The sequence below is a fragment of the Labilibacter marinus genome (genome assembly GCF_001659685.2).
Taxonomy (GTDB): Bacteria; Bacteroidota; Bacteroidia; order Bacteroidales; family Marinilabiliaceae; genus Saccharicrinis; species Saccharicrinis marinus.
Genome location: NZ_LXYE02000040.1, coordinates 1 through 49,486, shown reverse-complemented (window position 1 = coordinate 49,486; position 49,486 = coordinate 1). Strand labels below are relative to the sequence as shown.

The following is a 49,486-nucleotide window of genomic DNA, read 5'->3' as shown; positions in this document are numbered from 1 at the left end:
CCAAATATTGAGCAGCACCTCTTGGTACATATCTTTTTGATCGCTTGGGTTGGCATTATAATAACGGCAAATACGTAATATCCGCTCCTCATTATCTGCCACAATTTGATTAAATCGTTTTTCTTTTTCCAAGGTTAAATTTGTTTGCATTTACCTATTAGTACAAGAAATTGCCATTAGTTACAGAATTTATTGAAGTTTTTTTTCAGAAGAGAGCGTGAGCAGTTACATTTAATCGACAGACACCACCTCACTCAATATCTCCTCCGTCTTTTTTACCTTAACATCTCCCTTGGTAGGAATCATATTTTGCCATATCCAGTTATAATGATCGATGACTTGTTTGGCAGACAAGGATGGTCTTTCGCCTGTGGTATGACCATCGGCAACAACGGTTATTTGATAATCTTTGGTGAGGGCGGATTGTATGGTTGACTCTACGCAGAAATCGGTGGCGCAGCCTGTAATATATAAATCGCTAATACCTAACTCTTGCAATACTGAGGATAGTTTAGAATTGTAAAAACAATCGTTGGCATATTTATCTACTAAAATATCTGTGCCTTTTACTTCTAGCTCGTCCAATATTTCCCAATCCGAATTACCTTTCTCGCACTCGTCAGAACCCGTTCCGTCATGCTGAATATAAATAACAGGATTATTTGCCTGACGAAAGATATCGGCTAAAAGATTGATTCTTTCTATACACCCAGCTGTATCGTAACGCGGGGTTTTAGGCGTAAATGAAACTTTTTGCATATCAATTACCAAAAGGGCTTTAGTTACACTCATGCTTTTAATTTATTTTTAATAGACTGAATTGCCCAAACTGTTAATACCACTATCAGCGATACAAAAAACAGGCTTGTGCTCATGCTTTTTACAATGGAAAACACATTGGTCATTTGAGCTGCCATAGTGGTTATATCTGGATATGATTTTATGATGGTAATGATGCCGAAATTTTCTGAATAGTCGGCCAAGCCCGCTAATATTGGGAGAGTACAAAGGTAAAACAGAAACGATTTATCCTTTCCTATCTGCTTTAATAAATACATCATCATTAAACTATAACTCACCGCAAATAACAGCGGATAAATCATGTCTATCCTCAATTGAACCACTAAATAATTTATTCTCCCATCTTCGCCTAAGCTTTCCATCAAGGACAAAATATAATTGATATCGTAACCCAAAGGCATCATATCTAACAGCTTAATTCCTCCCGAAAACTGCATCACGTAAGGAATAGTATACATAAGCATCGCGGCATAAACGATGTTGGTTATAACAAACAACAGCAATACCGTTTTACCCGTGGAATATTGATCAAGATATTTTTGTAGCATCTTCATTTAAATTTCATCTTCTATAATTGAATAAGAATAACTATCCACCCATTCGCCTCTAATAGGAAGTATTTTACGGTAGATTCCTTCACGTATCATGCCCGACTTCTCCATCACTTTTGCCGACTATATATTCTCAACCGCACAACCTGCCTGAATCCTGTGAAGCTTAAATGAATTAAAGCCAACTTCTATTATCTTTTTAGCCACTTCGGTAGCATATCCTTTTCCCCAATGCACAGGAAGAAACTTGTAGAATAGCTCACCTATTTTAAAACTATCGTTGGATAACTTGATTCCAGCCAGCCCAACAAATTCGTTTGTATCCGCCATTTTTATGGCCCAGGTATACTTGCTCTGAGGAGTTTCGTTTACAGCCTCCACATATGGCTTCATACTTTCTTTCGTTTCTTCTTCATTCTGATGTATTCCTTGGGTATTAAATTCATCAACTTCAGGAATTGTGTGTAAATAATGAATGTCGCTTAAATCGTCCCACGTTATTTCTGTGAGCATTAGTCTATCTGTGGTAATATTCATATGAAAAATTCCTACACTAATTATTTATATACTGCTCTACCATAGCTTTAGGAACCGAAGTCCGCTCAGCTACTTCATCAATAGTCATTCCTTGCTTGTAAAAGCGCTTGACAAAACACGGCATCGTTTCGCCTAGCTCAATTAGATTATCTTCTGGATCATAAAAACGAATGGTTTGTTGTCCCCATCTTTCTTCAATTACTTCATGAAGATATTTAATATCCATGCTCTTTAGTTTATCTACAGCTTCATTAAAGTCATCCGACTCAAAACAAAGTTCCAGGTTTTTATTACCTGCCTCGTCATATAACTTACCCAGATGCTGAGCTACAGGATAGGCATCTTCTAATCGCCAAATGGATAATCCGTTTTTAAAACCAATACAATTGCCAAAGTCAACTTCTACTTCTTGCAAAAGTACATTTTGATAAAAGGACTTCATCTTATCAAAGTCCTTGGTGAAAATTACAGAGGAAAGAAATTTTATGTGCATGATTAATCTTGTTTTCGATAAGTATAAAATCCAACTTCCGAAGGATGATCTTGCACAAAATCATTCATTTTTTCTTTGCGGATAATGTTTACCACCAAAATATCTCCAGATGCAGCCATAATAAAAAAGATACCAAAGAATAAAGCAATAAAGTTGCCGGTACAAAGTCCCCAAATAGCAGGAAGCAATCCTAAGACAATTCCTGGACCTAGAGCTCCCCATATATAGTGTTTAACTTTTAGGGGCTCTTTGCAATGACAGTAGGGTGTTAACATTTTCCACATCACACCGAGCTTAATCGATTTAAACCCTTTTGAAGCGCACACTCCCCATATACCGCCATGAATTAGTTCATGAAACAAAAAGCCCATTATCATAATCAGCATAAATACACCCGTTGCTCCAAATATACTGGCTGGCGATTGAACATTTATATAATCCGCAAAACTAAATTCTCCACCCCAAATAAAATAATAAGGTATGCCAAATAAAATAACGGTTGGTATTAATACTATAAATCCAAAAACATTAGCCCAAACAATGTCGATGGTATGCATTTCTTTTTTGTAATCTGACTCAATTTGATTCATGGTAATTATAATCTATTTCTGAATTTCGGTAAATGGTTTTGCTTTAAGAATTAAGCTATCCAAGCGAGCTGCCATATCGTTTAGCTGTTTAATATCTGGCAACTCATTATTCTGATAATTATGCATCATTGGCTCCGTAACAACTAGTTTCATTAAAATTCTATAGTCGTTTAGTACTTTATTCTTTTCCCAAATAATACTATCTGCCATCAGATGATTTCTTAATTTGCTTTCGTAAGATGCCTGAAGCGTTTTAAGAACACCTTCAACTTCCTTACTCATGATTGTATCATTTAATAAACCAAGTTCATGATAAACACTTTGCCAATATGTATTATTGTTACGGATATATTTACGAAATGCTTTTAAGCTATCCCCACGCATTTCTTCCATCTCATCGAGTTCTTTTACCAGAGATTTTAATTTTGGTTTATTGCCCATTGCCTCTTCAAATAGCTTATCAATAATACTTGAGTGATACCTTTTGTTAAAAGAGCCCATGGCAACATCCGAATAATTTTCGTCCAAGGCTTCTGGAGTTTCTTCAATTAAAACAGCTTCTTCTAAGCTCGTATTTTGTTGTGTACAAGACAAACACAACATTATAAATCCCAGTATAAATGCATTCTTCATTAGTTTATTTTTTATCTGATTGTTTCTTTAATTCTCTTTAGGGATCCTGATTCTATCCTTGTTTATTATTATCATCCCCATGCAGATGATGATGTTCCCCATAGGGATAATTATGATCCCCAAAGATTTACACCTCGTACAATTCAATAGGTAAACCATCGGGGTCTTTAAAAAAGGTAAACTTCTTCCCTGTTAAGTCGTCTGTGCGGATGGATTCAACAGCAATACCCTGATTGATTAATTCCTTAGTGCTTTCTTGAATATTATCTACTCCAAAAGCTATATGTCTTAGTCCATTTGCTTCGGGGTTATTTACCCTGGCAGGAGGATTAGGAAACGAAAAAAGCTCAATGAGGTATTGTCCGTTTAAAGCTAAATCTAATTTATACGATTGTCGTTCTTCTCGGTAAACTTCCTCAAGAACTTCAAAACCCAATATCTGGGTATAAAATCGTTTTGATCTTTCGTAATCCGAACAGATAATTGCAATGTGGTGGAGTGTTTTTAGTTTGAGCATGGTTGTTATTTGTTTTATTTAGAATAGTCTATTGGATTTATGCGACTTCGTTGGAGTCGATTTACACTCGGTTTATGTTTTCTATAGATATGCGATGCCGCTGGCATCATATTTAATTATTATCTCAGCATCTTTTTCTGTGCGATGGCTATTTTTTATTTAAAGCTGTTCTCCCAATAAAGGCTTAAGCTCTCAAGGATTTGCCCCACTATCACTCCAGCGGAGTGAACTATTTATAGAAAACATTGTATTACGGAGGCTCGACTCCAGCGGAGTCGAATATGATTAATCTTCATTCCAATCAAATAAATAATCTCCTTTAAAATCAATGTCAAATGATTTTAAAAAAGCTAGATATTCCTCTTTAAAGGATTTATTACGATGATGTTGTTTCTGGTTTTCAATATATTTTACAACCTGATTTAATTGCGAATGCCCGTATGAGAATGCACCAAAACCTTCTTGCCATTGAAATTTATAAGAGCATAGTTTTTTATCATTAACCAAATTCGTTGAGGCTTTTTTCACCTCTCTCACTAAATCAGACAAACAACAAGTAGGTTTCATTCCGATAAGAAAATGAATATGATTCTCTGTTCCGTTAATGGCTATTAGCTTTTGTCCTGACTTTTGAATTATACCCGTTATATATTTATACAACTCAGCTTCCCAACTCTCCTGAATAGAAGCATCTCGGTTTTGAATAGCAAATACAACCTGAATATATATTTGTGTATAGGTATTAGCCATTGGTTTAGTTTTATTCGACTCCTCCGGAGTCGGTTTATTAATTGATTGCTTTTCTATAAACATGTGATGCCGCAGGCATCCATATAGTTTTCTCTAATTTTAGGCAAATATCTCTTGGAGTAATTATCTCTAACATTAAATTGCACTCTGCACTCCAGAGGAGTGTCATATATATAGAACCTAGCTATAATGCACAGCACGACTCTAGAGGAGTCGCACCATTAATTAAATTCTCAATGCATGTTAGTCATAATAATTGGTATAAAAACAGCTACCATAACAACAACCATCATTTGCCTATAATAGTTGGTTACATAAAGTCCAGTTAGCAAAAGCAGAGGATTATCCTCATCACTTATAACACTTCCTTTTGTTGTTGAACTGTAATAATTAATATTTAAGCCATTCTCATCATAAAGATTCCAAGCTGTATTCCAGGCATTGTTATATTTCCAGAAATAAGTTTTATCCTTAATCGTTATAGTAGCTTTTGACCTCCATTCGTTATAAACGATATTTCCTATTAATTCACCTTTCTGTAGGTCAAAAATATCGGTACGTTGTTTAAATGTGCCTTTAGTAGAAAACAGATATCGTTCTCCATTTAGCACTCCTTCCGCGTTTTGAGAAAAACTTCTGTTTTTCAACTCACCTACTGGGTTATTCCCAGAATAAAAACTGTAGGAGTCGGAGAATAGTCCTTTCTCCCATCTTAGATTTGTTTTTTGCATAAACGGCATTGGTTAAATTATAGAGAACGATTGACTATAAGCTTTATAAATATAGTCAACCGTTCTCTTTGTACTTTTTTATATTTTTACTCCCCAATAACTTCAACCCATTGGCCTGCTTTACGCGAGGTAATTTGGTTGTTATACATAGCTTCGCACGAAACGGATGGCAAGTAATAACGTCCTTGATAGGTAGCGTTAAGAATCACTACAAAGGTTTTGCTTTTGTTTCTGCTTAGGTCGAAATATGAATACACACGGTCGTCGCGAATATCGCGGTAATCCGGAATATCCATTTCGTACGACGAGGTAACATCTTCCATACGGGTATTTCTAATTTCCCAACCCGACGGGAATATCTGCGTAAGCGCCATATCCTTATAATTGGATAATTGTCCCGGATGGGTTACGGTAACCACCGCCATAAAATCGCTGCCTTGCGCTAGTCGACTAACATCAACAGACTCGCCACTTAAGGTTTTATATTTTACACTCATCTTTAAATTAGAGCTTTCGCTGATGGAATCTCCTTTAAATGGTGTTCCTTCCAATACCAAACGAGCAAACATAACTCCATCGGCATGGTTTTCGAATTTCACTTCTCCTTTTACAGGAATATCTGCAGGAAGCTGAATCTGATTGACTGGTTTATCTGAAGATATTTTCTCCTTATTAATTCCCGATCCGCTATACGTATATGAAACTCTAGAACCTCCTGTATTGGCTGTTAACTGACTTAAGGCAATTAAGGAATATGCTGTTGTTTGTGTACTCATCCAACGCTGCGAACTTAGCTGACTCGCTATTTCTTTCATTAACGGAGCGGCCGTGTCTAAATCGCCTAACAAGGCAAGGGTTTCTAAAATCATCGCCTGATCGCGCGTTACCGAACCATACGAATAGTAATAATAGTTTCTATCCACAACTTCAATAGTCTGACCTTCTACCAAAGTAGTGGCTACATCTTTTTGTCCGATAAGCGCATAAGCAGCAGCCAAACGCCATTTTGCAGCAGCACTCAGGTCAGCCATATTACGCATTCTGTTCATGGCACTTTTCTCTGGTTTTTCGGCCAAAGCCAAAGTATATAAACGGTAAGCCTGATTCAGCTGTTTGTATTTTCCTGAACCTGTGCCTACCCATGAGCTGGCTTGTCTCTTCTGGTAGCTAATCCATTTACTTTTAAAGTTGATTGGCAAGCTATATCCTTTCTTCTCTGCCTCCAACAAGAAATGACCAGCATACGAAGAACCCCAATCGTTAGATGAAGTATTACCCGGCCAATAACTCATACCGCCATCAGCAGTAATAAATGTTGCCAAACGACTAATCCCTGCTTTTATATTCTTTTCGATAGTAGCCTTGGTGTTATCATCTAACTCCATCACATTACCTAAAAATAACTGAGGAAACACAGAACTGGTAGTTTGCTCCACGCATCCATGCGGATAACGCAATAGGTATTTTAACCTTCTGCCAAAATCAACAGGAGGAATAGATGACACTTCAATGGTGGCATTGTTGGTTCCTTCCATACCAAACAACGTATAAGGAATACTGGCGCTTTCGTTAGCCTTTAGCATTTTACTAGCAGAAGTAACACGCGGAGGATTAGGATTACGTACCTGAATCTCAATTTCGTCAATGGCTTCTTCAGAACCTGATTTTGCAATTATCTTCACTTTACCAACACCTAGCTTCTTGGGTATTTCAAGCGTGAAAGGCACCACCATATCACCTTCTTTATCAAAAGTAATGGTTTGCTTACTTGCTTCTTTTACATTTAATAAATCGTTGGTTTCAATGGTTAGGTTCACCTTTTTAATATCCTTGCGCATGGCAAAAACAGTAATCGGTAGTTTCACCGTTTCTCCGGGACCTAATACTCTTGGCAAAGTAGCCAACACCATCAATGGTTTTTTAACAGGAGTGGCTTTTTCTGCATTACCGTACATACGCTCGTTACGTGCTACCACCATGGTACGTACCGAACCAATATATTGCGGCATCTTAAACTCGTGCGTTTCCGTTGCGCCTTTCTTTAATTCAAACGGGCCGAATACTTTAACCACTGGTTTAAAACGATTGGCATTCGGATCTTTTTGTTTGTTGGCCAAATCGCCATCACCACCAATACTAAATACCTTTTCTATTTGTCCGCCGTAAGCACCAATCACCTGATTGTACACATCCCATGTTCTTACTCCTAAGGCTTCGCGCGCATAAAAATGATTCCAAGGTTGTGGTGTTTTAAAGCGCGTTAAATCCAACAGACCTTCTTCTACCATAGCTACGGTATAGGTCATTGCTTTGCCATTAGCCTCGCTCACTTTAATTTTCACCAAACTTTCTGGCACCAGACTTTCTGGCATATCGATCACTGGTTTCAAATGCGTTTCGGCATCTTCAACTAATAAAGGCGTAACACCATACATACGAATAGGCATGTTATTGGCCGTTTGTGCATGCGGTTGCAATAAGGTAACATGAACGTAAATATTTGGTGTCATCTCTTTACTTACCTCAAAGCTGAATGAAGTAAACTCCTTCTGTGTTTTTACCCAATATTCTTTAACAATACGGGTTCCATTTTCAATACTAACTAAAGCTCTTCCGCCTTCGCTAGATGCAAAGTTAACCTGTGCCTTTTGTCCAACCGTATATTTATCTTCCTCTGTAGATAAGGTAAGCATTGTAGCTGCTTCTGAGTTTTCGCCCACTGGTTTAGCCGCATATCCTGGCCAATCTACATAAACTGTTCTACCACACACATGACCGCTCTCAGGATCAAAAACACGAATCAAATAACGTCCCCATGCCGGATATTTAATCTCCATATTAAAAGAGCCAATTCCATCTTTGGTACTTAAGGTTCCTTTTGAAACCACATCCTGCGAAGAAGAAGAAACGTAGCGAGCTAGATTATCTTCGCCAGATTCCCACCACCAACGCCAGTTGACTTTATATACTACATATTTCAGTTTACTTTTTGAGATAGGATTACCTTCGCTATTTACCGAAGCCACCTCAATGGCATGCTCTTTATCTGTTAATAACATACCACGCTTATCTCCCACAGGTGCTTTTACACCCACATAAGATTTATAAGGGCTATAAGGTATTGAGAATCGATCGATACTATAATCGCCACTTTCTTCGAATACGCGTGTGCGGAATGATGCTTTTAACATACCTGGTGCTTGGTCACTCACTTCAAGATTACCTTGTACCTTAGCCATTCCTTCAGCATCTGTATCTCCTTCGAAAAAGGTCACTTCTTCACTGGTGAATGATCGTGTTGGGTCATCAAAAGCATAATCATTGAATCGCTTAAAACGAGTAGGTATAGATGTTAGTGTTGCTGTTACATTAGCTTCAAGGTTTTTAGCTACAGCTCCATGCAACCACTTTACTTCCATATTTGCACTTAAATATGGTTTTGCTACAGAAAGCATCTCTACACCGAAATCCATTTTTATTTTTAATCGATTCGGTTTAACCGTTTCAACTTTTAAGGTTTTATTAAAAGAAGTACCTCCCACTAAAAACCGTGCTTGCCAATTTCCGGTTGGCGCATCATCTTCGGTATTTACTTTAAATAGGTACATATTATTTACCCCGTCAGTAGTGGCCATTCTTTTTACCAACTGCCCATGCGGATTCGTCAATTCAAATACCACAGGATGATTTTCGGGAAGCGTCTTTTCTCTATCCTCTAAAATAAAAGAAACAAACAAAGTATCGCCCGGTCGCCAAACACCACGCTCACCATAAATATATCCTTTCAGGCCTTTGTCAATGGTTTGTCCCGCCACATCAAAGCGACTTAAGGAAAGTGACGAACCTCCATCTAAACGTAAATATCCTCGCTGATTTTCGTGTTTTGCAATTAATAAGTAAGGTCGCTTAGTAACATCAATTCTTACCAAACCTTCGCTATTACTTTTAGCTGATGAGATGAGTTGATTCTGATAATTGTAAATCTCTACATCTACCCCAGCCAAAGGATCTGTTGATCTTAAATCGGTAACGGCAACCAACATTTCTTTATCGGCACCTTTTTTAGCAATAATCCCAATATTAGACGCTAATATATTTCGGCTGGCAAAACGACTCTTTCTGTAATAGGCTCTTTTACATGGATCCTCTCTATCATTCCAATTACCGTAGTAATAATAATCATTATCGTAATAACTATTACCGCCATTGGGGCTATCGTAATAAGCTATTTCACCCTCAGTAATTTCATCCGGATTGGATTCTAATCCTGCATCACTACTTTCATCCTCATTGGAACAAGGGTAAATAGCATTTCTTCTGGCAAACTGAAGTTCTACACGATAAATCGCACCACGGTCTACTTTTACCATATCATCTAGATTAATAGAGAAAGTATTCCACTTATTTAAATCTAAGGTTCTATCTGTATTTAGAGGAATTGTTTTCTTCAACACTAATCGGCCCGCACGTTTTAACTGATAACTACCATCCAGTTTATTTACTTGCAAGAAAGCTCCCACATTATTCTCAAAAATCTTAATCACTCTAACTTGGACCTCTTTTAAACTAACTGCTCTAAAAGGTAAGGTCAAGCCAGATGATTCTGGTAAGATGGTTCCTTTTCCTAAAAATTCCACCTGCGGTTTTGAACTGGTAAACGTGATGTGGAACGATTCCTTCTCGTCGGATTTAGTCCCCAATATATTTTCGATACCAGGATGAACCGTTACTTTCACAGTTCCACTTAAGGAATTATTAGGAAGAATCTTGATGATATTATCCTCCACTTGAGTGTTGTATGATATACTTCTATCCAATTCTATTAAACCCGCCAGTTCCTGATCAGGATTTAAAGGGTCGGTAAAAGAAATCTCGATACCCTGGCGTGGTTGAAAAACTGATTTACAGGTCAATAATTCAAAATCATTGATGGAAGGAATTTTGATTTTTTCACTATCATCCTCATCAACACCAATTGATTCTCCATTTAACTCAAGCGTTACGCTACTAGAAGATTCGCCACGAGTTATATGTTGTACTTTAAATGGGTAATTATTTTCTCTTTCTGACGGCAGCCATTCAATCTCTAATTCTTTTCCTTTTTGATTGGCCTTAAGTACCTGATGTACCTGTTCCAACTCAGCAAAATCGGATAGTATTAGTTTTCCACTTAATTGGTTATCTGTAAGGTTAGCATTATCATATGGCGATACCTCACCCACTTCTAACCTAAAGTTTTGCGTGATAGTTTGAAAAGAGAATTCAAAATCGTCTTTGGTATCTTTAAAAATCTGTCCCAGCTTCACCTTGACATTATAAACGGTACCTGAGCTCAACTTATCCTCGGCCTTAAATCCTAAGCTCTGATTATCTATCCAATAAAACTCACCTTTTACCGAAGGTGAAATTTTCATGATACTTGAAGAAGCAGGCGTACCAGGTTCAGCTTCTGGAATAATTTCAGAGAATCGCACCATTATCTCAGCCTGGTTAGAAACCATACCCGAGGTAAATGCAGATACTTTTTTGTTGTACTTAACCTCGGAAAGCTGTTGAACTTCTTTTGGCTTTTGTTTACATCCTGCCATTACTAACAGGGCTGATAAGAAAATCAGACTTAGAAGGTTTTTGCTTTGCATGGGGGTTTAATTAATTAAAAAAATCAGCTTTAAATATCCATATAGATATTTCGAAAACTACTAAAACATATTGTAATTGTAGTGGTTTTCTGTTAACTATTTTTCTAATTAACTTGAATGCAATAAGAAATTTAGGCTACTCGGAGCGAGCCCTAACGAAAGTTTAAAAAGTTTTATTTTACTTCTTCGTAATCAACGTAATCGCCCAAGTCAGCGTCGGTTTTTTTGCCTTTTTTAGAAGTTGCTTGAATAGTTACCTTGCCTTCTTCACGTTTTTTCTGCTCTGCAAAGTTTTGTTGCTTCCGCTGCTGGTCTGCCATACGACTTGTCATCTTGTTTAACCCCTTAGCTACAAGATAAGGCATGACATATCTACCAATAAATTTGAAAATATAATAAAAGGCGATTATAAATAATAACGTTCTAACAAATCCGACTAAACCCATAATATTGTTCTTCTGTGTACAAAGATAATGTATAAAATAATATATCCATTTTCGAATAGATCATTTACTATGCCAAACAACTAAATATGTCGAATTGGCATAGTAAGTAATTATTTAATATCATTGCATTTTAAATAAACCTTTATTCATTAATCTTATAACTATGACTAGATTCCGTTCCTCAATCATTGCAACATTTTTATTACTCATTCTATTATCCAGTTGCAATAAAGACACTAATAAACCTTCTGTATTGTTTGAGTCATATCCTGAAATAAACTCTGATATCATTCAAAACGCAGTAATCTATGTTAGTTTAGTATTAAACTTAAAATCCGAAGAAGTAAAATCGGCGTCTCTGTACTTAGATGGAAAATTCGTTGAAGACATGACCACAAGAGCAGTAAGTATAGACGATGATGACTTTGGTACAAGATCCTATTTGACCTGTATTTTAACGACAGAAAGTTTATCATTAGGCAAACATACATTGTTGATTGAAATCAATACCGAAGAAGGTCAATATAAAGAAACGATACCTTTTAATATTATCGAGAATTACATATCCTTTAACCCAAATATTGAATATGGGACCATGAGCGATATTGATGGTAATGAATACAAGACTGTAACTATTGGAGAACAAACTTGGATGGCAGAAGATCTTCGAACGAGTAGATTTAAAGATGGGACAGTGATTAATGAAATCAGACCTACTGAAGCAAGCCTTAAATCTGAAAAACCGGTTGATTATATGTCAAATGAATATAGTATTAATGTAGTTAAAAGTTCTCATGGTCTCGCTCCGGAAGGTTGGCATATTCCAAGTATTGAAGAATGGGAAAGCCTTACTCAACAACTTGGAGGAAATAATAATGCAGGCAATAAACTAATGGAAACAGGCGGATTGCATTGGACATTAAACAAAACGGCAACAAACTCTTCTGGCTTTACATCTATTCCGACAGGAGGCATTGGCTACTTTGCAATATATTGGTCATCTAGTGAAGAAAACGAAGCAGCAAAAGCATTCTCTATATTTTATAAGTCTGATATTAAAGTACAAGAAATTCCAGTTGATTTTTATAATCATTCATATAATCAAGTTCGCTGTATTAAAGATTAATAGTTTAAATCAATTATCGTTTTAGATGAAATAAAAAATGGGGAGTCACTTTTTAAGCGGCTCCCCATTTATATGCTGAAATCTTATACTACTCTAATCGAGAGATAGCATCATTTAATACCTCATCAATCTCACCAATGATTGGATAAAAACCTTCGTTGTCAATCACATTTCGGGCTATATAAGCTTTAATTTCTGTATCAATAATTTGCTTAGATAGCTTGTATTCTTTTGTATTTAGCTTAACGCCTTCTTTCGTAGCAAATTTCACAAAATCAGATAAAAGGTTTTGTTGATTTAAATAGTCTTTCACATCCTCTACTTTGGTCAACTTATCCATTTTAGCTCTATTACTATCCGTATATTCTAAGGCATATCTGTATATCAATCCTCTACCTTGAACCTTCATAAAATAATTAGTCAGTTGCGTAGTGTCTCTGGCCACAAAATGGTCTGGCATAATACCTCCGCCACCGTATACCGTTCTTCCCTCTTTTGTTTTGTATACCAATGAATCGTTCATATCAATACTATCTTGCTCAAAGAATTCTCCATGCTCATATCGGGAAACTATATCCTTATAATACTCCTCGGTTCCATTTTCGTATGGTTTTTGAATACATCTACCAGCCGGTGTGTAATACCTTGAAATAGTTAAGCGTAAAGCAGAACCATCTGGTAATGGAATTTGATTTTGCACCAATCCTTTTCCGAAAGAACGTCGACCAACAATAATTCCTCTGTCATTGTCCTGAATAGCTCCTGCAAATATTTCACTAGCCGATGCCGAAAATTCATCAATTAATACAGCCACCTCAGTATCCTGACAAGTACCTTTACCATTGGCATGAACCTCTTGCCTAGGATTAGATTTTCCTTCGGTATAAACAATCATATCGCCAGCCTGTAAAAACTCATTACATAAGTTAATAGCTACATCTAAGTATCCACCTGAGTTTCCTCTAAAATCGATAATTACTTTTTTACAGCTACTGGCTTTCAACTTAGCCAAACCAGTTAAAAACTCGCTATACGTATTAGCTGCAAATCTATTCACCTTAATATAGCCAATTTCGTCCGTTATCATATACGAAACATCTACACTATACATCGGAATTTTACCTCGGGTAATATCAAATTGCAAAGGCTCCTCCAAATTACGACGAACCACACCTACTTTTACTTCAGTGCCCATTTCGCCTCTAAGCAGTTTTAACACCTTAGAATTCTTAATGCCATTTCCCGCAATTAAAGAATCGTTCACAGTTACAATTCTATCACCTGGCAAAATACCTACTTTTTCCGATGGTCCTCCAGATACAACAGCCACCACCATTACGGTATCTTTATGAATATTAAACTGAACACCAATACCTCCAAATCCACTGGATAATTCCTCATTTACATTTTGTAAATCCTTGGCAGGAATGTAAACTGTATGCGGATCTAGCTTTTTTAACAACTCAGGAATCATTTCTTCCTGAAGCTTTTCGGTATCTACCGTATCTACATATTCCTCATCAATTAAATTAAGGATAGATTCTATTTTATTGGTTTGAGGGTAAATAACCAATGGGTTTTTGTTACCTAGTTTACCTGGTAAAACCACATATCCTATAAAAATTCCAATCACCAATATTAACGCCAGTAATATGGGTTGAAATATCTGTTTTTTTGTATTGTTATAACTCATAATTCTATTTTTGCTCTTTATAGCCTACATCTCAATATGTATGGTTTTGATATTCGCTCTCTTTAATAAATTAATACCATCTTCTATTCGGTATTTCTGATTATACACAACACGCACAATCCCTGCCTGTACAATTAGCTTGGCACACTCAATACAAGGCGAGCAAGTTACATACAAGGTAGCACCTTCTGAACTATTGTTTGAACGAGCTACCTTAGTTATTGCATTTGCTTCTGCATGTAAAACATAAGGTTTTGTCAGATTGTTTTCATCTTCGCAATTATTCTCAAAACCCGATGGTGTTCCGTTATAACCATCACTAATAATCATTTTCTCTTTAACTAGCAATGCCCCAACCTGCCTTCGATGACAATAAGAATTCTCGGCCCAAACATGCGCCATCTTTAAATATCGTTTATCCAACAAAAGTTGTTTTTCTTCCATTGGTAAGTCTTTTTCGCTCATTTAATTGTTTTAAAATAAAACCAGAAGCACAAAAATAACAAAATATAAATGCGACTTATCCTTTGATAAATAAAATAGCATCTTTGATATTCGCGCTTATTTTTATGACAAAAGAAACTTTTACATACACAAACCGTAGAAAAGTCTACACAAACAAAACAACACACACATGTTAAGTCATAAATTTATTCCTAATTATTGGAAGTTTTTGCTTGTATTATCATTTATAATAAGCTTGAATTTTCCTTTCCATCTTCACGCTGGTAATCATAAAGAATGTATCAATTGTTTCAGCACAGAGGTGATAGAGTATACCGTAGATGACGACTGCATCAACATCCAACTTAAAATAACAAGTTCTACAGAATGCAAGTTTGCTCTTTCTCATTATTCAGTTGAAATTCCTTGCGGCGAGGTTAGCAACATAACAAACTCGGAAGGCTGGAAAATAGAATCCCCTTCCAAAGATCCTACTACTGGAATTAATGGCTTTAAAATTGACGACATTCAAGGGTTTGGGGAAGATAAAAAACAAGCTTCATTTACAATATCCTATACCATTTGTGCAAACTCCGATTGTATTAATTTAATGACGGAAGGTTTTAAAGTAGCCTACAAAGCGGGTACCTGTGTATTTTATGAAGATATAGAATTATCACAAAAATTATCAGCCCATTTAATTGCAAATCATGTTTCCTGTTTTGGAGGAAATAATGGAAACCTTTCTGTTGAAGTAAAGGATGGTATCCCTCCGTACGCATACCAATGGAGTAACGGCAACACTAACGGTAGCATTTCTAATTTAAAGGCTGGCACCTATTTCGTATTAGTTACTGATGCATCTGGCAACTCTGTTGAACTTGAAGCCACCTTGATACAGCCAGAAGCATCCTTATCGGTCGAAGCATCTATAACTCCTCCTTCTTGCAATAATAACAATGGATCACTTAGCTTAAATGTAACAGGTGGCACAGCGCCATACCAGTATTATTGGAACAATGGTAAAACTTCAAATACACTTGAAAACATTTATGGCGGAAGTTATACCCTACAAATAATAGATGCTAATGGTTGCAGCCTTCGTAAAACGTTTGAAGTAAATGAAGAAACGGATTTTAAGGCTACCTTAAAACCAAATTTCCTAGAATGCTATCAGGAAGGTGAAGGAACCGTAGAAAGCATTGTAACGGGTGGTGAAGAGCCATATTCTTATGTATGGTCAACACAAGATACTACAACAAACTTGTCTCAATTAAATTCAGGAAGATATAGTCTAAGCGTTACCGATGCTAACGGATGCACAGCTGAAGCATCTACCTATATTGGCATTAAAAAGATGATGCTAAGTACTTCGGTCTTAAATCCAACTTGCTTTGGCGAAACTGATGGCGAGGTTGGCATAGCGGATGTTACTTATGGCAATGAACCATACACGTATTTATGGAATACAGGTGATACAATTCAGAAGTTAACAGATGTTTCAAGCGGTAGTTATCGAGTTACGGTTACCGATATTTATGGTTGCTCAGCATCCAGAACTATTAATCTTGCGGGTAGGCCAGAAATTAACATCAACCATTCTATACTAAGAAGCAATTGTAGTGTAGAAAATACTTCTGCAGAAATTGATTTAACCATCAACGGTGGAACACCAAATTACAAGGTATATTTGAATGGAGAAATTGTAATTTTACCCTTGACAGTAACAGCAATTGGAGATTATACTTTCACTGTTATAGATGCCTTAGGTTGTGAAAAAACGCATACAGTCTCCATTAATAATGTTGTTTCAAATATTTCAGTAATCGCCAATGTAGCACAACCAGCATGCGGTGGAGAAAAAACGGGTTCTGTCCAATTAATCAGCTCTGGAGGAGAAGAACCGTATCGATATATATGGAATGATGGCGCTACTATGCAGAATAGAGATCATCTATCTTCTGGAAGTTATACTGCGGAAGTTATAGATAATAATGGATGTACAAACAGTATCGAAATTGTTATTGATTCCATTAGCATAGTTCAAGCGAAAATCACAGACATACCTAACTTCTCTTGTGAAACGGAAAATAATTCAATCGAAGCCATCTCTACAGGTTCTTCATCTTACAATTGGGAAATCCTGAATAATGATTCATATATCATCAACTCAGAATCTATTAATATGATGATTTTTGATGCAGGAATTGGTGAAGCACAAGTGATATATTCTGTATTTAATGATGAAGGATGTTTTGATGCCGACACTATTACCATAAATTGCGATAACAGTGATAACGGAGAAAATGAAACCCCTATTGATTCCATTCCTGAATATAACGACGACTGTTTTATTTCCAGCATAGAAAAAATCCAACACTTAAACGATAATTGCTATTTATTTGAAATGCGGGTTCATACAAACGGAGAATGTGCCCATGAATTATCGCATTTAACAATTGGGCTTAATAATGGATGGGTTGTTTCAGCTGAGAACTCAGAGAATTGGAAAATGGAATCAAATCTCACTGACCCTAAAACAGGTATATATGGTTTGAAAGTTGATGACATTTCAGGCTTTGGACAAAATGGAAGTGATAACTTCAAGGTAACTTTTGAAGTATGTTTCAGTAATCCTGATGGTAATAATTACTTTCCAGATCATATTATAGTGGCATATAAAGCTGCTAACAATTTTACTACACAAACTATCAACTTAGTAAATGAGGTACCATCTGAAAAAGGAATATCAGCACAAATTTATCCAAACCCATTTGTAACGGAAGGCTTACTTGATGTAATGGTAGAAAAAGATACGTATGCAGATATTTTTGTATACGATATATATGGCAATAAAGTACAAACATTGTATAACGGAACCTTAAAGTCAGCTATTAATTACACTTTTAAGATTACAGGAGGTACAAGTCACGAAAATATCTTTTTCTATAAAATTCTTACCCCAAATAAGGTTCTTCATGGAAAGGTACTTAAAGCCAATTAGCACATTTTAATGTTAATAAAAGTTAAGTATGTAACTATAACATTATTAAAGGCGTATCATCAGGCAAAAAGAGAGTAAGTTTTTTTTCATAAATTAGGGTTTAGGTTAAGTAAAAAAGAGTCATCCAGTCGGAATGACTCTTTTTTGTTTTGCAGCAAAGATGTAATTGCAGCCAAAAATGTTATTTTTGCATACTTAAAAGCATTAATTTATGGCGTTGATTCTATCACTTGAGACATCTACAAAGGTATGTTCGGTTTGCTTATCAAAGGACAATACAATAATTGCAAAAAAGGAATTGTTTGAAGCAAATTCCCATGCAACTCACCTTACAATTTTTATTCAGGAGTTATTTAATGAACTAGAAGATATTTCTATTCAGGATATTGATGCAGTAGCAGTAAGTAGTGGCCCGGGTTCATACACTGGTTTACGCATTGGTGTTTCTGTGGCAAAAGGAATTTGCTATGCCTTATCTAAGCCATTAATTGCCATCACTTCATTAGAAAGCTTGGCTCAATCAGTAATTAATCATCCTGAATTGGAAGGTAAAGTTGATGAAAACACAATGTTTTGTCCGATGATTGATGCCCGCAGAATGGAAGTATATACTGTACTTTTTGATGCCAGCATGAAAATGAAAGATAAAATTAGTGCCGAAATAATTGAAGAAGATAGTTATCAAGATGAACTGAAAGAAAGCTCCATTGTTTTCTTGGGTGATGGAGCTGAAAAATGTAAAGAAACCATCAAAAGCAGCAACGCTATTTTCTTGGACGGTCAAGCTCCGCTGGCACGTAACATGGTAAATATTGCACATGCTAAGTTTGAACTGCAAGATTTTGTTGATGTGGCTTATTTTGAACCTTTTTACTTGAAAGACTTTGTAGCCACGACACCTAAAAAGAAGATATTCTAATTTGGTCTGAAAATTGTTTTACCAATAGTTAAATCCTAAAATCATTAACTATGTATAAACTACTCGCTTCAGTATTATTAAGTATTTTTATTCTGTGTGCCCAAAATACGTTTGCGTCAGAACGAGATTTGAACGGTAATATAGCCTACCAACCAGGAGAAAAACTTACCTATTCATTAAAATATGGTTTTGTTAAAGGCGGCTATATCTCTTTTAGTGTTAAAGATACTTTATGGAATGGATATAATACCCATGAGCTAGAGTTATTTGCAAAAACCTCGGGCATGATTGACGCAGTTTTTAAAGTAAGAGATAAATACCTCAGCTTTATCAACCCCGATTCTGACCAGCCATTAAAATCGGTTAGAGATATCCGCGAAGGTAAATACAAATATTATAACGAAGTAACTTATAATTACGATTCGTTATATCAGGATTCTATTAAAATTCAGAGCAAAAAATCAGGCGAAGTAAGGGTGCCTCCTAACATTCATGATATTGTTTCTGCTTTTTATTTTGCGCGTAGATATAGGTTTAACGATAGTATGAAGAAAGGTGAAATACTAGAATTTACGACTTATTTTGATGATGAGATATTTCCCTTAAAAATTAAATATATGGGCAACCAAACCATCAGCACTAATTTTGGAAGAACGGAATGCTATCTCTTTCATCCTGTTACAGAAGTAGGACGAGCCTTTGAAACTGAAGAAGATATGAAAATTTGGGTAACGCGCGACAAAAACCACATTCCTATAAAAGCCAAGGTTAATCTTAAGGTAGGATCCTTTAGCTGCGAACTCATAGAACACAAAGGATTAAAAAATGCTTTTGGCAAATAGGCATAGATTAATCGCAATAAATATTAGCAATTTAAAGGATTTGGTATATTTTTGCACCACGATATTGTATTTACAAAGAATTAATTTATAACACTATGGCAACTACAGCTGATATTAGAAACGGGATGTGCATCGAATTTAAAAATGATTTGTTTGCAATTGTGCAGTTTCAGCATGTAAAACCGGGTAAAGGCCCAGCTTTTGTTCGTACTAAACTTAAAAGTATCTCAACAGGAAAAGTTATTGACAACACTTTTTCAGCTGGACATAAAATTAATGAGCAAAGAGTTGAAAGACGTTCTTATCAATACTTATATAAGGATGATATGGGTTATGTTTTCATGAATAATGAATCATACGAGCAAGTATCTATCGAAGAAAAGATTATTGAAAATCATGATTTATTAAAAGATGGCTTGGCGTGTGAAATAATATATCATGCAGACACAGAAACTCCATTATCGGTTGAGCTTCCTATGTATATTGAGTTTGAAGTAACTTATACTGAGCCAGGTGTACGTGGAGACACTTCATCTACTAACTCATTAAAACCAGCTACTATTGATACAGGTTCACAAATTATGGTTCCTTTATTCGTAAATACCGAAGACTGGATTAAAGTTGATACACGCGACCGTTCATATGTTGAACGTGTAAAAAAATAAGCAGCATGCACATAAAAGCCTTGTTACCGCAAGGCTTTTTTTTATTAAATATAGTTGACGCTATTTAATTATAAAAAGCACAAAGAGTCATAAATAAGAGATTCACCTTCACTAGCTCAAAAAAAATTAATAACTTAACGCCTCGTATAAGAATACTCTAAATAATTTATGGTAACCCAACTTCAGAAAAAAAGACTTCGATTATTTAAAGACAGATTAAATATACTTCTTGATATTGCTCAAACAATTAATGAGGATCATAGTATTGACGATTTGCTCTCTGAATTTGAAATACTTTTACGTGAAGAATTAGAAGTAGGCAAAATTTTGGTTTTTACCAATGCGGATGACGTTTGGAAAAACCTGCTTAACTCTGGTGTTACCAAAGCAGAAGTAGGTGACATTGATGTTGAACGCGATTTGATTCAATATCAAAATATTGAAAACATTACTATTTCTCACCCGCCTCAACTAAAAGGATTTGATGCCGTTATTCCATTATTTCATAGATATAAAGCGATAGGCTTTGTACTAATTGGAGATGTGGATGAAGAACATACGGGCATTAGTCCTACCATAAAGCATTTAAAGCTCATTCAAATTATCTCTAACCTTATTATTGTATTTATTGAGAATAAGAGAATGCAGAATGCCTTGCTTGAGCAAGAGATTATGCGTAAGGAGATGGAGCTTGCTTCAAGGATTCAGACAAAACTGGTTCCTGCTGATAACCATTTACCCGTTAGTAACAAATACAATATCCATACTTTTTATCATCCTCAATTTGAAGTTGGAGGTGATTATTACGATTTCATTCGTCTCTCAAAAAGCGTATTAGGTTTTTGCATTGCCGATGTATCTGGAAAAGGAATATCTGCTGCCATGTTAATGTCTAACTTTCAAGCGGTATTTCGCACATTATATACGCCTAATATCAACTTAAAAAAGTTAGCACATCAACTGAACAAAAAGGTAAACCAGAGCGCCAATAACGAGAAATTTATCACCATGTTTTTGGGCAAATACAATACCATCACGCGTAAGCTTACTTATATTAACGCGGGGCATTTACCTCCGATACTTTTCGATCCTAAGAAAAAGACGCTAAATAACCTTGATAAGGGTTGCATTGGTTTAGGTATGCTTGATGATATACCAGCCATTGAATTAGGTAAGATCAGAGTGCCTCGTAATGCAAAATTTTTAGCCTTTACAGATGGTTTAGTTGAACTTGAAAATGGCGATCAAATTGAATCGGGCATGGAACCGATTGAAGAAATTATCTCAAATGAAGAGAGTATTGAGAGTAACATGACTGCCTTAAAAGAACTTATTAAAGACCAATTAGAAACAGGCTCTGTATTTGATGATATTACTATTACAGGTATCGAATTCAAATAATCTGCAGCAAAAAAAAAGGGAGCATTAAGCTCCCTCATCTATCGTTTTATTTCTCAACTCTATTTCTTTCTGTAAGCTTTAAATGCCACTAGTGCAATTAATGCTAATATGATCAGTGAGCTTATTAGCGATATCATTTGACCAATAGCAAAAGACTTTGGTTCAAACTTAAACTCTAACTTGTGTTTACCCGCTTTAAGCATGACTGCTCTTAAAACATAGTTGGCTCTTTTAATATCTACTTCTTCTCCATCGATAAATGCTTTCCAACCTTTAGGATAATACACTTGTGAAAATACCGCTAACTGATCCTGAGGCACATTATAATCATACGTTAAATAATTAGGCTCATAGGTATTTAGAGTCAGTGTTCCAGATACTGAATCCACCTTATAATTAACCAGGTCTTTGAATTCCTCAATATTAACAACTGCTTGTTCTCTCAAAGGTACATAATCCAAGGCCTCAATAGCTCCAATAGGTGCTTCAACGGGGTAAACTCCTTTTACAAACCAAGCATCACCTAAAGCGTTATAATTAACGATTGGATCTGCATTAGGACTATACACCAAGAACTTGGCATTAAGCATGTTTAGTACATGCATATCTTGTAATTCTCCTTGAATTTCTTGAGCTGTCCCTTGCTTCTGCAATATAGAAACAATACTCTGCCAATCATTCATCATATATCGCTCAATCAAATCCTGATATCTACGCAATTTGGCTCCGTGATAACCTCCTATAGACTCATGATGATAAGATGTAACAACTTCCTTAAATGGATCGCGATAAACTGTAAATACTCTATCTCCATCTTTCTTTTGTAGATTGATAGCATCATCCGATTTAGAAGGGTTAAACTCCTGCCCTACTTTTCTTTTACTTTGAAAATGATCGTTATTTAAGTAACGCTTATCAACACTCCAATGATCTACTAAAATCAATAAACCTAGCCCCCAAATTAAATATTTACCCGGAAGTTTATTAGTCACATAAAACCAAACAGAACCAGAGGCGATTAAAATAAAAGCAAAAGACCTAAAAGCATCTCCAGTTAATAAGCTTGCACGTGCAACTTTTAAGTTACGTAAAATACCGTCGAAATAAGTTCCAACCTGACTAGCTTGTGCTGCATTCTGCTGCATTACCTGTTGTTTTTGCTGAACTATTGCAGTCAACTCAGTATCACTTATAAAAGTGAAAAATGCATTAGGAAAAAGGTAAAACAAAATACTGACCCCTCCTGTTAAGCCAAAAGCTGCAAAAAACTTCCAATTGGCTTCTCTTACTAATTGAGGATTATTAAATATTTCTCTTAAACCTAAAAACCCTAGAGTAGGTATAGTTAAGGAAGCAATTACCGTAGCCATTTCTACCGTCCTAAATTTGTTGTATAATGGAAAATTATAGAACATAAAGTCGGTGAATGCAGGAAAGTGTCTACCCCAAGCTAAAAAGATGGAGAAAATAGTAGCAGCCACTAACCACCATTTATCTGGGCCACGATAAAAGAACATACCCAGCATAAATAAAAAACAAACAACCGCCCCTGCATAAACAGGCCCAGAAGTAAATGGGCGTCCTCCCCAATATTGACTCTGACCGCCAACGGTTTCTTTAAATTGACTCTCAACCTTACTCAATGCTGATTTATTATTCGCAATAGGCTCCGATGCTCCTCCAACAACATTGGGCACCATAAAGGTCCATGTTCCTTGACGCTCTAAACTCCAAGCATGCGCATAACCTTTATCTAAACCACTGTGCTCTTTCTCTCCTTCCTTTACAATTTCTGATTTACCACGAATACTTAACTTCCCGTATTCATAGGTGGTCCATAAATTGGTTATATTCGGAAGTATAGCTAAAAGACCTGCTACCACAAGCACTGCTGAAGCTTTTGCAAAATGATTAAAAGTTTTGTGAACTAAAGCATATATTAACCTAAAGATCACTAATATCATAATCATTAAGGCCAAATAATAAGTAACCTGTATATGATTGTATGCTATTTGCAAACCCAATCCAATGGTGGTAATTAATCCACCTACCCACATATTTCTATTGTAAGTAAATATGATACCCGCTATTACAGGAGCCATTAAAGCAATGGTGTAGGCTTGGGTAATATGACCAGCCACAATTATGATAAGATTATAGGACCCAAAACCAAAAGCAAGGGCACCAACAAGACTAAAGCGCCAGTCCATTTTAAGACTGATCATAAATACAAAGAAACCCAGTAAATACAGAAACAAAATAGCTACCGTATGATATGGCATACCTAATCGACTAACTCTATTTAAATACCAAAATAGGTTTTTAGAACTATCTCCTTTTATTTGGTAGGCTGGCATTCCACTGAATGCACTATTGCTCCACTGTGCTGTTTCTCCAGTTTCTTTTTGATACTCTTTCAGCTGTTGAGCCATTCCTATAGCATGACTATCGTCACCCTGAAGTAGTGTTTTATTTTTTAGTACAGGACTAAAGTAAGTGAAACTTAAAACTATAAATAGTAATACAGTTCCGATGTAGGGTAAGGATGATTTTAATTTATCAATCATTTGTATACGTTTTTTAGCAGCCTAAAAATAGATAAAAAGGGTATACCGTGCAACGGCTTTTTTAAAGTGATTTTCTTACACAAAAATAACACTTAGTTAATGTATGTTAATTTGACAAACGAAGCATTTTATGGCACGAACATTGCTTTATTTCATACCGAGAGCAATTAAGTTTTTCATAGATTAGGTTAGGGTTTAAGTTTAATAATCGAGGTGTCTTTCGATGCCTCGATTATTTTTTCAGAACCGCAAGAACACAGACAAAGAGTAAGTTTTTTTTCATAGATTAGGGTTTAAGTTTAAAAAAGAGCATTTCAACGGAAGTGCTCTTTTTTTATGCGCATAATTGAAGAACCCTTTTTCATTACAAATATTTTATTTGACGTTTCAAAAATTGCTATAGTTACTTACTTATTGTTAATTTGCTAATGGTAAAACCCATTTAAAATTACATTGTCAATCATGGTCAGTTTTTGGTTTTATGAGAAAACACAAACTCTATTATATATATAACATTGGATTATTGCTCGCAGTGCAGGTTACATTCCCCTTTAACCTTTCCGCGCAGTCCAATAATCACTGGTCGCGCAATTTTAATGAAGAATCATCTCTATTATCAGGAGCTGTTGTTGGAGGTGGAGCAGGACCTGCAGCAATCTTTTACAATCCAGCAACAATTTCAGAAATTAAAGAATCTAAATTCTCTTTAAACGTTAGTCTTTTTGCCTTTGAATTTTTAAAAGCGAATAATGCATGGGGAGATGGAATCGATTTAAAATATAACAGAGGAGTGGTTGTTCCTCGCTTTTTATCGTATATGCTGAAGCCTAAAAGGCTTGAGAAATGGAGCTTTGAAGTAGCTTTTTTAAATAATTCTGATTATAGCGTTCAGGATACCAAATCATTTAGTCAGCAAATTGATGTTTTAAATAGATACCCAGGCGAAGAGCGCTACGATGCCTATTATAAATATTTAAATAAATATAGGGATAATTGGATTGGCATTGGTGGCTCCGTGCAGGTAGCTGATCACCTCTATCTGGGAACTAGTATGTTTGTTTCTTATATATCTAAGGAATATATTTACGATGTTGAAACGGAAGCGGTTCCGGATTTAGAGATACCTGATCAATATAGCTTCAATCGAAGCATTGCGCATTCATCTGAGCATGAATTTGTGAAATTTTACGATTATCGACTTCTATTTAAAGTAGGATTACTTTATAAAAAAGAAAGATTAAGCCTTGGTTTAAACATCACAACTCCATCCATTGGCCAAATATATTCTAACGGTAAAGAAGTATTTAGAAAAAGAAGCCAAGGTAATATTGCCAACCCTACTAATGACGAACTACTGCCAGATATATTAATTTCAAGCTATAAAGAGAAAAATGAGGTTATGGTAAATGCCAAAAGCACCTTTTCGATAGCTACAGGTTTAACCTATACCAATTCTAACGAAAATAAAACGTTATTTTTAACAGGAGAATACTTTGCTGGTATTGATCCATACAGAATGGTTGAAGCCAAAGGGAACAGGATTTCTGCCGACAACGAAGTTTCGGATATTATCAATTTAAACGAGTGGCTTACATTTGTATCTGGTGCTAAACCTGTTTTTAATTTCGCAACTGGGTACAAATGGTTGGTGAAAGAAAATTTGATGATTTTAACAGGTTTTAGAACTGATTTTAATTATTCCTTAAATGAAAGTCAAATGCCTTCAAGCTTAAATTCTTTTAAGCAATTAAATCTAAATAAATATCATGTTACCAGTGGATTAAACCTTCGCATTATGGGACAAGATTTAATTGCCGGATTCCAGTACACTTATGGGGTAGAAAATAACAAAAAACAATTTGCTAATTTTTCTCATCCTAATGAATTTAATTCAATTGACAATTCAGCTTTGCAAGGTATCCGACAGCATATCATGAACAGTCGCCTCAGCACTATAACAATATATTTTGGAGCCACAATTAACATCAACCAAAGAAGAACAAAGCAAAGCTCAAATAGTAATTAACAAGCTATTTATATAAATTGCACAATAATATATTTTATAACCTACTTATTTAAAACTAATAAAATGAAAATGCGGATACTATTTGCACTTACTGCAGCTTTAATAATGACTTCTTGTGTTTCTACTATGAATTACACTTGGCAGAAAGAAGGTTTTGAAGGAAAAAATTTTAAAAAGATATTAGTTGTTGCTACAAGTAAAAACCTTGAAAGCAGAACAACTTTGGAGAATACTGTGGTTGGCTGGCTGGCTAAAGAAGGTATAAATGCTGAAAATAGCCTGAGCTTATTTCCTCCTTTTGTTGACATTAAAGAATTAGATGAAAAGACAATTGAATCGAAAATTAAAGCTGGTGGTTACGATGCTGTATTAGTTTCTTCATTGATAGATGTAAACGAACAAGATGTGTATGAGCAAGGTTCAAATTACTACCCTATGCATTACGGATATCGTCGTTATATTTATAACGGATATGGATATGCCTATAGTCCTGGATATTATCGCCAGCAAAAAACTTATGTGGTTGAATCTCGTTTGTTTGATACTGCAAAAGAAAATGCAAAAGAAGCAATTGTATGGTCAGGTCAATCCTCATTAACCGATCCTTCGTCATATGAGTCTGGAGCTAAACAATACGCAAGCACTCTGGTTAAGACATTACTAAAATCAAATACAATAAAATAGATATCGGTATTTATTGAAATATCGTATCACACTCACATTAGCCTTTAGTAGAACACTCTATTAAAGGCTTTTTTCTTTCTTTGATTTATTAGCACCAACAGGAATATTGATTTTAACATTAATGGAATTATTCAAGGTGCCTGATCTATCCTTATAAACGTCTACAAATCCTTGGTAATACCTAACACCAATGGTCATTCCTGTGTTTTCTTTTAGTTTATACCCAAAGCCACCAGACATTCCTGCATCAATTCGGCGTAGCATGGATGAGTTATCTTGTCTTATCCTAATTTCTTGACCATTCGTATCTGAATTAAACTCAACTAAACCTCCATGTACAAGGCCAAACTGCGGTCCAGCCTCAATATATAATCGATTTTTGAATTTATACTTAGCCAAAACAGGAACCATAAACTTATTAATCACTTGTTTGTATTCTCCATCTTCAGGTTGTTGTTCTATACCTAAAAAATCCAAGTCTTCAGGCTCCAATTTATCGAAGCCAACATTAGATTTAACCAATACGCCAGTATATAAATATATTTGATCCTTTAATTTAATATCAAAATAAAAACCAATGTTAAGATTTCTGACCAGTGCATTAGATTCCATACCAGAAATCCCCGACCAATTAAGCCCACCCTCCAATCCAAACTCCAAACCATCTGAATTTAACTTGTCGCCAAGCAATAATGATATTAACACCTGCGAGTGTGAACTAGCTGCTATTAACACGAACGCTATACTTAACAAAACCTTCTTCATAGTATTTTTTACATTTATGGCTTAATTCCACACCAAAATAAACAATATTATTTATCATCTATTAAAAAAGTAACCAAATAAACAATACAGCATAAGTAGTGTTAGCTCTTTACTTATTATCTTTGAAGAATACTTAAACAAAACAACTAATATGAAGAAATTATCACTTATAGCACTTTTTTTTGTAGCCTGCTCAAGCATTATGGCTCAAAGTGTTGAATTCACCCCAATATATGGATACACTTTTAGTGGTACAGTATACGATTACTATGGCACTTTTGATGTTAAAGACGATGTTACTTTTGGGGGGTTATTAAATGTAGAAATCGACCAAGGATTATATGTTGAATTATCATACCAAAGAATAAATCCAACTTTAATTGAAGAGAGACCACTTGTTAACTTAAAACATGACATAGGCATTGAACACTATCAAATTGGTGCGCAAAAAGAATTTAAACAAGGCCAAGTAAAACCTTTTGCGGAACTCCTTTTAGGTACATCTCGTTATTTCCCAAGATCTGGCAATAATAAAGATGTTTGGAGATTCTCAGGTACACTGGGGCTAGGTGCAAAGGTATTTTTTAACGACTACTTAGGAATAAGACTTCATACCAGGCTGGCTTTGCCCATGGAGTTTGGTGGAGCTGGTATCTTCTGTGGAATTGGAGGCGGATGTTCAGGAGGCGTATCTTTTAATGTACCTCTTGCTCACTGGGAACTTGGTGGAGGACTTATCATTCGTTTACCTAATTAAGGTCTTATTAACTGAATTATAAAAGCGTTTTTCTCAATGAGGGAAGCGCTTCATTCATTTTAAGGCGGAATCTGCTATTAGGAATATATAATCAACAAATACCTTATTATTGCAATCAAATATCCATAACTCAACAAATTAATAAACGATGAAATTTAAATTTTTGTTTATTCTATTAGCTATCTCTACCATGGGAATAGCAGAGGAAAAAACTTCAACATTAGATTGGCCTAGAGAGATTATAGAGAAAGACTATACTATAACGCTTTATCAACCTCAACTCGAACAGTTAAAAAACAATATTCTTGAAGGTAGACTTGCGTTGTCTGTAAAAAAGGATAATGAAGATATTATTTTTGGTGCACTATGGTTTAATGGTCGCATGCACACTGATATGGAAACAAGAATGGCCGTATTGGAAGACATGGAAATTCCGATGGTGAAGTTTCCTGATATAAAAGATTCGAGTAAAATAGAAAAACTAAAAGAGTTAATAATAAGCGACTTTAGTTCGATAGACCTTGAAATGTCGATTGATAAAATTGTGGGATTATTGGAAAATCCTGATGCTGAAGATTTACCACAGGATCATTTATCCAACAATCCTCCTGAAATTTATTACAGATCAGAACCTACAGTACTCGTATTAATTGACGGAAAACCAATACTTAAAGAAGTTGAAGGACAAGACTTAAAAACGGTTGTTAATACACCTTTTTTTATTGTTAAAAAAGATAGTACTTATTTTTTAAAGGGAGGCGAACATTGGTTCTCTTCAAAAGAGTTAGAATCGAAAAATTGGAAAAATATTACTGAAGTCCCTGAGGATGTTGAAAAATTAGCAGAATCAAAAATTGACGATACAGAAGAAGATCCTGAAAAGGAAGACTCCATTATCATACCTAAGTTAATTGTTACGTCTAATCCGTCAGAATTGATACTAAGCAATGGAGAAATAAATTACCAACCCATTACAGGAACAACTTTATTATTCGTTACCAATACCGAAAATGATATCATTATGGAAATTAGTTCTCAGATGAACTATGTTCTTTTAAATGGTCGTTGGTATAAATCAAAAACATTAAGCGATGGAGAGTGGGAATTTGTTCAGCCTAATGATTTACCCGATACTTTTTCTGGAATACCTGATGACCAAAGTATATCTTCGGTAAGAGTTAGTATTCCAGGAACACCTGAAGCTTTGGAGGCTAAATATGAACAGCAAATGCCGCAAACGGCAGTAGTGGATAGAAAAACAGCCACTACAGAAGTGAAATACGATGGCGATCCAAAGTTTGAAACCATGGAGGGCACTACCGTAAAGTATGCTATCAATACCGAAAGCACCGTGCTTTTAATAAATCAAAGCTATTATTGTGTTGATGATGGTATTTGGTTTGAGTCGAAAAATGCCAAAGGACCGTGGGCTGTAGCCACAGAAAGACCTGAAGAAGTGGAGGAGATACCTGCCAGCGCACCTGTTTACAATGTGAAATACGTATACATATACGACTCAACTCCCGATGTTGTTTATGTAGGATATACTCCTGGCTATTATAATTCGTACTATTACGGTGGAGTTGTAGTTTATGGTACTGGTTACTATTATCAGCCTTGGTATGGCATGTATTATTATCCTCGCCCAGTAACTTACGGATACGGTGTACATTACAATCCTTATACAGGATGGGGATTTTCAGTAGGGGTTAGCTACGGATGGTTTACATTTGGCGTAAGCTCATACCACCACAGCTACTGGGGACCTATGGGATATAGGCACGGGTACAGACATGGATACCACCATGGTTACCATCGCGGTTATCATAATGGGTACAGAGCAGGTTATGCACGAGGAAAATACAACTCGCGAAATGCATACAATAATCACAAAAATGGCGTAAGACAAACTAGCCGCAGCTCGCGTCAGATGAACAATAGTAGAAACGTTAGAACTGCACAACCTTCTCGTAAGCCAAACAATGTTTATACTGACAGGAGTGGTAATGTGATGCGTCGTGATAATAATGGCAACTGGAAACAGCAGTACAATTCAAGACAAGGTAGTCAGACCAATAGAAGTAAACCACAAACAAGGCCGCAAACACAAAACAGACAGCAACTAGAGCGCGATTTTCAAAATAGAAATAGGGCCAATACAAGATATCAGAACTATCCTCAACAAAGAACGCCTAGTTCATTTCCTTCAAGAGGTGGAGGAGCTAGGCCAGCACCATCCAGAGGTGGAGGTGGTCGTAGAAGATAACGCTTTGACTATTGACTAGTCAATTCAATAAAACAGAAAAGCCCAGGAGATAATCCTGGGCTTTTTTTTGTTATAAATAACTCTATTGTATGAGTCTAATGTTTTATAGTAAAGATTTATAGCTAATCCCAAAGTAAAATCAGCATTACTCCTTTTTATCCTTTTTCTTTTCCTTAGGCTTTGCTATACTCCCAATAGCTCCATTATATGACATATGAGCTCTTTGTGGACTTGTAACACTTAAACTACTACTACCGGTTTCAAAAACCGTGAGTACAAAGTCTATTTTATCAGAATCGTTTCTTACTGAAAATTTAATGATCGATCTTTTCTTGTCCTTACTTACAGTGTAACCCTCCACTTTTTTAGTGAAATTGTACGGACTATCCTTACCTCCATACCCTGAAGTATGTGATCTTCCATAAAATGGTAAATAACAATTTACATCATCCCCATCAACCGTTAAAAAAAAGTTATCCACATTTATAGCTCTGCCCTTCATAGGAAGAGCCTGGTCAGGTACAAAACTATAACTAATGCTCGTAAGCAATACCATAGTTTGCTCTATTTGCTGTGCTTTTTTTTCTGCTTTTTTCTCTTTCCTGGTCTTTTTTTCTGCATCCTGTGCCATTACAGACACAGATAAAAATAAGCAGGTCAGTAACATTACATAGTTTCTCATAAGAATTAAATTTTTAGTTTTTAAAATCCTAAGTTAATTTATTCAGTAATTTATTGCAACAGTATATTTTCAAAACACACAATACATACAATTTCTTTACAATTATTATTCTCACATTTCGACTATTACATCTAGATCTTTCAAACTCAATGGTTAAAAACCCTTAAATACACCATTTTATATATCTCTTTTAATATTAACATCATATAAAACCCGAAATAAAGCTTACCTTTGCACCCTCATTTGAAAATGTTATGCAGGATATAAGAAATATTGCAATTATTGCACACGTTGACCACGGTAAGACTACATTGGTTGATAAGATGTTACTAGCAGGTCAGCTATTTAAAGAGCATGAAGAGGTTGGTGAGTTGATAATGGATAACAACGATCTTGAAAAAGAGCGTGGAATTACCATTTTAGCGAAAAACGTTTCGATGGTGTATAAAAACACCAAAATCAATATTATTGATACTCCAGGTCACTCCGATTTTGGAGGTGAAGTAGAGCGTGTATTAAACATGGCTGATGGTGTACTACTTTTAGTAGATGCATTTGAAGGACCAATGCCTCAAACGCGTTTTGTGTTGCAAAAAGCAATTAATCTTGGACTTAAACCAATTGTTGTAATTAATAAGGTAGACAAAGAAAACTGTCGTCCTGAAGAAGTACAAGAATCTGTTTTTGACCTAATGTTTAACTTAGGTGCTACAGAAGACCAATTAGACTTCGTGACCATTTATGGTTCGGCTAAAAATGGTTGGATGAGTACTGATTGGAAAAATCAAACTACAGACATTACTGCTGTTTTTGAAGCAGTTCTTGAAAACATACCTGCTCCTGATCTTAACGAAGGAACACCTCAGATGTTAATTACATCTTTGGATCACTCGCCATATACAGGACGTATTGCTATTGGTAGAGTTCACAGAGGAGAGCTTAAAACAAACCAACAGGTTTCTTTAGTTAGTCGCGATGGTTCTATCAAGAAAACTAAAATTAAAGAAATTAATGTATTTGCTGGTTTAGGACGTACAAAAGTAGATTCAGTTAAAAGTGGAGAACTTTGTGCTTTAATTGGAATAGAAGGTTTTGATATTGGTGACACTGTTGCTGATATTGAAGAGCCAGAAGCAATGGATCCTATTTCTATTGATGAACCAACAATGAGTATGTTATTTACTATTAATAACTCTCCATTCTTTGGTCAGGAAGGTAAATATGTAACATCTCGTCATATTAAAGATAGGTTAGATGCTGAGTTAGAGAAAAACTTAGCGCTACGTGTTGAAGATACAAACTCTGCTGATGCATGGAATGTATACGGACGTGGTGTACTTCACTTATCTGTATTAATTGAAACAATGCGTCGTGAAGGTTACGAACTTCAGGTTGGTCAGCCACGCGTAATCATTAAAGATATTGGTGCTATTAAGCACGAGCCCGTAGAGGAATTAACCATCGATTTACCTGATGAGTACTCGGGTAAAGCCATTGAAATGGTTAGTCAGCGTAAAGGTGATATGTTGAGCATGGAGCGCAAAGGCGAACGTATTGTTATAGAATTCCATATTCCATCTCGTGGTATTATTGGTTTACGTAACGCAATGTTAACTGCTACAGCAGGAGAGGCAATTATGGCTCACCGTTTTGTAGAATTCCAGCCTTATAAAGGTGAAATCAACAAACGTTTAAATGGTTCGCTTATCTCAATGGAAGATGGTGCAGCTATTCCTTATGCATTAGATAAATTACAAGATAGAGGTAAATTCTTTGTTGCTCCTCAGCAAAAAATCTATAAAGGTCAGGTAATTGGAGAGAATAACAGAGATGGAGATTTAACCATTAACATTACAAAAACTAAGAAGTTGACAAATATGCGTACTTCTGGTTCTGATGATAAAGTTAAATTAGCTCCACCAATTATCTTCTCGTTAGAAGAAGCATTAGAATATATTCAAGGAGATGAGTATGTTGAAGTAACACCTTCAGAAATTCGCATCCGTAAAATATATCTTGAAGAACACGAACGTAAACGTTTAGCGAAGTAGTAAATAACAACGCAAGAAGTTATTTATTAATTTGCTGTTTTTCGAGTTAGCAACTCTAGCCGTATCCTTTTGGGGTACGGCTTTTTTTGTGCTGTGAGCACAGCGCTTTATGTATTGATTCCTGTATACTAGCAAAAAACTCCTTTGGGAGATAATTCCAAAATCAATTCTTTTATTCTTGATGTCGCGGAGGTAACTCCATTGATATAAATAATAGAAAGGAAGTCGCGGAGGCAGCTCTAACACTTCTCTTTTTGTCTAGGAAGCTTTGGAGGTTTATCTAAAGCATGACTTTTAGTTTTCTTGAGCTTTGGAACTAACTCCAAACGTCCATTTATGAAAATATTGTGCTTCGAAGGTATCTCCATTAAATAATATTGTGTTATTCTGTCATAATACCGCCTAAACTGCCTTCTTTGCTAGACTGTAATTCATATGTAAATTTAGGTTCCAATCCTTCTTCCTTTCGGTGAGATACATAAATAATAGCTGTATTACTTTCTTCTGCAATTTTCTGAATTAACTGCACCATCAGAGAGGCACTGTAATCATCCAATCCTGTTGAGGGTTCATCGAGTATTAGCAAAGGAGGATGTTTAATCATAGCTCTTACAATTAAAATCAAACGCTGATTCACCTGTGATAAACGATAAAATCGATCATTCTTTTTATCCAATAATCCCAATACATTTAGCCAGCGTTGAGCCAGGTTCTTTTGCCTATCCGTTGGTTTAAGATACAAACCTACACTATCTACCAATCCAGAAATAACCATTTGTTCTACCGTATGATTACTCTGAAAAAGCTCTGTCATAGAAGGTGTAAAATACCCCATCTTCTCTTTTAAGTCCCAAACGCTCTCTCCACTTCCTTTTTTCTGACCGAATAAAAACAAATCAACACCATAAGCTTTGGGATTATCTCCGTAAATCATGCTTAGCAAAGTAGTCTTCCCTGAGCCATTTCGACCTTTCAAATGCCAGAACTCTCCTCGCTTTATTTTCCAAGTAATATCTTTCACAATGCACCTTCCTTCATAATTAACACTTACTTTTTTAAGCTCAATTAAAATTTCAGGAATATCTTTAAAGTGCTTTAGTGGCGCTGGAATATCTGCACTTAAAAAGGCTGTTTGCTGGTGTAAATTTTGTTCTAAAAACTGATTCAATTCAACACTTTGCTTAAGACTTTCTTCGTCCACCACTAAAACCTCACTTACAAAAGGCATGATGTCGGTATGGCGTTTAAATATTTGAACCATTGGGATGATATGAGCCAAGTCTATCAATTGATTTTTTAAAGTCGCCACCGACTCAACATCTAAACAGTCGAAAGGGTTATCCAATACTAAAAAATCAGGTTTTTGACTCATCTGATATTTTAACAAAGCCTTTCGTTGCTCACCGCTACTATAAGTTCTTATACTCCGCTCATTACTATTAGATAATAGAAACTGATTATGACGAACTTCTTCATCAATCATTGTCTCCAAAGTAATGGTGGAAAAAAGCAGCCCTCTTTTCCCTTTGAATACTTCAACTTGTCCTTCCCCTTTTAATAAGGACTGTATCCATTTTCCTTTCATGGATAGCAAATGACTTTCTATGGCGTAATGTTTCAAAGCAGCATATTTAAATTATTTAGAAAGAACTTTTATCACTCGTTCCAATTCTTCTTTAAGGTGAATTAGCTCCTCCACCTTAACATCCTCTTTTAATAAATTATTTGCCAAGGCCTGAGGAATAACCGCTGCCTTTTCTTTCATCGCTTCTCCCTTACTCGATAAACATACTATAACTTTTCGTTCATCTTCTTTACTTCGTTCTCGTTTTATAAAACCTTGCTGCTCCATTCTTTTAAGTAATGGTGTAACAGTGTTTGTATTAAGTATTAACATTTTGGCAATATCATTCACAGGAAGCTTATCTTTTTCCCATAAAATTAAAAACACTAAATACTGAGTATATGTAATACCCAACTCATCTAAATATGGTTGGTATTCCCTTGTAATTAATCGGGAAGCTGCATAAACCGGAAAACACAGCTGGTTTTCTAATTTTAGTTGATCGTATGACATAAGAGTTTATTTAATCGAACACAATATTAAAATAAATAATTAAGCTCTTATTTAGAGTCTCAAAAAAACTGTACTTACCCTTGAAATTAAACCCAAAAGTTCAAAATTTCAGCTCTCTATTTTGGGCTCAGAAGTTATTCTTTAATTAGTTCTATTACATATTTTTCAATATCCTGAGGTTTTTTAGTTGGTGCAAATCTCTTTTGAGGAACTCCATTGGCATCAATTAAAAATTTAGTGAAATTCCATTTTACTCTGCTCCCTAACAAACCACCTAATTCCGATTTTAGGTATTTAAATATTGGATGTGCATTTTTTCCATTTACATCAACTTTTGAAAACATAGGAAAGCTAACACCATAATTAATCAAGCAACCTTCTGATATTGATTTTTCGTCACCAGGTTCCTGGTTGCCAAATTGATTACAAGGAAATCCTAAAATAACAAAGTTGTTATTCTTATACTTTTGGTATAGCTCTTCCAGTCCTTCGTACTGAGGAGTTAAACCACATTTACTGGCAGTATTAACAACAAGAATAACTTTTCCTTTGAAGTCGTTCATACTAACATTTTTGTTCTGAAGCGACTTTGCTTCCATACTATAGAATTTGTCCATCCTTATTTCTTTTTAAATTACTTTATATCGTTTGCGACACAAACCTAGTGAATTTATTTTATATCGCGTGCGATGTTTTTAAAATAAATTAAATTCATCTTCCTAATTTTAATAACACTCAAACACCATTACGTTCGCTTTTATGCTTTTTTAGCTTTTTAACCCCTAATTTTAAACTCACCCAAGCATATTTTTTAATATTTTTGAAGTTCAAACTCAATTATGCGTATGGATTACTTAGAAGCTGCTGTAGTTTTAAAAAACCTTTTGATTAAATGCAATAAGGAATTTCTGATAAAGAATAAAGGAGAACTAGTCAACAAAAATGAAATGCTTGTTCGTTCTAATTTTGGTAAAGAAATTGGAATTAACATGGATGCATTCACCAATGAATTTGTGACTAAAACCATTAAAGAATACGAATCGGAAGCTTTTGTAATGACTGACTTTGTTAGCATGATGCAAGACGGTAAGGAGTTGAATTATTTTCTTTATAAAGGCTACAGTAGATACTTCGACAAGGGATTGGTCTATTTTCAACTAGTGAATAAAGAAACCTTTGAAGCCATAGGGGAGCTAGAATTCTCCAATCTAGAAGACAACATTTTCTATTCGGTAGAAAGTCCCGAATTTGAAGAGAGCTCGTGCAACGCCATTGAAACCAGCGAAAACACCACCAAGAAACCATGCATTGCATTTTTAATTGGTCACATGAACGAAGATAGATTGCTTTTTGATATTCAACGATTAATATATGATACAGCCAACAATGTTCAAAAGCACAAGAATCGCCAATTTAAATTTATCATACAAATAGATAAGTTTGGCGGAGAGCCTACTGTAAACTTTCTTTCTGAACTAGATAAAATAAAGCAATCTTTTGAGCTTAACTTTGCTCCGGAATACCCTAATTCAGATTTTGTTTTTACCATTGGAGAGGATGGACAATAGAAAAATATTAATTGTTTAAGCTGTTTTATATTTATTAAGACCTTAAGTTTATTTTTATACCTAAATTTTTAAAGATCTAGTATATAATCAATGTGAATAAACTTAACAAAGAAGAACAGTTAGAATTACTGTGGAAAAAGTTTAATGTTTTCTATTCATTTTTTAAAGATGACAACGCTAATTCAGTAGCTCTTGAGGCTTTTAGAAGAATGGCTCATGGATATTTTAGTGCAAAAAAACTAAGAGAATTAGATCAAATCACGGCTGAATTCAATGGTTTTTGCAGAGAACTATCTAAGGAAGATAGAGTTGTACTAAATAAAAAAATAAAGGATGAAATAGGTATTGATTTAGACGAAGAAAAAAGATTAGAAAAAATCAATAGAGTATTAAAAAGAGGAAAAATAATTAACACTAAAGAATATGATTTAATTCTTAATCGTGTTGAAGAAACTTTTGGCGATAATGATTTAAATGAATATGTAGATAGATTGAATAATTTACTATCGGGCTATTCATAAACAACACGAGAGGTCAATAGTCTCACCCAGACCTCGCCACAACCAACACCGTTACACCATTGCACCATTTTACCTTTGTACCATTTTCTTATATCCTAAATTCATATAAAATAACTACGCCCTACTATAAACTGTATTCTTTTTCATTACTTTTGCAACTCAGTTGTATACAATAAAAGTTTCAATAAATGGCGGATGTTATGAACCTGGAAGAATTACATTTTCTGGGAATTAAGGTGGTGTATAAAGATTTGGTAGATAAAGGCTACGAAGTTCTGAATGTAAGAAAAGAACTGGATGTAAATCCGCAGATATTGGCAAAAAAAGACGACCAATTTCAGATGATAGTGGTAAAAACAGCCTTCTATCCTGATATGGGCATTATTCTTCCTGAAGTCATTCAAAAAGTAAAAGAATTAGCCGCAAAACACAAAGCCTCTTGCTGGTATGCTAGCGTGGGTATTGCCAACGCCAATGGTCAAACTGAGGAAGAAATGGCCAAGCCTGTTACTGGCGGAGAATTCTACATCAACTACAAAGGCCTGATGCCTTTTCCTGAAAAAATTGAGCCGCGTAAGCAATGAATAAGAAAGTAAGTGATTTTTTAGCCTTCGTTAAAAAAAACAGGCTAGTTATATATGTTCTGGTAGGAACTGCTTTGATGATGCAAATATGCAGCAAAGGTGCATTACCTCCCGATAGAACAACCGCTCCACAAACTCAAGATGTTACCATATTAGAAGAACCTGAGCCTTCTACTCAAGAGCCTGAGCAAGTTCCTAGGGCTCCCAAAACAGATTATACGAGCCTGCTTATTATGACGGTAGCTATTCTTAGTTTTTTTGTAGCTAAGAGGTATGGCTGGTTAGATAAATTATTTCCAAAAATCGTTATTTTTAAAGTAGATTATTTCAGGCAAAAATCAACAGGCAATCTGATTGTAAAAGTATTCTTGATAAACAAGACTAAATCTTCCATCTCCTTTAATAATCCTAAACTGGCTTTTTATAAGGGAAGTAAAAAACGCGAGTTTATCATCAAAAACATTGGTGGTGAAAATTATTTCCCGATTACCTTAACGCCTGGTACGGGTCATAAATTTAATATTGATGCCCAGAAATTCTATAACAATGTAGAGGGTTTAGATACATATAAAAGCATACAGATGGAAGTAACTAGCACCACAGGTAAAAGCTACAAAAGTATGAAATGGCCTACCTGGCTTACTTTTCGAAGAATGTAGTCATCCTTTTCCAAACATTCCCTCTTCGTTATGGTTTACACTTTAGAATTATTGCGATAGAAGAACATAAACAATATGGAGAACTTTTTAAAAACACAGTGGAAAAAATATAGTGCGCGAAAAACTAAAGCTGGTATCATTATCGACTTTTTATTTTTGGCCTTATTTATTGCCATGATAAATCCGCCAACCCGTAAAACCATCAGCTCATTTGTTATTCGTTATACTATGACTTCGGCTAAGGAAACTAGTGATAACATACAACTTACTGCTGAAGATTACGATTGGAGATACAGAGATATCAGCGAAAATACAAAGCATTTTGCTGATTTAAAAGGGAAAGTAATATTTCTGAACCTTTGGGCTACTTGGTGTCCTCCATGTGTTGCAGAATTTGGAGCTATTGACGAGCTTTATCAAGAATATAAGGATAAGGTTGAGTTTGTTTTAATCACATCGGATGAGGCTAGCAAAATTCAAGCTTTTTTAGATAAAAAAAAGTATCACATATCCTCCAATACATTTATGGATAAATTGCCCGACTTGCTGTATTCCAAAAGCATTCCAGCCACGTATATCATCTCTAAAGAAGGAAATTTAGTGGTAGATAAAAAAGGGGCTGCCAAATGGAACAGCGACAAAACGAAAGAATTATTGGATAAGTTAATTGCAGAATAGTGAAGATAGGAAATTTAGAACTTAGAAAACATCCCCTTTTATTGGCTCCTATGGAGGACGTAACTGATCCTTCATTCAGATTATTGTGTAAAAAGTATGGTGCTGATTTAATGTATACTGAATTTGTATCAGCTGATGCCTTAATTCGTAGCATTGAAAAAACAGAGCGCAAATTAAAGATATTTGAGGAGGAGCGTCCTGTAGGCATTCAGCTATATGGAAAAGATATCGATGCTATGGTGGAGGCTGCTAAAATAGCAGAACAAGCTGGTCCCGAGTTAATCGACATTAACTTTGGTTGCCCCGTTAAAAAAATTGCAATGAAAGGCGCTGGCTCTGGTATGTTAAGGGATATTCCTAAAATGGTTGAAATGACCTCTAAAATTGTGGATGCGGTTAAACTACCTGTTACCGTAAAAACACGATTGGGCTGGAATGATGAATCTAAAATAATAGTAGACGTTGCAGAACAACTACAAGATACAGGCATTAAAGCCTTAACCATACATGGCAGAACCAGAGCACAAATGTACAATGGCGATGCAGATTGGACCTTAATTGGAGAAGTGAAGAATAATCCTCGGATGAATATTCCTATCATTGGAAATGGGGATTTAACAAGCCCTCAAAAAGCAAAATTATATTTAGATAGGTATGGGGTGGATGCCTTAATGGTTGGTCGCCCTTCTATTGGTCGCCCTTGGATTTTTCGAGAAATCCGTCATTATTTAGATACTGGTGAATTGCTTGAGCTTCCTAAAATTCCTGAACATGTAGAAATGATCCGTGAACATCTGAGCAAAAGCATTGATTGGCTGGGCGAAAGAAGAGGCATATTACACATGCGCCGTCATTTAGCCATCTCTTTTAAAGGCTTAAGAGACTTCAGAGAGCTGAAAATAAAAATGCTAAGAGCCGATACTGCCATTGAAGTTAATGAATGTTTGGATGCCATAAAAGAGAAATTTGCTGATTGCGTGTCAATGGCTGAAGGACAGCAAATATAATAGGCACTTGGATATTATAACTGCCACATATAAATCCCCGGTCGGTGAACTAATTATAGGTTCGTACAATAATGAACTTTGCCTTTGCGATTGGAGATATCGTAAAATGAGAGATGCAGTTGACAAACGCATTCAACATTCCATTGGTGCCAAATATAAATCAGGAACCTCAGAAATAATTGATCTTACAATAGTACAACTAGAGGAGTATTTTAATGGTGACAGAACTGAGTTTGATATTGCATTAAAATTTTGCGGTACTGATTTTCAGAAAAAAGTTTGGGAACAGCTGAGGAAAATACCTTATGGTAAAACATCAAGCTACTTAAAGCTTTCTAAAGATTTGGGTAATGATAAGGCCATAAGAGCAGTTGCTTCAGCTAATGGATCAAATGCTATTTCCATTCTTATTCCTTGTCATAGAATTATAGGTTCAGATGGAAAATTGGTAGGGTATGCTGGGGGACTACCTGCTAAGAAGAGGCTACTACAACTAGAATCAAGCGATACAAAACCAGAACAACTTTTATTGTTTTAGATAGAGATTAAATTATAAATTAATAATCGGTTTTATAAACTTTAGCTTTCCTAGTTTATTTTTACTTAAACTGTTTAGGTGTTCTGTTAAATCGAAGTCCGTTTCACTAATCTCTAATAACTTCTCCGCTTGATAAACAGTAGAGCAATACCTAAAGTCAAAATTGAGTTTATTGAGTTTTTCCTGCATTAAAAAAGTCGCTACAGTCAGTAATGGAGAGTCAACGATGAATACATCCAAATACTCTTTTTTAATAACTTCTTTTCTGAAGGAGACTATCGCATCAATATTTTTGTACACGCCTCTGGGATCCAATTCTCGGGCATCGGTTAGCACTCTTTCCACGTTATTCCAACTGGGTTGACTAATTATCTCCGTCATGCTTAGCACATGTTGTTCCAAATTAAACTCGTCAAAATATCGTTTAATCAATAAGCCTTTAGCTTCTATAAATTGATAGTTTATAATCATAGCTAGGAGTTTTAGATACAGATTATACTTAATATACGAAAATATTGAACCGAAATCAAGTACTTATGAGTCAGTAGGCTACATTACCGAGTTAGATATATGCTATTCTTCCTATGTTGACGTAGGTTGGGAAGACTGTTTACTTTAAATCGTCGAAGTACTTTCCTACGATAGACTTTACAGGATAAATGGTGGCTAGAAACCCTATTGACGTAACAGTAACGATAGTTAGAAAGATATCTGGAATAAGTAGCTTCACAGGATAGGCATCTACCACAAAGCTTCCGCCACCAGCAAATTTTATAATACCTAAATGCTGTTGAGCAAGCACCAGAATAACACCTAACCCAACACCTGAGAATACACCAATCAAAGAAATTAGCCAGCCTTCTAGTAGGAAGACTCTGGTCACCATCTTTTTATCTGCACCAATGCTTTTTAAGGTTTTAATGCCCTCTTTTTTATCGAAGATAAGCATCGACATAGTGCCTATTAAATTAAAGGTGGCAATAATGAGTATAAAACAAAGAATAAGGTAAGCCATTAGCTTTTCAATCCCCATCATCTTATAAAAGCTAGCATGCTGTTGTTGTCTGTTCTTAACTGAAAACGCACTACCAACTAGTTGTGTAAGTTGCTTTTGTACATGCTCTATTGACGCTTCTGGGTTTATAGATACTGCCAAGCTTGTTACTTCATTTGCACGATACCTAAATAACTCGCGTGCTAATTCAAGATCTATAATCAGGTAGCGAGAATCATAATCCATTTGCTTGACCATAAAAATCCCTTTAGGATGCAAGTAGCTACTATTAAAAGCCTCGCTAGGATTAAAGAGGCTTATCTTTTTATTTCGTTCAGGAACGTAGATAACTAAAGGAGTCATAAAAGTTGGTCGAATAGCTAGTTGGTCGGCTAGAGTATACCCAATAACACCTCCATAACCATGCTTATCCTTTAAATTAAATCGTCCTTCAACAATAATTGAATCTATTTCGCTTACCTTAGTAAAGGTCGAATCAACTCCCATAACAATGGCATCGGAGGACTGTCGCTCTCCATACTTTAATAGCGCATTATCTTCCACCATTTGCGAAACATAATCTACACCATCAATATCTTTTATTTGCTGAATATTAAGTGAATCTATCGAAAAGAATTTACCCTCAACTGCCGTTATTTTAAAATCAGGATCAAAGGAACCATACAGACTACCTATTAATCCATGGAGTCCGTTAAAAACAGATAATACCGCCAATAAAGCCAACGAACCCACACCCACCCCAACAATAGAGATGGTTGAAATAACATTAATGATACCCTTCGATTTTTTTCCGAAAAGAAACTTTAACGCTATTTGAAAGATAAGTTTCATCTGTTTAAAACGTATTATTTAAATGCCTTAACAATTAGGCCGGTTCCTTTTTTATGCTTTCCTTTTACATCCATAACATTGAGGATAAAGGATAAAGGAAAAGTAATTAAATAGTAGAAAGGTAATAGAATAAAAAATGCTTTAGAGGCATTCAGCATTACGATAGGGTATTTCATCGAAAGCTTCCAAGATATTTTCCCAGGTAGTCCGTACGAATATCTAGCGTCAATATCTTTAAACCCTGCTTTCTTTAATTTTTGAATAATTTCTTGAAGGTTATAACCGTCGCGAACATGTTCATCAATAAAGCCTGTTACACCATCTTCGTGTTCTGCTTCGTGATGATGTGCATCAGAACCTCCTTGGTCGCTAGGTGTAGAAATCAGCATCATACCTCCATGATTCATAGCATGATAAATATTCTTAAAAACACCTTCGTCATCCTCAATGTGCTCCATTACATCCACAGATACAACTAGATCATACATTTCTTCTTGATCCAACTTGGTTAAGTCGGCAAACTCAAACTTAACTCTATCCTGACGGTTTATCTTGGTGAAAAACTGGTTGCAATCTTCAATTTGCTCCGTTTTAACATCTAACCCAGTGATGTTCCAACCTTTGTTCTTTGAAGATAGATAATACACATATTGTCCGAAACCCGAACCTGCATCTAACACGTTGATATCGTTAGCTACTTTTTTAGACCAAGCACGTATTTCTTTACGAATATGCCATGAACGTAGCAACAATAAATCTAAAAGTTTATAAAACAAAATTCGCAACGAAGGGGATTGGTTAAAAACCTTACCCAAGCTCTTCTTTATTGGATCGTACTGCATGATTAGTCTTTTAACAGGCGGTCAATATTATCAATGTAATCTAATGAGTCATCTACAAAAAATTGCAAATTAGGCACAACTCTTAATTGTTTACCTACTCGCATTCCTAAATGACGTCGAATGCCGGAAGTATGGGCTTCAATTTCACTATATACCTCATCCCTTTTACCAGTAGGGAAAATACTTATATATGCTCGTGCAAGACCTAAGTCTGGAGAAATTCGAACTTTGGAAACAGTCACCATCGTCCCTAACGTCAACGATTTTGCTTCGCGCATAAATATTTCACTTATTTCACGCTGTAACAATCTCGATATCTTCTTTTGTCTGGTTGATTCCATTTTATTTATATTAATTAACTCACGAAAATAATCTTTTTAATGTTATTTTCTATGATGATTTTAAAATTTACCAATATCCTGCTATGGAACTGGATCGTGCCCATGTCCACCCCACGGATTACAGCTCAATATTCTTTTAATCGCTAAATAACTTCCTTTAATGGGGCCATGCTTTTTTAAGGCTTGAATACTATAGGTAGAACAGCTTGGAGTATATCTGCAAGCAGCTCCAAGCATAGGAGAAATAGTATACTGATATATTTTTATAGGTATAATGAGTATAAACACAATACCCGACACAATGCTTTTGTAAATATTAGTCAACCACATCTTCCTTTGCCTGTTTTTCTATCAGCTTTTCCTCCAACTTTTTCATGCCCTTTTTCATACCCTTACAAATTTTAGCATATGGCAACTGATCACCTGATATATAAACCATTGCAAAAGCTATTTGTTGATCTGATTTTTCCAGATATTCAATAAACGCACCTCTGGTTAAACGATAAGCTTCTCTACTTCTTCTTTTTAATAGGTTGCGATGCACAGCTCTTTTAAATCGCCTTTTCGAAACACTAAAAAGTACTTGAGCAGGTACATCCTCGGGTAATTCTGTGGGCAAGTAAATGACTCTAAAAGGAAAACACACAAAAGACTCTCCTTTTGAAAACAGCTCCTCAATAACAATGTGGCTGCATAACTTTTCTTTTTTAGGAAATTTGAAAGACTCTTGGGGCATTGGGTGCTTACTATTTGGGCGAAAAAAAGGGCATTAAAAAATGCCCTTTAATATATGATATAAATTCTAGAATTTACTTTTGAGCCTTATTGTGCTTTTTAATAAACTGCTCAAGTGCCATCGTCATAGATGGAGCTTGTGGCATTGGAGCCTGAATATCTAAACGATAACCTGCTTCTTTTACCGCTTTAGCTGTTGCAGGTCCGAATGATGCAATTTTTGTTTCATTCTGATCCCAATCAGGGAAATTTTGCAACAAACTTGCAATTCCTGAAGGGCTAAAGAATACTAGAATATCGTAATTGATATCTTTCAAATCGCTCAAGTCACTGCTTACAGTTCTGTATAAGATAGCTTTTGAGTACTTGATTTTATTCTTATCCAATAAATCAGGAATCTCTTGTTTATGAATATCCGAAAGAGGCACTAAATAAGTTTCATCCTTGTGCTTTTTGATTACCTCAATTAAGTCAGGGAATTTACCTGTTGAATGAAAAATCTTTCTTTTACGATAAACGATATACTTTTGTAAATAATAAGCCGTAGCTTCAGAAATACAAAAATACTTCATGGAGTCTGGTACAGTGATTCTCATCTCTTCAGCAACACGAAAATAATTATCGATCGCTGTTCTGCTGGTAAAAATGACCGCTGTATGGTCAAGTATATTTACCTTTTGCGTACGGAATTCTTTAGTGGGTACGCTCTCTACCTGAATAAACGGACGAAAATCAATTTTTACATTGCTTTTATCAGCTAATTCGAAGTAAGGAGACTTTTCAGTTTGTGGTTTTGGCTGGGAAACCAGAATTCTTTTAATCTTCAAAACGTTGTTTATTTTAATTTCACTGTTCCTAATGCCTAATTAATAAGTATGTTATACATAATAACTAAAGGCAAAATTTCTAGGGCACAAAGATACAAAAACATGTAAAACAATGATGCTACATCTCTTAAAATAATTAACAATCCTCTAAATAATTGTATTATATACAGTAAAATGAAAATTCCAATCCCCACATTAAACAGCAATGGCAAGGCTTCTGGATCGATATATGGCACTACCAATATAACGGGTAAAATAATTAAGCCAAATATTTTATCGTGTAATTTGGTATAAAAAATATAATCATTGGTTTCTTGTGTGCTTTCAAAAACAAACGACACAAAACGGTAAAGTAATCCTTTCACAACACCAAAAGCCATCACTAAACCCATTGCTATAGGTATTAAAATCAGGCTATCATCAACAAATGTTTTGATATTATTGTAATGAATGTACTCGTATATAAACAAGGAAGTATTAAATAGAAAAAGGATACTTAATGCAAACCCTGCTTTTTGGTTACGCATATTTTCTTCCTTTTGCATTTTACGAGCATACTGACTAAAAACAACTGAAGAAAATAAATCCTGTAGATATTTAAAGTTTGTTAATCTAATAACGCCAGTTACAGCCACAGCTAGAATCAACAGACCTGTTAATACATCTCTTGATGAGTCTTTTTCTTCAATATTTACTTTTTCTTGTACAATAAGCTCTTTTTGGACTACATCTATAGAATCATTTTGTGCCTTAATACTATCGGAACTTGTAATATAAGTAGAATCTGAAACCGGAATTACTCTTATTGTATCGCTTTCTTTACGCTTAGCACCTTCATGGTCTTGTTGCTTCTCTTCAGCTTTCTCCTCAAGACTAGCTCCAGAGTGGTATTGTATTTTACTATTTACCGAACCTTTAACCCACATTTTATCGCTTTGCGAGATAGGTTCAAGAAAATCATCAACTACCGTATGATTTAAAAAACCTTGATTCTGCTGTGATTTTGTTTTAAGATTAAATTCAATGGAATCCTTTGCTGAAGGAATAAACTCAATCTTCTTTACAACGATAGGTGCCTTGGGTGTTTGAAAACGCTTAGGTACTTCAGGAATTTGAGAAATTGAAGGTTTTGGAACATTTACCTTTAATGAATCACCAACTGGGACTTGGGCAGCAATATTTACTTGCGGATTAGACACTCTTTCTTGTGGTAACGTGTAATATATGTTGGCCGATGGATTCATTCAATGGGTTTTCTGCAAAAATAATAATTTGTATGTTTTTTCTAAGCTATAATTAAACAGTTGCTATTTTAAGTGGATCTTCTCGCCAAATTTGATTGGCATCAATAGCTGCAATAACATCTTTAGGATCATTGACCACAGTCCATAATTCGCCATGATCTACTCGCATAAAGTTTTCTTCAATCATTTTTTCTAACATAGCAATCAAAGGGTTAAAGAAACCATTTGTATTGATTAGTATGACAGGTTTCGAAAACAAGCCTAGCTTTTTATTCGATAAAACCTCAAAAAGCTCCTCTAAGGTTCCTGTGCTACCAGGTAAAGTAATAACTGCATCCACATCCTTTACTAAAAGTTCTTTTCTTTCAGCCATGGTTTCTACATGAACCATATCCTTTACGCCTTTGTGTTCCCACTCAACTTCCACCATAAAGCGAGGAATTATTCCTGTAATCACACCTTTCTTTGCCAACATGCTATCAGCTACAGCGCCCATTAATCCAACGGCACCTCCTCCGTAATTCATCGCCCAGTTATTTTCGGCCAATACATTACCCAGCTCTATTGCTGCTTCGTTATAAACCTTATCTATTTTTGAACTTGATGCACAAAAAACACATGCTCTTTTAACCATCCTCTTTTTTTAATATTATAAACTACACACTATCTCCCACACACCATGCAGCAGCCCCAAACAATACAAAATCTTTTAATACAGTTTGTCCTATTTTAGATAATTCTGGGAAACCATATCCCGTTTGCCAAACTACGTGGGTTGTAAATAACAAAGATATACTAAACAAAAACATAATGGAAGCAACCACTCCGCCCCAAAAAGATAAAGGTCGGGAAACTGGTTTTAGCATGATAAGCAGTCCAATAATGATTTGTAAATAAGCAATTATTTGGTTTAGTGCGTATGGTGTAAGATATTTTAAAACCCACGATAAATATCCACCCGAAATAAGTTGGTGAGTATACTCAGCTTCGGTATTTTTAAATTTTAAAAAGCCAAGCCATATAATCACTAGGCCTAATCCATATCTAAGTATAAAAACACCTATTGTTTTAAATAAACGACTTATAAAATTCTTCATGATGCAATGTTTAGTTCTTATATCTAATGTCTCGTCCAAAAGGTGTTAATGCTACGGATGCTAGCTTAAAATGTTGCTGACCAAAAGGTATTCCAACAATAGTTATGCACAGAATTAAACCCCAGAAAACATGAGATAATGCAATCCAAATACCAGCAAAAACAATCCAGATAACATTCATCAAAGTATACAAACAACCAGATGCTCTTTGCGCAGGAACAGCCTCACGTCCAAAAGGCCAAAATGTAATACTGGCTAACTTTAATGTCTGCATGCCAAAAGGAATACCAACAATGGTTACCATCATTAAAATACTTGCTATAAGATATTCTATCGCTATCATAAAACCACCGAATATCAACCAAATTAAATTCCCTAAAAATTTCATTAGCTACCTTTTCTTAAAAAATACGTCTCGAATATAACCATAAAAATACTACAGCAATGCCTATTTTATGGCAACCTTTCGATTTTAATCTATTAAAAAACTTACTTTTAGATATCTAAAAAGCACTCTCAAATGAAAAACATATATCTTATTATAGCTCTAGCCTTAGTTATATTTCAGGTAAAAGCTCAAGGAATATCTCAAAGTGCGCAATCATTGATGCAAGATGTACAGTAACTAAAAATGAGAGATTGGGAGAGCTACAAAGAATCGGTTAACGGTTCGCCATATTATAATGATGAATTTAAAGAAGCCATTTTGATTAGCAAAGGTAACGAAGAGCATAAAGGTGAGAAAGTTCGCTACAACATTTTTAACGACCAAATGGAACTTAAAAAAGGTGAGCAATACTTTTGTTTTACCAAAGATACTGTGCAATATTATCGAATTAAATTGGATCAGACTTTATTTGAAGTCATTCCCATAAAGTTTAAGTCCTCACCTTTTTCTTACGCCCAGGTTATTAGCCTTGGCAAGTATAGTTTATTTACAATTCATGAAGTAACATTTACTCCCTCCGAAAAACCTAAAGCTTATCAAGATGCCAAACCTCCGCAATATAATAGGCAGAGTCCAAAATATTATATTAAAACGCCTAAGGGTGATTTTGTTAAAATGAAGAATTTTAAACAATTGGGTGAGTTGTTTCCTGATAAAATAGCAGAGCTCGAAAAATATATCAAAAGCGAAAAACTAAAATTTAAAAAAATAGAAGATCTTAAAACTCTAATGGTTTATATCAACAACGAATTAATTTAGTCACCATAATAGGGTGCAAAAAAAAGAGCGCTTCCGTTGAAACGCTCTTTTTGTAAACCTAAACCCTAATCTATGAAAAAATATACTCTGTCTTTTAATTCTTTCTTAAATAATCGGAGCACCAAGTGATGCCCC

At 35.3% G+C, this 49,486-nt stretch carries 50 protein-coding genes; 19 read left to right on the top strand and 31 right to left on the bottom strand.

The window, feature by feature from the left end; genetic code table 11:
- Positions 1-231: 231 nt before the first annotated feature.
- The 12 genes from A8L32_RS17120 to A8L32_RS17070 form a co-directional block, all read right to left on the bottom strand.
- Entirely contained in the window at positions 232-792 is a 561-nt protein-coding gene (locus A8L32_RS17120; protein ID WP_066632110.1) for a cysteine hydrolase family protein, read from the bottom strand.
- Positions 789-1,349, bottom strand: coding sequence for a hypothetical protein (locus tag A8L32_RS17115; protein WP_198931806.1), 561 nt, complete (start codon positions 1,347-1,349; stop codon positions 789-791). The genes A8L32_RS17120 and A8L32_RS17115 overlap by 4 nt, the downstream gene beginning before the upstream one ends.
- Before the next feature lie 6 nt (positions 1,350-1,355).
- On the bottom strand, positions 1,356-1,463 hold the full coding sequence (locus A8L32_RS23665) for a GNAT family protein (RefSeq protein ID WP_143525152.1): 108 nt from the start codon (positions 1,461-1,463) through the stop codon (positions 1,356-1,358).
- Positions 1,464-1,475: 12 nt separating this feature from the next.
- On the bottom strand, positions 1,476-1,889 hold the full coding sequence (locus A8L32_RS17110; RefSeq protein ID WP_083631390.1) for a GNAT family N-acetyltransferase: 414 nt from the start codon (positions 1,887-1,889) through the stop codon (positions 1,476-1,478).
- Positions 1,890-1,905: 16 nt separating this feature from the next.
- The gene (locus tag A8L32_RS17105; protein WP_083631389.1) at positions 1,906-2,382 is read right to left on the bottom strand and encodes a VOC family protein; all 477 of its coding nucleotides are present in this window, start codon (positions 2,380-2,382) and stop codon (positions 1,906-1,908) included.
- A 2-nt stretch (positions 2,383-2,384) separates the two neighbouring features.
- Complete coding sequence (locus tag A8L32_RS17100; RefSeq protein ID WP_066632105.1) at positions 2,385-2,972, bottom strand: DUF3267 domain-containing protein; 588 nt, start codon at positions 2,970-2,972, stop codon at positions 2,385-2,387.
- Positions 2,973-2,984: 12 nt separating this feature from the next.
- Entirely contained in the window at positions 2,985-3,605 is a 621-nt protein-coding gene (locus A8L32_RS17095; protein WP_075591070.1) for a hypothetical protein, read from the bottom strand.
- A gap of 127 nt (positions 3,606-3,732) precedes the next feature.
- Positions 3,733-4,122 (bottom strand): SMU1112c/YaeR family gloxylase I-like metalloprotein, encoded by a 390-nt coding sequence (gene gloA2, locus A8L32_RS17090; protein WP_066632101.1) that lies wholly within the window; start codon positions 4,120-4,122, stop codon positions 3,733-3,735.
- A gap of 285 nt (positions 4,123-4,407) precedes the next feature.
- Positions 4,408-4,872, bottom strand: coding sequence for an IS200/IS605 family transposase (gene tnpA, locus A8L32_RS17085; RefSeq protein WP_066632115.1), 465 nt, complete (start codon positions 4,870-4,872; stop codon positions 4,408-4,410).
- A gap of 233 nt (positions 4,873-5,105) precedes the next feature.
- A complete protein-coding gene (locus A8L32_RS17080) occupies positions 5,106-5,603 on the bottom strand; it encodes a hypothetical protein (RefSeq protein ID WP_075591069.1) in 498 nt (165 codons plus the stop codon).
- 86 nt (positions 5,604-5,689) lie between these two features.
- A complete protein-coding gene (locus A8L32_RS17075) occupies positions 5,690-11,242 on the bottom strand; it encodes an alpha-2-macroglobulin family protein (RefSeq protein ID WP_066632097.1) in 5,553 nt (1,850 codons plus the stop codon).
- A 173-nt stretch (positions 11,243-11,415) separates the two neighbouring features.
- Positions 11,416-11,688: a DUF4834 family protein gene (locus A8L32_RS17070; RefSeq protein WP_066632096.1), complete on the bottom strand. Its 273-nt coding sequence runs from the start codon at positions 11,686-11,688 to the stop codon at positions 11,416-11,418.
- A 163-nt stretch (positions 11,689-11,851) separates the two neighbouring features.
- Between A8L32_RS17070 and A8L32_RS17065 the strand changes: the two genes are divergently transcribed.
- The gene (locus A8L32_RS17065) at positions 11,852-12,814 is read left to right on the top strand and encodes a fibrobacter succinogenes major paralogous domain-containing protein (protein ID WP_066632095.1); all 963 of its coding nucleotides are present in this window, start codon (positions 11,852-11,854) and stop codon (positions 12,812-12,814) included.
- Between the two features lie 88 nt (positions 12,815-12,902).
- Here the strand turns inward: A8L32_RS17065 and A8L32_RS17060 are convergent, their stop codons facing one another.
- Both A8L32_RS17060 and A8L32_RS17055 read right to left on the bottom strand, forming a co-directional pair.
- Positions 12,903-14,507: a S41 family peptidase gene (locus A8L32_RS17060; protein ID WP_066632094.1), complete on the bottom strand. Its 1,605-nt coding sequence runs from the start codon at positions 14,505-14,507 to the stop codon at positions 12,903-12,905.
- Positions 14,508-14,531: 24 nt separating this feature from the next.
- Positions 14,532-14,972: a deoxycytidylate deaminase gene (locus tag A8L32_RS17055; protein WP_066632093.1), complete on the bottom strand. Its 441-nt coding sequence runs from the start codon at positions 14,970-14,972 to the stop codon at positions 14,532-14,534.
- A 169-nt stretch (positions 14,973-15,141) separates the two neighbouring features.
- On the opposite strand from A8L32_RS17055, the gene A8L32_RS17050 reads away from it, so the two are divergent.
- The 5 genes from A8L32_RS17050 (at position 15,142) to A8L32_RS17030 (ending at position 21,782) form a co-directional block, all read left to right on the top strand.
- The gene (locus tag A8L32_RS17050) at positions 15,142-17,955 is read left to right on the top strand and encodes a SprB repeat-containing protein (RefSeq protein ID WP_066632091.1); all 2,814 of its coding nucleotides are present in this window, start codon (positions 15,142-15,144) and stop codon (positions 17,953-17,955) included.
- A 211-nt stretch (positions 17,956-18,166) separates the two neighbouring features.
- Entirely contained in the window at positions 18,167-18,874 is a 708-nt protein-coding gene (gene tsaB, locus A8L32_RS17045) for a tRNA (adenosine(37)-N6)-threonylcarbamoyltransferase complex dimerization subunit type 1 TsaB (RefSeq protein ID WP_066632085.1), read from the top strand.
- Between the two features lie 50 nt (positions 18,875-18,924).
- Positions 18,925-19,716: a DUF3108 domain-containing protein gene (locus A8L32_RS17040; protein ID WP_066632083.1), complete on the top strand. Its 792-nt coding sequence runs from the start codon at positions 18,925-18,927 to the stop codon at positions 19,714-19,716.
- Between the two features lie 95 nt (positions 19,717-19,811).
- Complete coding sequence (gene efp, locus A8L32_RS17035; RefSeq protein WP_066632081.1) at positions 19,812-20,381, top strand: elongation factor P; 570 nt, start codon at positions 19,812-19,814, stop codon at positions 20,379-20,381.
- A gap of 168 nt (positions 20,382-20,549) precedes the next feature.
- Positions 20,550-21,782, top strand: coding sequence for a PP2C family protein-serine/threonine phosphatase (locus tag A8L32_RS17030; RefSeq protein ID WP_066632075.1), 1,233 nt, complete (start codon positions 20,550-20,552; stop codon positions 21,780-21,782).
- Between the two features lie 59 nt (positions 21,783-21,841).
- Here the strand turns inward: A8L32_RS17030 and A8L32_RS17025 are convergent, their stop codons facing one another.
- Complete coding sequence (locus tag A8L32_RS17025) at positions 21,842-24,349, bottom strand: YfhO family protein (RefSeq protein ID WP_066632073.1); 2,508 nt, start codon at positions 24,347-24,349, stop codon at positions 21,842-21,844.
- Positions 24,350-24,830: 481 nt separating this feature from the next.
- On the opposite strand from A8L32_RS17025, the gene A8L32_RS17020 reads away from it, so the two are divergent.
- A complete protein-coding gene (locus A8L32_RS17020; RefSeq protein WP_066632071.1) occupies positions 24,831-26,375 on the top strand; it encodes a hypothetical protein in 1,545 nt (514 codons plus the stop codon).
- A 63-nt stretch (positions 26,376-26,438) separates the two neighbouring features.
- Entirely contained in the window at positions 26,439-27,059 is a 621-nt protein-coding gene (locus A8L32_RS17015; RefSeq protein WP_075591068.1) for a hypothetical protein, read from the top strand.
- A gap of 60 nt (positions 27,060-27,119) precedes the next feature.
- Here the strand turns inward: A8L32_RS17015 and A8L32_RS17010 are convergent, their stop codons facing one another.
- Positions 27,120-27,824 (bottom strand): porin family protein, encoded by a 705-nt coding sequence (locus A8L32_RS17010; protein ID WP_066632069.1) that lies wholly within the window; start codon positions 27,822-27,824, stop codon positions 27,120-27,122.
- Positions 27,825-27,975: 151 nt separating this feature from the next.
- Here A8L32_RS17010 and A8L32_RS17005 point away from each other — a divergent pair, with 151 nt between their 5' ends.
- Together A8L32_RS17005 and A8L32_RS17000 are read left to right on the top strand one after the other, a co-directional pair.
- Positions 27,976-28,581, top strand: a complete 606-nt coding sequence (locus tag A8L32_RS17005; RefSeq protein ID WP_066632068.1) for a hypothetical protein — start codon at positions 27,976-27,978, stop codon at positions 28,579-28,581.
- Between the two features lie 148 nt (positions 28,582-28,729).
- A complete protein-coding gene (locus tag A8L32_RS17000; protein ID WP_066632067.1) occupies positions 28,730-30,847 on the top strand; it encodes a hypothetical protein in 2,118 nt (705 codons plus the stop codon).
- A gap of 145 nt (positions 30,848-30,992) precedes the next feature.
- On the opposite strand, the gene A8L32_RS16995 is transcribed toward A8L32_RS17000, so the two are convergent.
- Positions 30,993-31,529 (bottom strand): DUF4251 domain-containing protein, encoded by a 537-nt coding sequence (locus tag A8L32_RS16995; protein WP_071797485.1) that lies wholly within the window; start codon positions 31,527-31,529, stop codon positions 30,993-30,995.
- Positions 31,530-31,783: 254 nt separating this feature from the next.
- Between A8L32_RS16995 and typA the strand changes: the two genes are divergently transcribed.
- On the top strand, positions 31,784-33,580 hold the full coding sequence (gene typA / locus A8L32_RS16990; RefSeq protein WP_066632063.1) for a translational GTPase TypA: 1,797 nt from the start codon (positions 31,784-31,786) through the stop codon (positions 33,578-33,580).
- 382 nt (positions 33,581-33,962) lie between these two features.
- On the opposite strand, the gene A8L32_RS16985 is transcribed toward typA, so the two are convergent.
- From A8L32_RS16985 to A8L32_RS16975, 3 genes are all read right to left on the bottom strand, one after another.
- Positions 33,963-35,201, bottom strand: coding sequence for an ATP-binding cassette domain-containing protein (locus A8L32_RS16985; RefSeq protein WP_143525151.1), 1,239 nt, complete (start codon positions 35,199-35,201; stop codon positions 33,963-33,965).
- 15 nt (positions 35,202-35,216) lie between these two features.
- Complete coding sequence (locus A8L32_RS16980) at positions 35,217-35,657, bottom strand: MarR family winged helix-turn-helix transcriptional regulator (protein WP_066632059.1); 441 nt, start codon at positions 35,655-35,657, stop codon at positions 35,217-35,219.
- A 134-nt stretch (positions 35,658-35,791) separates the two neighbouring features.
- Positions 35,792-36,274 carry a glutathione peroxidase gene (locus A8L32_RS16975; protein ID WP_066632057.1) on the bottom strand — a complete coding sequence of 161 codons (483 nt, stop codon included), beginning with the start codon at positions 36,272-36,274 and terminating at the stop codon, positions 35,792-35,794.
- A gap of 228 nt (positions 36,275-36,502) precedes the next feature.
- On the opposite strand from A8L32_RS16975, the gene A8L32_RS16970 reads away from it, so the two are divergent.
- The 7 genes from A8L32_RS16970 to A8L32_RS16940 all read left to right on the top strand — a co-directional run bounded on the left by A8L32_RS16970 (position 36,503) and on the right by A8L32_RS16940 (position 41,212).
- Complete coding sequence (locus tag A8L32_RS16970; protein WP_143525150.1) at positions 36,503-37,225, top strand: hypothetical protein; 723 nt, start codon at positions 36,503-36,505, stop codon at positions 37,223-37,225.
- A 92-nt stretch (positions 37,226-37,317) separates the two neighbouring features.
- On the top strand, positions 37,318-37,746 hold the full coding sequence (locus A8L32_RS16965; RefSeq protein ID WP_066632054.1) for a hypothetical protein: 429 nt from the start codon (positions 37,318-37,320) through the stop codon (positions 37,744-37,746).
- Positions 37,747-37,934: 188 nt separating this feature from the next.
- On the top strand, positions 37,935-38,330 hold the full coding sequence (locus A8L32_RS16960; RefSeq protein ID WP_066632053.1) for a hypothetical protein: 396 nt from the start codon (positions 37,935-37,937) through the stop codon (positions 38,328-38,330).
- The gene (locus A8L32_RS16955; RefSeq protein WP_066632052.1) at positions 38,327-38,989 is read left to right on the top strand and encodes a hypothetical protein; all 663 of its coding nucleotides are present in this window, start codon (positions 38,327-38,329) and stop codon (positions 38,987-38,989) included. Before A8L32_RS16960 ends, A8L32_RS16955 begins: the two co-directional genes overlap by 4 nt.
- Positions 38,990-39,064: 75 nt before the next feature.
- Positions 39,065-39,667 (top strand): TlpA family protein disulfide reductase, encoded by a 603-nt coding sequence (locus A8L32_RS16950; protein WP_066632050.1) that lies wholly within the window; start codon positions 39,065-39,067, stop codon positions 39,665-39,667.
- Entirely contained in the window at positions 39,667-40,674 is a 1,008-nt protein-coding gene (gene dusB, locus A8L32_RS16945; protein WP_066632049.1) for a tRNA dihydrouridine synthase DusB, read from the top strand. The genes A8L32_RS16950 and dusB overlap by 1 nt, the downstream gene beginning before the upstream one ends.
- Positions 40,675-40,681: 7 nt before the next feature.
- Positions 40,682-41,212, top strand: coding sequence for a methylated-DNA--[protein]-cysteine S-methyltransferase (locus A8L32_RS16940; protein ID WP_066632111.1), 531 nt, complete (start codon positions 40,682-40,684; stop codon positions 41,210-41,212).
- 12 nt (positions 41,213-41,224) lie between these two features.
- On the opposite strand, the gene A8L32_RS16935 is transcribed toward A8L32_RS16940, so the two are convergent.
- From A8L32_RS16935 to A8L32_RS16885, 11 genes are all read right to left on the bottom strand, one after another.
- Entirely contained in the window at positions 41,225-41,683 is a 459-nt protein-coding gene (locus tag A8L32_RS16935; RefSeq protein ID WP_066632048.1) for a hypothetical protein, read from the bottom strand.
- Between the two features lie 139 nt (positions 41,684-41,822).
- On the bottom strand, positions 41,823-43,058 hold the full coding sequence (locus A8L32_RS16930) for an ABC transporter permease (RefSeq protein WP_066632047.1): 1,236 nt from the start codon (positions 43,056-43,058) through the stop codon (positions 41,823-41,825).
- Positions 43,059-43,072: 14 nt separating this feature from the next.
- A complete protein-coding gene (locus A8L32_RS16925) occupies positions 43,073-43,900 on the bottom strand; it encodes a class I SAM-dependent methyltransferase (protein WP_066632046.1) in 828 nt (275 codons plus the stop codon).
- A gap of 2 nt (positions 43,901-43,902) precedes the next feature.
- On the bottom strand, positions 43,903-44,241 hold the full coding sequence (rbfA, locus tag A8L32_RS16920; RefSeq protein ID WP_066632045.1) for a 30S ribosome-binding factor RbfA: 339 nt from the start codon (positions 44,239-44,241) through the stop codon (positions 43,903-43,905).
- Positions 44,242-44,322: 81 nt separating this feature from the next.
- Positions 44,323-44,571: a membrane protein insertion efficiency factor YidD gene (gene yidD, locus A8L32_RS16915; RefSeq protein WP_066632044.1), complete on the bottom strand. Its 249-nt coding sequence runs from the start codon at positions 44,569-44,571 to the stop codon at positions 44,323-44,325.
- Positions 44,558-44,977: a ribonuclease P protein component gene (locus A8L32_RS16910; protein ID WP_066632043.1), complete on the bottom strand. Its 420-nt coding sequence runs from the start codon at positions 44,975-44,977 to the stop codon at positions 44,558-44,560. Before A8L32_RS16910 ends, yidD begins: the two co-directional genes overlap by 14 nt.
- 73 nt (positions 44,978-45,050) lie before the next feature.
- Entirely contained in the window at positions 45,051-45,803 is a 753-nt protein-coding gene (locus tag A8L32_RS16905; RefSeq protein WP_066632042.1) for a uroporphyrinogen-III synthase, read from the bottom strand.
- 35 nt (positions 45,804-45,838) lie between these two features.
- Entirely contained in the window at positions 45,839-47,047 is a 1,209-nt protein-coding gene (locus A8L32_RS16900) for a DUF4271 domain-containing protein (RefSeq protein WP_066632040.1), read from the bottom strand.
- Positions 47,048-47,099: 52 nt separating this feature from the next.
- Positions 47,100-47,681, bottom strand: coding sequence for an LOG family protein (locus A8L32_RS16895; protein WP_066632038.1), 582 nt, complete (start codon positions 47,679-47,681; stop codon positions 47,100-47,102).
- A 22-nt stretch (positions 47,682-47,703) separates the two neighbouring features.
- A complete protein-coding gene (locus A8L32_RS16890; protein WP_066632036.1) occupies positions 47,704-48,144 on the bottom strand; it encodes a DUF417 family protein in 441 nt (146 codons plus the stop codon).
- A gap of 10 nt (positions 48,145-48,154) precedes the next feature.
- Positions 48,155-48,532, bottom strand: a complete 378-nt coding sequence (locus tag A8L32_RS16885; RefSeq protein ID WP_066632032.1) for a YccF domain-containing protein — start codon at positions 48,530-48,532, stop codon at positions 48,155-48,157.
- A 243-nt stretch (positions 48,533-48,775) separates the two neighbouring features.
- Here A8L32_RS16885 and A8L32_RS16880 point away from each other — a divergent pair, with 243 nt between their 5' ends.
- Positions 48,776-49,351, top strand: a complete 576-nt coding sequence (locus A8L32_RS16880; protein ID WP_066632030.1) for a hypothetical protein — start codon at positions 48,776-48,778, stop codon at positions 49,349-49,351.
- The last annotated feature ends 135 nt before the right edge of the window (positions 49,352-49,486 follow it).

What these genes read in the sequence shown, in the direction of transcription:
- A8L32_RS16880 (WP_066632030.1), top strand. Translation starts at nt 48,776, where the DNA reads ATGAGAGATTGGGAGAGCTACAAAGAATCGGTTAACGGTTCGCCATAT.
- A8L32_RS17040 (WP_066632083.1), top strand. Translation starts at nt 18,925, where the DNA reads ATGTATAAACTACTCGCTTCAGTATTATTAAGTATTTTTATTCTGTGT.
- A8L32_RS17030 (WP_066632075.1), top strand. Translation starts at nt 20,550, where the DNA reads ATGGTAACCCAACTTCAGAAAAAAAGACTTCGATTATTTAAAGACAGA.
- A8L32_RS16970 (WP_143525150.1), top strand. Translation starts at nt 36,503, where the DNA reads ATGGATTACTTAGAAGCTGCTGTAGTTTTAAAAAACCTTTTGATTAAA.
- typA (WP_066632063.1), top strand. Translation starts at nt 31,784, where the DNA reads ATGCAGGATATAAGAAATATTGCAATTATTGCACACGTTGACCACGGT.
- efp (WP_066632081.1), top strand. Translation starts at nt 19,812, where the DNA reads ATGGCAACTACAGCTGATATTAGAAACGGGATGTGCATCGAATTTAAA.
- A8L32_RS17015 (WP_075591068.1), top strand. Translation starts at nt 26,439, where the DNA reads ATGAAAATGCGGATACTATTTGCACTTACTGCAGCTTTAATAATGACT.
- A8L32_RS17120 (WP_066632110.1), bottom strand. Translation starts at nt 792, where the DNA reads ATGAGTGTAACTAAAGCCCTTTTGGTAATTGATATGCAAAAAGTTTCA.
- tsaB (WP_066632085.1), top strand. Translation starts at nt 18,167, where the DNA reads ATGGCGTTGATTCTATCACTTGAGACATCTACAAAGGTATGTTCGGTT.
- tnpA (WP_066632115.1), bottom strand. Translation starts at nt 4,872, where the DNA reads ATGGCTAATACCTATACACAAATATATATTCAGGTTGTATTTGCTATT.
- A8L32_RS16895 (WP_066632038.1), bottom strand. Translation starts at nt 47,681, where the DNA reads ATGGTTAAAAGAGCATGTGTTTTTTGTGCATCAAGTTCAAAAATAGAT.
- A8L32_RS17115 (WP_198931806.1), bottom strand. Translation starts at nt 1,349, where the DNA reads ATGCTACAAAAATATCTTGATCAATATTCCACGGGTAAAACGGTATTG.
- A8L32_RS17075 (WP_066632097.1), bottom strand. Translation starts at nt 11,242, where the DNA reads ATGCAAAGCAAAAACCTTCTAAGTCTGATTTTCTTATCAGCCCTGTTA.
- A8L32_RS17105 (WP_083631389.1), bottom strand. Translation starts at nt 2,382, where the DNA reads ATGCACATAAAATTTCTTTCCTCTGTAATTTTCACCAAGGACTTTGAT.
- A8L32_RS16925 (WP_066632046.1), bottom strand. Translation starts at nt 43,900, where the DNA reads ATGCAGTACGATCCAATAAAGAAGAGCTTGGGTAAGGTTTTTAACCAA.
- A8L32_RS16995 (WP_071797485.1), bottom strand. Translation starts at nt 31,529, where the DNA reads ATGAGAAACTATGTAATGTTACTGACCTGCTTATTTTTATCTGTGTCT.
- A8L32_RS17050 (WP_066632091.1), top strand. Translation starts at nt 15,142, where the DNA reads ATGTTAAGTCATAAATTTATTCCTAATTATTGGAAGTTTTTGCTTGTA.
- A8L32_RS16890 (WP_066632036.1), bottom strand. Translation starts at nt 48,144, where the DNA reads ATGAAGAATTTTATAAGTCGTTTATTTAAAACAATAGGTGTTTTTATA.
- yidD (WP_066632044.1), bottom strand. Translation starts at nt 44,571, where the DNA reads ATGTGGTTGACTAATATTTACAAAAGCATTGTGTCGGGTATTGTGTTT.
- A8L32_RS16910 (WP_066632043.1), bottom strand. Translation starts at nt 44,977, where the DNA reads ATGCCCCAAGAGTCTTTCAAATTTCCTAAAAAAGAAAAGTTATGCAGC.
- A8L32_RS17060 (WP_066632094.1), bottom strand. Translation starts at nt 14,507, where the DNA reads ATGAGTTATAACAATACAAAAAAACAGATATTTCAACCCATATTACTG.
- A8L32_RS17100 (WP_066632105.1), bottom strand. Translation starts at nt 2,972, where the DNA reads ATGAATCAAATTGAGTCAGATTACAAAAAAGAAATGCATACCATCGAC.
- rbfA (WP_066632045.1), bottom strand. Translation starts at nt 44,241, where the DNA reads ATGGAATCAACCAGACAAAAGAAGATATCGAGATTGTTACAGCGTGAA.
- A8L32_RS23665 (WP_143525152.1), bottom strand. Translation starts at nt 1,463, where the DNA reads ATGGAGAAGTCGGGCATGATACGTGAAGGAATCTACCGTAAAATACTT.
- A8L32_RS17010 (WP_066632069.1), bottom strand. Translation starts at nt 27,824, where the DNA reads ATGAAGAAGGTTTTGTTAAGTATAGCGTTCGTGTTAATAGCAGCTAGT.
- A8L32_RS17095 (WP_075591070.1), bottom strand. Translation starts at nt 3,605, where the DNA reads ATGAAGAATGCATTTATACTGGGATTTATAATGTTGTGTTTGTCTTGT.
- A8L32_RS17080 (WP_075591069.1), bottom strand. Translation starts at nt 5,603, where the DNA reads ATGCAAAAAACAAATCTAAGATGGGAGAAAGGACTATTCTCCGACTCC.
- gloA2 (WP_066632101.1), bottom strand. Translation starts at nt 4,122, where the DNA reads ATGCTCAAACTAAAAACACTCCACCACATTGCAATTATCTGTTCGGAT.
- A8L32_RS17025 (WP_066632073.1), bottom strand. Translation starts at nt 24,349, where the DNA reads ATGATTGATAAATTAAAATCATCCTTACCCTACATCGGAACTGTATTA.
- A8L32_RS16935 (WP_066632048.1), bottom strand. Translation starts at nt 41,683, where the DNA reads ATGATTATAAACTATCAATTTATAGAAGCTAAAGGCTTATTGATTAAA.
- A8L32_RS17070 (WP_066632096.1), bottom strand. Translation starts at nt 11,688, where the DNA reads ATGGGTTTAGTCGGATTTGTTAGAACGTTATTATTTATAATCGCCTTT.
- A8L32_RS16975 (WP_066632057.1), bottom strand. Translation starts at nt 36,274, where the DNA reads ATGGACAAATTCTATAGTATGGAAGCAAAGTCGCTTCAGAACAAAAAT.
- A8L32_RS17000 (WP_066632067.1), top strand. Translation starts at nt 28,730, where the DNA reads ATGAAATTTAAATTTTTGTTTATTCTATTAGCTATCTCTACCATGGGA.
- A8L32_RS16955 (WP_066632052.1), top strand. Translation starts at nt 38,327, where the DNA reads ATGAATAAGAAAGTAAGTGATTTTTTAGCCTTCGTTAAAAAAAACAGG.
- A8L32_RS16900 (WP_066632040.1), bottom strand. Translation starts at nt 47,047, where the DNA reads ATGAATCCATCGGCCAACATATATTACACGTTACCACAAGAAAGAGTG.
- A8L32_RS17110 (WP_083631390.1), bottom strand. Translation starts at nt 1,889, where the DNA reads ATGAATATTACCACAGATAGACTAATGCTCACAGAAATAACGTGGGAC.
- A8L32_RS16930 (WP_066632047.1), bottom strand. Translation starts at nt 43,058, where the DNA reads ATGAAACTTATCTTTCAAATAGCGTTAAAGTTTCTTTTCGGAAAAAAA.
- A8L32_RS17005 (WP_066632068.1), top strand. Translation starts at nt 27,976, where the DNA reads ATGAAGAAATTATCACTTATAGCACTTTTTTTTGTAGCCTGCTCAAGC.
- A8L32_RS16950 (WP_066632050.1), top strand. Translation starts at nt 39,065, where the DNA reads ATGGAGAACTTTTTAAAAACACAGTGGAAAAAATATAGTGCGCGAAAA.
- A8L32_RS17020 (WP_066632071.1), top strand. Translation starts at nt 24,831, where the DNA reads ATGAGAAAACACAAACTCTATTATATATATAACATTGGATTATTGCTC.
- A8L32_RS16885 (WP_066632032.1), bottom strand. Translation starts at nt 48,532, where the DNA reads ATGAAATTTTTAGGGAATTTAATTTGGTTGATATTCGGTGGTTTTATG.
- A8L32_RS16960 (WP_066632053.1), top strand. Translation starts at nt 37,935, where the DNA reads ATGGCGGATGTTATGAACCTGGAAGAATTACATTTTCTGGGAATTAAG.
- A8L32_RS17065 (WP_066632095.1), top strand. Translation starts at nt 11,852, where the DNA reads ATGACTAGATTCCGTTCCTCAATCATTGCAACATTTTTATTACTCATT.
- A8L32_RS16980 (WP_066632059.1), bottom strand. Translation starts at nt 35,657, where the DNA reads ATGTCATACGATCAACTAAAATTAGAAAACCAGCTGTGTTTTCCGGTT.
- A8L32_RS17055 (WP_066632093.1), bottom strand. Translation starts at nt 14,972, where the DNA reads ATGAGCGAAAAAGACTTACCAATGGAAGAAAAACAACTTTTGTTGGAT.